The organism is Roseburia sp. 1XD42-69, assembly GCF_003612565.1.
In the GTDB taxonomy this organism is placed as follows: domain Bacteria; phylum Bacillota; class Clostridia; order Lachnospirales; family Lachnospiraceae; genus Roseburia_B.
This window is the reverse complement of record NZ_RAZG01000024.1, coordinates 1-52,372: the sequence shown is the minus strand read 5'-3', so window position 1 is coordinate 52,372 and position 52,372 is coordinate 1. Positions and strand designations below refer to the sequence as shown.

The 52,372-nt window shown below is 46.0% G+C and carries 45 protein-coding genes and 3 tRNA genes; 43 read left to right on the top strand and 5 right to left on the bottom strand.

Annotated features, from left to right (window positions below; translation table 11 throughout):
* Positions 1 to 106 precede the first annotated feature (106 nt).
* The 13 genes from ftsH (at position 107) to D7Y06_RS12915 (ending at position 17,615) form a co-directional block, all read left to right on the top strand.
* Entirely contained in the window at positions 107 to 2,029 is a 1,923-nt protein-coding gene (gene ftsH / locus D7Y06_RS12975) for an ATP-dependent zinc metalloprotease FtsH (protein ID WP_120408214.1), read from the top strand.
* Positions 2,020 to 3,891 carry an excinuclease ABC subunit UvrC gene (gene uvrC, locus D7Y06_RS12970; RefSeq protein WP_120408213.1) on the top strand — a complete coding sequence of 624 codons (1,872 nt, stop codon included), beginning with the start codon at positions 2,020 to 2,022 and terminating at the stop codon, positions 3,889 to 3,891. The genes ftsH and uvrC overlap by 10 nt, the downstream gene beginning before the upstream one ends.
* A 73-nt stretch (positions 3,892 to 3,964) precedes the next feature.
* Entirely contained in the window at positions 3,965 to 4,900 is a 936-nt protein-coding gene (hprK, locus tag D7Y06_RS12965) for an HPr(Ser) kinase/phosphatase (RefSeq protein ID WP_120408212.1), read from the top strand.
* A 28-nt stretch (positions 4,901 to 4,928) separates the two neighbouring features.
* Positions 4,929 to 6,326 (top strand): aminopeptidase, encoded by a 1,398-nt coding sequence (locus tag D7Y06_RS12960; RefSeq protein WP_120408211.1) that lies wholly within the window; start codon positions 4,929 to 4,931, stop codon positions 6,324 to 6,326.
* Positions 6,326 to 7,237, top strand: coding sequence for a UDP-N-acetylmuramate dehydrogenase (gene murB / locus D7Y06_RS12955; RefSeq protein WP_120408210.1), 912 nt, complete (start codon positions 6,326 to 6,328; stop codon positions 7,235 to 7,237). The genes D7Y06_RS12960 and murB overlap by 1 nt, the downstream gene beginning before the upstream one ends.
* Positions 7,234 to 8,106, top strand: a complete 873-nt coding sequence (gene rapZ, locus D7Y06_RS12950; RefSeq protein WP_120408209.1) for an RNase adapter RapZ — start codon at positions 7,234 to 7,236, stop codon at positions 8,104 to 8,106. The genes murB and rapZ overlap by 4 nt, the downstream gene beginning before the upstream one ends.
* A gap of 1 nt (position 8,107) precedes the next feature.
* Positions 8,108 to 8,998 (top strand): DNA-binding protein WhiA, encoded by an 891-nt coding sequence (gene whiA / locus D7Y06_RS12945; RefSeq protein ID WP_120408208.1) that lies wholly within the window; start codon positions 8,108 to 8,110, stop codon positions 8,996 to 8,998.
* Positions 8,999 to 9,022: 24 nt separating this feature from the next.
* A complete protein-coding gene (locus D7Y06_RS12940; RefSeq protein WP_120408207.1) occupies positions 9,023 to 9,910 on the top strand; it encodes a diacylglycerol/lipid kinase family protein in 888 nt (295 codons plus the stop codon).
* A gap of 48 nt (positions 9,911 to 9,958) precedes the next feature.
* Positions 9,959 to 10,822: a class II fructose-1,6-bisphosphate aldolase gene (gene fba, locus D7Y06_RS12935; RefSeq protein ID WP_120408206.1), complete on the top strand. Its 864-nt coding sequence runs from the start codon at positions 9,959 to 9,961 to the stop codon at positions 10,820 to 10,822.
* Positions 10,823 to 11,145: 323 nt separating this feature from the next.
* Positions 11,146 to 13,281 (top strand): glutamine synthetase III family protein, encoded by a 2,136-nt coding sequence (locus tag D7Y06_RS12930; protein ID WP_120408217.1) that lies wholly within the window; start codon positions 11,146 to 11,148, stop codon positions 13,279 to 13,281.
* A 199-nt stretch (positions 13,282 to 13,480) separates the two neighbouring features.
* Positions 13,481 to 15,268, top strand: coding sequence for an ammonium transporter (locus D7Y06_RS12925; RefSeq protein ID WP_120408205.1), 1,788 nt, complete (start codon positions 13,481 to 13,483; stop codon positions 15,266 to 15,268).
* A 225-nt stretch (positions 15,269 to 15,493) separates the two neighbouring features.
* Positions 15,494 to 16,141, top strand: a complete 648-nt coding sequence (locus tag D7Y06_RS12920) for a hypothetical protein (RefSeq protein WP_120408204.1) — start codon at positions 15,494 to 15,496, stop codon at positions 16,139 to 16,141.
* 61 nt (positions 16,142 to 16,202) lie between these two features.
* A complete protein-coding gene (locus D7Y06_RS12915; protein ID WP_158591366.1) occupies positions 16,203 to 17,615 on the top strand; it encodes an Ig-like domain-containing protein in 1,413 nt (470 codons plus the stop codon).
* 21 nt (positions 17,616 to 17,636) lie between these two features.
* On the opposite strand, the gene D7Y06_RS12910 is transcribed toward D7Y06_RS12915, so the two are convergent.
* On the bottom strand, positions 17,637 to 18,275 hold the full coding sequence (locus D7Y06_RS12910) for a YigZ family protein (RefSeq protein ID WP_120408202.1): 639 nt from the start codon (positions 18,273 to 18,275) through the stop codon (positions 17,637 to 17,639).
* A gap of 201 nt (positions 18,276 to 18,476) precedes the next feature.
* Here D7Y06_RS12910 and D7Y06_RS12905 point away from each other — a divergent pair, with 201 nt between their 5' ends.
* From D7Y06_RS12905 to D7Y06_RS12820, 18 genes are all read left to right on the top strand, one after another.
* Positions 18,477 to 21,164, top strand: coding sequence for a transglycosylase domain-containing protein (locus tag D7Y06_RS12905; RefSeq protein ID WP_120408201.1), 2,688 nt, complete (start codon positions 18,477 to 18,479; stop codon positions 21,162 to 21,164).
* 18 nt (positions 21,165 to 21,182) lie between these two features.
* A complete protein-coding gene (gene gnpA, locus D7Y06_RS12900) occupies positions 21,183 to 23,327 on the top strand; it encodes a 1,3-beta-galactosyl-N-acetylhexosamine phosphorylase (RefSeq protein ID WP_120408200.1) in 2,145 nt (714 codons plus the stop codon).
* Positions 23,328 to 23,415: 88 nt separating this feature from the next.
* Positions 23,416 to 23,487: transfer RNA gene (locus tag D7Y06_RS12895), tRNA-Gln, on the top strand.
* 119 nt (positions 23,488 to 23,606) lie between these two features.
* Complete coding sequence (locus D7Y06_RS12890; RefSeq protein WP_120408199.1) at positions 23,607 to 24,317, top strand: acyl-[acyl-carrier-protein] thioesterase; 711 nt, start codon at positions 23,607 to 23,609, stop codon at positions 24,315 to 24,317.
* Between the two features lies 1 nt (position 24,318).
* The gene (locus D7Y06_RS12885) at positions 24,319 to 25,152 is read left to right on the top strand and encodes a CvfB family protein (protein WP_120408198.1); all 834 of its coding nucleotides are present in this window, start codon (positions 24,319 to 24,321) and stop codon (positions 25,150 to 25,152) included.
* Positions 25,153 to 25,303: 151 nt separating this feature from the next.
* Positions 25,304 to 26,689, top strand: coding sequence for an SH3 domain-containing protein (locus D7Y06_RS12880; RefSeq protein WP_243119314.1), 1,386 nt, complete (start codon positions 25,304 to 25,306; stop codon positions 26,687 to 26,689).
* 570 nt (positions 26,690 to 27,259) lie between these two features.
* Entirely contained in the window at positions 27,260 to 27,949 is a 690-nt protein-coding gene (locus D7Y06_RS12875; protein WP_120408197.1) for a WecB/TagA/CpsF family glycosyltransferase, read from the top strand.
* Entirely contained in the window at positions 27,946 to 28,809 is an 864-nt protein-coding gene (locus D7Y06_RS12870) for a YitT family protein (protein WP_120408196.1), read from the top strand. The genes D7Y06_RS12875 and D7Y06_RS12870 overlap by 4 nt, the downstream gene beginning before the upstream one ends.
* A 307-nt stretch (positions 28,810 to 29,116) precedes the next feature.
* Positions 29,117 to 30,205 (top strand): PucR family transcriptional regulator, encoded by a 1,089-nt coding sequence (locus D7Y06_RS12865; RefSeq protein WP_120408195.1) that lies wholly within the window; start codon positions 29,117 to 29,119, stop codon positions 30,203 to 30,205.
* Between the two features lie 49 nt (positions 30,206 to 30,254).
* Positions 30,255 to 30,935: a cell division ATP-binding protein FtsE gene (ftsE, locus tag D7Y06_RS12860; protein ID WP_120408194.1), complete on the top strand. Its 681-nt coding sequence runs from the start codon at positions 30,255 to 30,257 to the stop codon at positions 30,933 to 30,935.
* The gene (ftsX, locus tag D7Y06_RS12855; protein WP_120408193.1) at positions 30,925 to 31,833 is read left to right on the top strand and encodes a permease-like cell division protein FtsX; all 909 of its coding nucleotides are present in this window, start codon (positions 30,925 to 30,927) and stop codon (positions 31,831 to 31,833) included. The genes ftsE and ftsX overlap by 11 nt, the downstream gene beginning before the upstream one ends.
* A 13-nt stretch (positions 31,834 to 31,846) precedes the next feature.
* Positions 31,847 to 33,199, top strand: a complete 1,353-nt coding sequence (locus tag D7Y06_RS12850) for a murein hydrolase activator EnvC family protein (RefSeq protein WP_120408192.1) — start codon at positions 31,847 to 31,849, stop codon at positions 33,197 to 33,199.
* Between the two features lie 126 nt (positions 33,200 to 33,325).
* Positions 33,326 to 34,627, top strand: coding sequence for a S41 family peptidase (locus tag D7Y06_RS12845; RefSeq protein ID WP_120408191.1), 1,302 nt, complete (start codon positions 33,326 to 33,328; stop codon positions 34,625 to 34,627).
* Complete coding sequence (locus tag D7Y06_RS12840; RefSeq protein ID WP_120408190.1) at positions 34,593 to 35,093, top strand: VanZ family protein; 501 nt, start codon at positions 34,593 to 34,595, stop codon at positions 35,091 to 35,093. The genes D7Y06_RS12845 and D7Y06_RS12840 overlap by 35 nt, the downstream gene beginning before the upstream one ends.
* A 39-nt stretch (positions 35,094 to 35,132) precedes the next feature.
* Positions 35,133 to 36,267, top strand: a protein-coding gene (gene prfB / locus D7Y06_RS12835) for a peptide chain release factor 2 (protein ID WP_120408189.1) whose coding sequence is annotated in 2 segments (ribosomal slippage) — positions 35,133 to 35,207 and positions 35,209 to 36,267 — 1,134 coding nt in all. Because the reading frame shifts where the segments join, the coding sequence is not laid out codon by codon here.
* A 13-nt stretch (positions 36,268 to 36,280) separates the two neighbouring features.
* Positions 36,281 to 37,480 (top strand): homoserine dehydrogenase, encoded by a 1,200-nt coding sequence (locus D7Y06_RS12830; RefSeq protein WP_120408188.1) that lies wholly within the window; start codon positions 36,281 to 36,283, stop codon positions 37,478 to 37,480.
* Between the two features lie 26 nt (positions 37,481 to 37,506).
* Positions 37,507 to 38,712 (top strand): cofactor-independent phosphoglycerate mutase, encoded by a 1,206-nt coding sequence (locus tag D7Y06_RS12825; RefSeq protein ID WP_120408187.1) that lies wholly within the window; start codon positions 37,507 to 37,509, stop codon positions 38,710 to 38,712.
* A 21-nt stretch (positions 38,713 to 38,733) separates the two neighbouring features.
* Positions 38,734 to 40,053 (top strand): aspartate kinase, encoded by a 1,320-nt coding sequence (locus tag D7Y06_RS12820; RefSeq protein WP_120408186.1) that lies wholly within the window; start codon positions 38,734 to 38,736, stop codon positions 40,051 to 40,053.
* A gap of 69 nt (positions 40,054 to 40,122) precedes the next feature.
* Here D7Y06_RS12820 and D7Y06_RS12815 read toward each other — a convergent pair whose 3' ends face one another.
* Genes D7Y06_RS12815 through D7Y06_RS12805 form a run of 3 tightly spaced genes read right to left on the bottom strand, consistent with a single transcriptional unit; the run spans position 40,123 to position 43,062 of the window.
* The gene (locus tag D7Y06_RS12815; protein ID WP_120408185.1) at positions 40,123 to 41,829 is read right to left on the bottom strand and encodes an alpha-glucosidase; all 1,707 of its coding nucleotides are present in this window, start codon (positions 41,827 to 41,829) and stop codon (positions 40,123 to 40,125) included.
* A 1-nt stretch (position 41,830) separates the two neighbouring features.
* Entirely contained in the window at positions 41,831 to 42,544 is a 714-nt protein-coding gene (locus D7Y06_RS12810) for a DUF975 family protein (RefSeq protein WP_120408184.1), read from the bottom strand.
* 23 nt (positions 42,545 to 42,567) lie between these two features.
* Positions 42,568 to 43,062: a hypothetical protein gene (locus tag D7Y06_RS12805; RefSeq protein WP_120408183.1), complete on the bottom strand. Its 495-nt coding sequence runs from the start codon at positions 43,060 to 43,062 to the stop codon at positions 42,568 to 42,570.
* 120 nt (positions 43,063 to 43,182) lie between these two features.
* Between D7Y06_RS12805 and D7Y06_RS12800 the strand changes: the two genes are divergently transcribed.
* Positions 43,183 to 43,644, top strand: coding sequence for a DUF2752 domain-containing protein (locus tag D7Y06_RS12800; protein ID WP_120408182.1), 462 nt, complete (start codon positions 43,183 to 43,185; stop codon positions 43,642 to 43,644).
* Here the strand turns inward: D7Y06_RS12800 and D7Y06_RS12795 are convergent.
* Entirely contained in the window at positions 43,635 to 44,012 is a 378-nt protein-coding gene (locus tag D7Y06_RS12795; RefSeq protein ID WP_120408181.1) for a DUF4190 domain-containing protein, read from the bottom strand. The two genes, D7Y06_RS12800 and D7Y06_RS12795, sit on opposite strands and share 10 nt — an antisense overlap.
* Positions 44,013 to 44,151: 139 nt before the next feature.
* Between D7Y06_RS12795 and D7Y06_RS12790 the strand changes: the two genes are divergently transcribed.
* The 11 genes from D7Y06_RS12790 (at position 44,152) to D7Y06_RS12740 (ending at position 52,015) form a co-directional block, all read left to right on the top strand.
* A complete protein-coding gene (locus D7Y06_RS12790; protein ID WP_120408180.1) occupies positions 44,152 to 46,293 on the top strand; it encodes a Tex family protein in 2,142 nt (713 codons plus the stop codon).
* A gap of 29 nt (positions 46,294 to 46,322) precedes the next feature.
* Positions 46,323 to 46,823, top strand: a complete 501-nt coding sequence (locus D7Y06_RS12785; RefSeq protein ID WP_120408179.1) for a YcxB family protein — start codon at positions 46,323 to 46,325, stop codon at positions 46,821 to 46,823.
* A gap of 14 nt (positions 46,824 to 46,837) precedes the next feature.
* The gene (gene tsaE, locus D7Y06_RS12780; RefSeq protein WP_330566445.1) at positions 46,838 to 47,275 is read left to right on the top strand and encodes a tRNA (adenosine(37)-N6)-threonylcarbamoyltransferase complex ATPase subunit type 1 TsaE; all 438 of its coding nucleotides are present in this window, start codon (positions 46,838 to 46,840) and stop codon (positions 47,273 to 47,275) included.
* A complete protein-coding gene (gene tsaB, locus D7Y06_RS12775) occupies positions 47,272 to 47,982 on the top strand; it encodes a tRNA (adenosine(37)-N6)-threonylcarbamoyltransferase complex dimerization subunit type 1 TsaB (protein ID WP_120408177.1) in 711 nt (236 codons plus the stop codon). The genes tsaE and tsaB overlap by 4 nt, the downstream gene beginning before the upstream one ends.
* On the top strand, positions 47,969 to 48,430 hold the full coding sequence (gene rimI, locus D7Y06_RS12770; RefSeq protein ID WP_120408176.1) for a ribosomal protein S18-alanine N-acetyltransferase: 462 nt from the start codon (positions 47,969 to 47,971) through the stop codon (positions 48,428 to 48,430). Before tsaB ends, rimI begins: the two co-directional genes overlap by 14 nt.
* 39 nt (positions 48,431 to 48,469) lie before the next feature.
* Entirely contained in the window at positions 48,470 to 49,387 is a 918-nt protein-coding gene (locus D7Y06_RS12765) for a ribonuclease Z (RefSeq protein WP_120408175.1), read from the top strand.
* Entirely contained in the window at positions 49,384 to 49,944 is a 561-nt protein-coding gene (locus tag D7Y06_RS12760) for a DUF6715 family protein (protein WP_120408174.1), read from the top strand. The genes D7Y06_RS12765 and D7Y06_RS12760 overlap by 4 nt, the downstream gene beginning before the upstream one ends.
* Positions 49,945 to 49,950: 6 nt before the next feature.
* Complete coding sequence (gene tsaD / locus D7Y06_RS12755; protein WP_120408173.1) at positions 49,951 to 50,973, top strand: tRNA (adenosine(37)-N6)-threonylcarbamoyltransferase complex transferase subunit TsaD; 1,023 nt, start codon at positions 49,951 to 49,953, stop codon at positions 50,971 to 50,973.
* The gene (gene ispD / locus D7Y06_RS12750) at positions 50,973 to 51,668 is read left to right on the top strand and encodes a 2-C-methyl-D-erythritol 4-phosphate cytidylyltransferase (RefSeq protein WP_199714703.1); all 696 of its coding nucleotides are present in this window, start codon (positions 50,973 to 50,975) and stop codon (positions 51,666 to 51,668) included. The genes tsaD and ispD overlap by 1 nt, the downstream gene beginning before the upstream one ends.
* A 96-nt stretch (positions 51,669 to 51,764) precedes the next feature.
* Positions 51,765 to 51,850, top strand: a tRNA-Ser gene (locus D7Y06_RS12745).
* A 75-nt stretch (positions 51,851 to 51,925) separates the two neighbouring features.
* Positions 51,926 to 52,015 (top strand) — tRNA-Ser (locus D7Y06_RS12740).
* Positions 52,016 to 52,372 lie beyond the last annotated feature (357 nt).

Here is a 52,372-nt window from a genome sequence, read left to right as displayed (position 1 = left end):
TAAAATCTTAAGAAAAAACAAGAAAAGTTCACCAACATCTTATTGCTTTTAACGCCTTTAACACATATAATAAAACTGTTTAGAATTTTATTACACGGAGGAAACTATGGATAATCAGGAACAGAATAATCAGAACAACAGGAACAATAAAAACGGTCAGATGATTATGACCTTTATTATAGTGTCGCTGTTTGCCCTGTTTATTATGACGCTTGTTTCCAATCGCATCAGCCAGCAGTTTAACCAGGAGATTTCTTACACGGAGTTTCTGGAAAAAGTTGAGGCAGGGGAAGTGGAAAGCATCAAATATACAGGTACTCAGATTAATATTACCCAGAAAAAGGACAAGGAGAATGCAAGGCTTCCCCAGTACCAAATCACCTATTACACAGGTATGGTGGATGATCCGGAGCTTATGCCCCTTTTAAAAAAGCACAATGTGGAGATATTCGGCTACATACCGGATAACACGTCCACCTGGATTTACAATATATTAAGTTTTGTGATTCCTTTAGCCCTGGTTTGGATTCTCATGGCATTTTTAATGCGGCGCATGGGAGGGGGCGGAATGATGGGAGTGGGGAAAACCACTGCCAAAGTCTATGTGGAAAAGAGTACGGGGGTTACCTTTAAGGACGTGGCGGGACAGGACGAGGCAAAAGAGTCCCTCCAGGAAGTGGTGGATTTTCTTCACAATCCCCAGAAATACCGGGAAATCGGCGCTAAACTTCCCAAAGGCGCCCTTCTTGTGGGACCTCCGGGAACAGGTAAAACCCTTCTTGCAAAAGCCGTGGCAGGGGAGGCGAAAGTTCCCTTTTTCTCCCTGGCAGGCTCTGATTTTGTGGAAATGTTTGTGGGCGTGGGAGCTTCTCGTGTCCGGGATTTGTTTAAAGAGGCCCAGAAACAGGCCCCCTGTATTATCTTTATAGACGAGATTGACGCTATCGGAAAGAGCAGAGACTCCCGTTACGGAGGGGGAAACGACGAGAGGGAGCAGACCTTAAACCAGCTTTTGGCGGAGATGGACGGTTTTGACACCTCCAAGGGGCTTTTGATATTAGCGGCTACCAACCGCCCGGAAGTTTTGGACAAAGCCCTGCTTCGTCCGGGGCGTTTTGACAGGCGTATTATCGTGGACAGGCCGGATCAGAAAGGCCGACTGGAAACCCTCCGGGTACATGCCAAGGACGTGCGCATGGACGAATCCGTGGATTTAAATGCCCTGGCCCTTGCCACTGCCGGCCTGGTGGGGTCAGACCTTGCCAATATGATAAACGAGGCGGCTATCAATGCGGTAAAAAAAGGCAGGAAATTTGTAAACCAGCCAGACTTGTTTGAGGCCTTTGAGCTTGTGGCCGTGGGAGGCAAAGAGAAGAAAAACCGGGTGATGAGCGAGAAAGAGCGGAGAATGGTTGCTTACCACGAGGTGGGCCACGCCATGGTTGCCGCTCTGCAGAAGAACACGGAGCCGGTGCAGAAGATTACCATTGTCCCAAGGACCATGGGAGCTTTGGGATATACCTTACAGACCCCGGAGGAAGAAAAGTATTTAGAGACGAAGGAAGAGCTTTTGGCAAAAATCGTTACCTTTATGGGGGGCCGTGCTGCGGAGGAGATTGTGTTTAAAACAGTTACCAGCGGAGCCGCCAATGACATTGAGCAGGCCACTAATGTGGCGAAATCCATGATTACCCGGTTTGGTATGTCGGATAAATTCGGAATGATGAACCTGGTGACCGTAGAGAGCCAGTACTTAGACGGCAGGGCTGCCATGAACTGCGCAGAAAAGACGGCTGCCCAGGTGGATAAAGAAGTTTTAAAACTTATAAGCGACAGTTATTCCGCAGCGGTTAAAATGCTAAAGGAGAACCGGGAAGTATTAGACAAGATTTCTGATTATCTCTATGAGCACGAGACGATTACAGGCAAAGAGTTTATGAAGATATTCCGGGAATTAAAAGGGCTTCCTGATCCTGAAGATGAGCAGGAAGAGCAGAAAAAACAGGAAAAGAGTGCTATATGTTTGTAATTGAAGATGAGTTAAAAAAACTCCCGGATCAGCCGGGAGTTTATATTATGCATGACAAAAATGACACCATAATTTATATCGGAAAGGCGGTTTCCCTGACAAAAAGGGTGCATCAGTATTTTCAGGCCAGCCACAATGAGGGAATCAAAAAAAACCAGATGGTGAAGCAGATTGTCCGTTTTGAGTATATTGTCACGGATTCCGAGCTGGAAGCCCTGGTGCTTGAGTGCAACCTGATTAAAGAGCACCGTCCCAAATACAACACCATGCTCCGGGACGACAAGACCTATCCGTATATAAAAGTGACTCTGGGGGAAGACTTTCCAAGAGTCCTTTTTTCCCGTTTGATGAAAAAGGACAAATCCAGGTATTTCGGGCCCTACACCAGCGCCGGGGCGGTGAAAGATTCTATTGATTTGTTAAATAAGTTATATGGACTTAGGACATGCAGCAGAGTGCTGCCCAAAGACATTGGAAAGCAGCGCCCCTGTCTTAATTACCATATTAAACAGTGCAGCGCCCCCTGCCAGGGATATATTTCAAAGGAAGAGTACAGAGAGAGGGTGGAGCAGGCGGTGAAGTTTTTAAACGGGGAATACCAGCCGGTGATGAAAGAGCTTGAGGAAAAAATGAACGCCGCTTCCCAGGAGATGGAATATGAGAAGGCAATGGAATACCGTGACCTTTTAAACAGTGTGAAACAGATTGCCCAGAAGCAGAAAATTACCCATTCTGACGGGGAGGACAAGGATGTCATCGGGGTTTCCAAAGACGGGGAAGACGCAGTGGTGCAGGTATTTTTTATCCGGGATGGAAAACTTATCGGCAGGGAGCACTTTTATGTGAAGGTGGCGGGGGAAGATAAGAGAAGCCAGATACTTTCTGTCTTTATCAAACAGTATTACGGCGGCACCCCTGTGATTCCCAAAACCATTATGCTGCCTCTGCCCGTAGAGGAAAAAGAGGTTTTGGAGGAGTGGCTTTCTAAAAAACGGGGGCAGAGAGTCCACATAAAGATTCCCCAGAGAGGACAGAAAGAAAAGCTAGTGGAGCTGGCGGTGAAAAACGCCCATCTTGTGCTAAGCCAGGACAAGGAGAAAATTAAGAGGGAGGAAGGCAGAACCATAGGGGCTATGAAAGAGATTGCAGGATTATTAAATCTTCCTTCTATTTTAAGGGTAGAAGCCTATGATATCTCAAATATCAGCGGCTTCCAGTCTGTGGGATCCATGGTTGTCTACGAGAAGGGAAAACCCTGCCGCAGCGACTACCGGAAATTCCGCCTGCGCACCGTAAAGGGGCCGGACGACTATGCCTCCATGCATGAAGTGCTTACCAGGCGTTTTGAACACGGTATGAAAGAAAGGGAAACATTAAAAGAAAAAGAGTTGGAGGAGAAATACGGAAGTTTCACCAAATTTCCCGACTTGATTATGATGGACGGGGGAAGGGGACAGGTAAATATTGCCCTGCAGGTGCTAGACGAGCTGCATCTTAGCATTCCGGTGTGCGGCATGGTAAAAGACGACAACCACCGCACCAGGGGGCTGTATTTTAATAATGTGGAAATTCCTATAGACAGGGGAAGCGAAGGGTTTAAGCTGATTACAAGAATTCAGGACGAAGCCCACCGCTTTGCCATTGAGTACCACCGTTCCCTAAGGAGCAAGGGCCAGGTTCATTCTGTTTTAGATGACATCCCAGGTATCGGGGCATCCAGAAGGAAAGCCCTTATGATGCGATATTCTTCTCTGGACGCCATACGGAATGCGGGGATAGAGGAGCTTGCCGCCACGCCTTCCATGAACATGCAGGCGGCGGAGGCTGTCTATCAGTACTTTCATACAGTTGATGGCGAATGAAAAATATGGTATACTCTAAAGCGTATCAGAAACAGGAAAAAGTTGAAAAAAGAAGAAAAAGGAGAGCAGCCGTATGGAGGGAGTAAGCGTAGCAAAGATAGCAAAAAAAATGGATTTGATGAATTATACCCCGGACATAGATTTGAAGGAGCACCGAATTTTACTTGCGGATGTAAACCGTCCTGCACTTCAGTTAAGTGGATATTTCGAACATTTTGAACAATCCAGGGTGCAGCTTATCGGGATGGTGGAATACGCCTATCTCCGGAAACAGTCAGAGGCGCAGCGGAAGGATTTGTACGAGAAGTTTTTATCTTTTGATATTCCCTGCGTGATTTTCTGCCGGGGATTTGAGCCGGATGATTCTTTTATGCAGGCAGCATTGAAGAATAACGTGCCTATATTCGGGACATCCAGAGGAACTTCCGAATTTATGGCAGAGCTCATCTATACATTGAAGGAGGCCCTGGCGCCCTGTATTACTATTCACGGTGTGCTGGTGGACGTTTACGGCGAGGGGCTTATGATAATGGGGGAGAGCGGAATCGGGAAAAGCGAGGCTGCCTTAGAGCTTGTGAAAAGAGGACACCGCCTTGTGACAGACGATGTGGTGGAAATCCGAAAGATAAATGACAACACCCTGATTGGAACTTCACCGGATGTGACCAGGTACTTTATCGAATTAAGGGGGATTGGAATTTTGGATGTCAAGACCTTATTCGGTGTGGAGTGTGTTAAGGAAAAACAGAGCATTGACTTGGTTATCAAGATGGAGGACTGGAAAAAAGAAAACGATTATGACAGGCTGGGCTTAGAGGAGGAATATATCGAATTTCTGGGAAATAAGGTGGTCTGCCACTCTCTTCCCATCCGGCCGGGGCGTAACCTGGCGGTTATCTGCGAGGCGGCTGCCGTAAACCACCGTCAGAAAAAGATGGGTTACAATGCGGCCCAGGAGCTGTACCGCAGGGTTCAGGCCAACCTTGCAAAACCGGAGGACGAAGAGTAAAAAATAAATATAGAAAGAAGAGAATAAAATGGAAAACAAAAATGCATGGGAAAAATATCCCGAAGGAAACAGAGAAAAAGTGTTGGATTTTGCAGAAGAGTACCGCAAATTTATTTCATCCTGCAAGACAGAGCGGGAATGTGTTACAGAGTTTGTGGAGCGGGCAAGGGCTGCGGGATTTAAAGATTTAAAGGAATTAATTGAAAATAAAACGGTTTTAAAGAGCGGCGACAAAGTGTATTATAACCAGATGGGGAAATCCATCGCTTTGTTTGTTATGGGAAAACAGCCCTTAGAGCAGGGGATGAATATTTTGGGAGCCCATGTGGATTCCCCCAGAATTGATATCAAACAGGTGCCCTTGTACGAGGACACCCAGATGGCCCTTTTAGACACCCATTATTACGGCGGGGTGAAAAAATACCAGTGGGTGACCCTTCCCTTAGCCCTCCACGGCGTCTTTGCAAAAAAAGACGGAAGCGTGGTTCCTTTTTCCATTGGGGAAAAAACGGAAGACCCGGTATTTGGCATCAGTGACCTTCTGGTGCATCTCTCCGGGGATCAGATGGAGAAAAAGGCGTCTAAAGTGATTGAAGGGGAAAAAATGGATATCCTTATCGGCAGTATCCCGGCAGAACTTGCCGGGGAGGACAAGGAGAAGACAAAAGATCTGGTAAAAGCAAATATGCTTGCCATTCTGGAAAAAATGTACGGCATAAAAGAGGAGGATTTCCTCTCAGCGGAGATTGAGGCTGTTCCTGCCGGGGCGGCAAGGGATTACGGATTTGACCGCAGTATGATTATGGGATACGGCCATGACGACAGGGTTTGTGCTTACCCCTCTTTCCAGGCTATTTTAAATACCAAAGACCCGGAGAAGACATGTGTGTGCCTTTTGGTAGATAAGGAAGAAATCGGAAGCGTAGGGGCAACCGGTATGCACTCCAGATTTTTTGAGGATGCAGTGGCTGAGATTTTAGAGCTTAGCGGGGAGTATTCCGGCATTAAAGTGCGCCGGGCTATGCGGAATTCCAAAATGCTCTCATCTGATGTAAGCGCAGCCTTTGACTCCAATTATCCGGAGACTATGGAGAAAAAGAATGCGGCATATTTCGGTATGGGCCTGGTATTTAACAAATATACCGGTTCCAGGGGAAAAAGCGGCTCCAACGATGCAAATGCAGAATATATGGCTGAACTTCGTCATATTTTAGATAAAAATAATGTGACGTTCCAGACATCAGAACTGGGGAAAGTGGACCAGGGCGGCGGCGGAACCATCGCTTATATTCTTGCAAACTACGGAATGCAGGTAATTGACTGCGGCGTGGCAGTGTTAAGCATGCATGCACCTTGGGAGATTATCAGCAAAGTAGATTTGTACGAGGCGCTTTTGGGATATGAAGCATTTTTCAGAGAGGCATAATGCAGGTGGAAAAGTTGTGGGATAAGTTAAGAAAAATATTGGATGAAAATCAGATTTTGAGAAATGAGCCCATGAAAAGGCATACCACCTTTCAGACGGGAGGGCCGGCGGACTGGTATCTCCTGCCAAGGTACGAGCAGCTTGCCCCTCTCATTGCCCTGTTAAGGGAACGGGACACAGAGATTACCATTATCGGCAACGGCAGTAATCTTTTAGTGGGGGACGGGGGAATCCGGGGAGCGGTGGTTGAAATCGGAAAGGCCATGCAAGAGATTACCGTTTCCGGGAAAACCATAAAGGCCCAGGCAGGGGCAATCCTTGGCAGCGTGGTATCAAAGGCCGGCCAAAACGGCCTTACCGGGATGGAGTTTGCAGCGGGAATCCCAGGCTCTGTGGGGGGGGCCATGGTGATGAATGCCGGGGCTTACGGCGGCGAGATGAAGGATGTTGCTGCCAAAGTGAAAGTCCTCACCCCCCAGGGAGAGATGATAGAGCTTGGGGCGGATGAAATGGAATTTGGCTACCGAAAAAGCGTGGTGTCGGAAAAAGGATACGTGGTTTTGGAGGCAGAGTTTGTCCTTGTTCCCGGGGAGAAAGAGGAAATCAAAAGAAAAATGGAAGAACTGAAGCGGCAGCGAATCAGCAAGCAGCCGTTAGAGTATCCCAGCGCCGGGAGCACCTTTAAGCGCCCGGAGGGGTATTTTGCAGGAAAACTTATTATGGACTGCGGCCTTTCCGGTTTCTCCGTGGGGGGAGCCCAGGTATCGGAAAAGCATTGTGGATTTGTAATTAACCGAGGAGGAAGTGCGGCGGATGTGCTGGCTGTGATTTCCCATGTGCAAAAGAAGGTAAAAGAGCGCTTTGGCGTGGAGTTGGAGACAGAAGTGAAACTGGTGGGAGAGTTTTTATGAAAGTGGTAATCTTAACCGGAATGTCCGGGGCGGGAAAAAGTACGGCGTTAAAGATGATGGAGGATATCGGGTTTTACTGTGTGGATAATCTGCCCATACCCCTTATTGAGAAATTTGTGGAACTTTCAGAGACAAGTACGGACGAGATTCAAAAGTTTGCCATTGGGGTAGATATCCGCAGCGGCAATTCCTTTGCGGAGTTAAGGGGGGTTTTGGATAAGCTTTATAAAAAAGGGGATTCCCCGGAGATTTTGTATCTGGATGCGGAGGATGCGGTCCTGGTAAAGCGCTACAAAGAGACAAGAAGAAACCATCCCCTTGCAGGGGGAGCCAGGGTGGAAGCAGGCATCGCTTTAGAGCGGGAAAAACTTGGATTTTTAAGAAAACGGGCAGATTATATCATTGACACCAGCCAGCTTTTAACCAGGGAACTTCGGGGGGAGCTGGAAAAGATTTTTGTGAAAAACCAGGACTATAAAAGCCTTTTTATTACCATTTTGTCTTTTGGTTTCAAATACGGAATACCTGCGGATTCCGATTTGGTCTTTGACGTGCGTTTTCTCCCCAATCCCTACTATGTGGAAGGGCTTCGGGCGAAAAGCGGCAATGACAAAGAAATACAGGACTATGTGCTGCAGTTTAATGAAGCCCATGAATTTTTGGAAAAACTCACGGAAATGGTGAAGTTTCTAATTCCAAATTACATAATAGAGGGGAAAAACCAGCTTGTGATAAGTATCGGCTGTACCGGGGGGAAACACCGCTCCGTAACCCTGGCAAATGAGCTGTACCATCATCTCTGTGACAGCAGGGAGTACGGAATCAAAATTGAGCACAGAGATATTGAAAAGGATGCATTGAGGAAGTAACATGTCATTTTCAAGTGAGGTTAAACAGGAACTGGCGGTGTCTTTTGCCAAAAGCAGGCACTGTATGCTGGCGGAACTTTCAGCAATCATAAATTATACAGGGAAAGTCAGTATCTTAAAAGGGGAAGTCTCCCTTTTGCTTCAGACGGATAACCAATTGGTAAGGGAAAAGTATGGGGTATTGCTGGAACGCCTGTTTCACATAGAGCCCCGGGAAAGAAAAATGTCCCAGGAGGAAACCTTAAAGGTCCTTGAGGGAGTAAAATTGTGGGATAAAGCAAATCATTGCTTTAAGAACACTTCCGTTGTGGACGGGATTTTAATTCAGCAGAACTGCTGTAAGCGGGCCTTTATCCGGGGGGCTTTTTTATCAGCCGGCTCTATCAGCAACCCCAATAAGGGATATCACTTTGAGATTGTCTGCACCTCCCTGCCCCAGGCAAAGCAGATACAGTCCGCTATGAACAGTTTTGAAGCGGATGCAAAAATCGTTACCCGGAAAAAAAACCAGGTGGTGTATGTAAAAGAGGGGACGCACATTGTGGATCTTTTAAATGTCATGGGGGCCCATGAGGCGTTGATGAATCTGGAAAATGTGCGCATTGTAAAGGAGATGCGCAATTCCGTAAACCGCCAGGTAAACTGTGAGACGGCAAATATCAGCAAGACGGTGAATGCGGCGGTGAGGCAGATTGAGGATATTGTGTACATCAGGGACCATATGGGGCTTGAGAGCCTGCCGGATCATTTAAGGGAGATGGCGCTTTTGCGCCTTAAGTACCCGGATGTCCCCTTAAAAGAGCTGGGATCTTATTTAAATCCCCCTGTGGGGAAATCCGGCGTGAACCACAGGCTGAGAAAGTTATCAAAAATAGCGGAAGAAATGCGCTGAAAATTCCAGAAAGGGTAATCATCTATGAAAAAGCTTTTATTTATATTTAACCCCCATTCCGGCAAAGCACAGATAAAGAGCAAACTTTTGCAGATTGTTGACATTATGGTGAAGGCGGGATACGAAGTCACTGTGTATCCTACCCAGGAGAGAAGCGACGCCAGCAGGGTGGCCTTTGAGCAGGCTGGAAATTACGACCTGGTGGTGTGCAGCGGCGGCGACGGCACTTTAGATGAAGTGGTAAGCGGCATGATGAAGTGTCCCAAAAGGATTCCTTTAGGCTATATCCCTGCAGGGAGCACCAATGATTTTGCAAGCTCTTTAAAAATTCCGAAAGATATGGCAAAGGCGGCAAAGATTGCCGTAACCGGCAGAAAATTTTCCTGCGACGTGGGGAAATTTAATGAGAAGCCTTTTATCTATGTGGCTGCATTCGGGATTTTTACGGAGGTTTCCTACAGTACCAAACAGGAATGGAAAAATATTTTAGGCCATGCGGCATATCTCTTGGAGGGGGCAAAAAGCCTTCACAGTTTTGCATCCTATCATATGCGGGTGGAACACGACGGGGAAGTTCTTGAGGGAGAGTTTATTTTCGGCATGATAACCAACTCCATCTCTGTGGGGGGATTTAAAAATATGACGGGAAAAAATGTGGAGCTGGACGACGGGGTGTTTGAAGTAACCCTTATCCATATGCCAAAAAATCCCGTGGAGCTTAATGCAATTTTGGCATCCCTCACAAACCTCATTGACGATACGGATTTAATCCATTCTTTTAAGAGCAGCCAGGTGTCCTTTTTGTCGGAGGAGGAAGTCCCCTGGACCTTAGACGGGGAATTTGGAGGGGCACCCAGAGAAGTTACTGTGAGAAATGAACAGAGGGCACTAGACATTATGGTTAAGAATTGATATAATGTAACGTAGGAGTTAAATTTAGGATATAAAGGAGAGATAATTATGTTAGTTTCTGCAAAAGAAATGCTTGACAAAGCAAAAGCCGGCCACTATGCAGTGGGACAGTTCAACATTAACAACTTAGAGTGGACAAAATCCATTTTAGCTACCGCTCAGGAGTTAAATTCACCGGTAATCCTTGGGGTTTCCGAGGGAGCCGGAAAGTACATGACAGGTTATAAGACCGTTGTGGGCATGGTTAAGGGAATGATGGAAGAGATGAACATCACAGTTCCTGTTGCCCTTCACTTAGACCACGGCTCTTATGAAGGATGCTTAAAATGCGTGGAAGCAGGATTTTCTTCTATTATGTTTGACGGTTCCCACTATCCTATCGATGAGAACGTTGCAAAAACAACGGAGTTAGTGAAACTGGCACATGACAACAACATGTCCATTGAGGCTGAAGTTGGTTCCATCGGCGGTGAAGAGGACGGAGTTGTGGGTATGGGAGAGTGTGCAGATCCCCAGGAATGCAAAGCTATCGCTGATTTAGGGGTAGACATGCTGGCAGCAGGAATCGGAAATATCCACGGCAAATACCCGGAGAACTGGGCAGGACTTAGCTTTGAGACACTGGATGCCGTTCAGCAGCTTACAGGAGCTATGCCTTTGGTTCTTCACGGCGGTACAGGAATTCCTGAGGATATGATTAAGAAAGCGATTTCCCTTGGTGTTGCCAAGATTAATGTAAATACAGAGTGTCAGTTATCTTTTGCAGATGCTACACGTAAATATATTGAGGCTGGCAAAGACTTGGAGGGCAAGGGATTTGACCCAAGAAAGCTTTTGGCGCCGGGAGCAGAGGCAATTAAGGCTACGGTAAAAGAGAAAATGGAATTGTTCGGCTCTGTAGGAAAAGCTTAAGGAAGAGTCAATTTTCACAAATAGTGAGAAGCATTCACTTAAAAGTTGTGCATTTTTTCTCTTGCATTTTGAATTTGATTGTTGTATCCTATTACCAGCAAATGAAATATGCTAATTGATGAAAAGAACAAGGGTGTTCCAAGTGTATTTGGAATACCCTTTTTTGTGCAGGGGCGCACATGGAAATCAGCCGTTACACGGCGGGCAGGGGAAGAAAATCTTCCCTGCCCGATTATGTAGGCCTACATAAGGACATAAAGAAATTTGCTGCTTGTGCAGGGGCATATACATTTGACGATAAAAATGGAAAGGAAGGATTTGATATGGAAAGAGCCGGGGAATATTACAGTGTATCTGAAATTTTTGGAGAAAATGTATTTAATGATGCAGTGATGCAGGAACGCCTGCCGAAAAAAGTGTATCAGAAAATGAAACAGACCATCAGTGAGGGCAGGGAGCTTGATTTGGCTACGGCAGATGTGGTGGCCCATGAGATGAAAGAGTGGGCTATTGAAAAGGGAGCAACCCATTATACCCACTGGTTTCAGCCCATGACAGGGGTAACGGCGGAAAAGCATGATTCCTTTATCACCGCACCTATGGAAAACGGAAAAGTCCTTATGAGTTTTTCCGGGAAAGAGCTGATTAAAGGGGAGCCGGACGCCTCTTCCTTCCCCTCCGGGGGACTTCGGGCTACTTTTGAGGCCAGAGGATATACCGCATGGGACTGTACCTCACCTGCCTTTGTGAGACAGGATGCTGCCGGGGCAACTCTTTGCATCCCAACTGCCTTTTGTTCCTATACCGGGGAGGCATTGGACCAGAAAACACCGCTGCTGCGTTCCATGGAAGCGGTAAACAAACAGGCAATCCGCCTTCTGCGGTTATTTGACAACCAGACCTCCAAAAAGGTAACTGCCTCCGTAGGTCCGGAGCAGGAATACTTTATTGTGGACAGGGAGAAATATTTAAAGAGAAAAGATTTGATTTTCACCGGGCGTACTTTATTCGGGGCAATGCCTCCTAAGGGCCAGGAGATGGATGACCATTACTTTGGGGCTATCCGGGAGAGGATTGCGGCATATATGCGGGATGTAAACAAGGAGCTGTGGAAACTGGGGGTTTCCGCAAAGACCCAGCACAATGAGGTGGCTCCGGCACAGCATGAACTGGCTCCTATTTATGCAACCGCCAATGTGGCTGTTGACCACAACCAGCTTGTTATGGAGACATTAAAGAAGATTGCAGGGCGTCACGGCTTACAGTGCCTTCTCCATGAGAAACCTTTTGCCGGGGTGAACGGTTCCGGAAAACACAATAACTGGTCTATTACCACAGACGACGGAATCAACCTGTTAGATCCGGGGGTAACGCCCCACCAGAATGTACAGTTCCTTTTGGTTCTGACTTGTATTTTAAAAGCGGTAGATATCCACGCCGATTTGTTAAGGGAATCTGCAGCGGATGTGGGAAATGACCACAGGCTTGGGGCAAACGAAGCGCCCCCCGCTATTATTTCCGTTTATCTGGGAGAGCAGCTTCAGGATGTGCTTACCCAGTTAATCAGTACCGGTTCTGCAACCCACAGTTTAAAAGGGAGCAAGTTAGAGACAGGGGTTACCACACTGCCTGACTTTATGAAAGATGCCACGGACAGAAACAGGACTTCACCTTTTGCATTTACAGGAAACAAATTTGAGTTCCGTATGGTGGGTTCCCAGGATTCTATTGCACAGCCAAATGTGGTGTTAAACACTATCGTTGCAGAGGCATTTTCCGAGGCCTGCGATGTTCTGGAAAAGGCTAAGGAGGAAGATAATTTTGAGATGGCAGTCCACAACCTGATTAAAGAGTATGCCACAGAGCACCAGAGGGTGGTATTTAACGGCAACGGATACTCCGACGAGTGGGTGGAGGAAGCAGAAAAGCGTGGTCTTCCCAACATTAAGTCCATGGTAGATGCCATCCCGGCTTTAAATACGGAAAAATCCGTGAAACTTTTTGAAAAATTCGGCGTGTTTACCAAGGCAGAGCTGGATTCCCGTGTGGAGATTGAGTACGAGACCTATGCAAAAGAGATTAACATAGAAGCCAGGGCTATGATTGACATTGCCGGAAAGCAGATTATCCCGGCTGTCATCAAGTATACCACGGCCCTTGCCACATCTCTTTCTGCTGTGGCTGCAGCCTGCGGGGACGCAGATATCAGCGTGCAGAAAGAACTTTTGGTGGAGGTGTCCGATTTGCTCTCCGATACCAAAAAAGCCCTTGCAGCCCTGCAGGATGTGACAGAGCAGGGAGCGTCTATGGAAGAGGGAAGAGCACAGGCTGTGTTCTACAGGGATACGGTGAAATCTGCTATGGATGCCTTAAGGGCTCCTGTGGATAAACTGGAAATGCTTGTAGATAAGGATATGTGGCCAATGCCTTCCTACGGTGATTTGATTTTTGAAGTTTAGGATATCGGATTGCATGAAGAGCTTTATTTATAAGCTATAAAAAAGAAGATGCGTTTTCTTGGAACCACAAAGCTGTGGAGAAGGGGGGACGTGTCTTTTTTTATTTACAGGGGGCACAGAAGGAAAATAGCAGCAAATCTGCATGTGCTTTAGCTGTCCATATATCACAGAAAATGTGTGAAAATGAGGAGGAAATATTATGACAAATGAGATTATGGAAGTCGTAGAGAGCAACATTTTCGGCGTATGGTTTTTAATTGGAACGGCGCTGGTATTCTGGATGCAGGCAGGTTTTGCCATGGTGGAGGCAGGTTTTACCAGGGCAAAAAACTCCGGTAACATTATTATGAAAAACCTGATGGATTTCTGTATCGGCACTGTGATGTTTATTCTTATTGGATTTTCCCTTTTGCTGGGGGAAGATTTTATGGGATTTATCGGAAAGCCGGGATTTGACATTTTTACCAGCTATGCTGACTTTGATTTTTCCAATTTTGTTTTTAACCTGGTATTCTGTGCCACAACGGCAACCATTGTGTCGGGAGCCATGGCGGAGCGGACAAAATTTTTATCCTACTGTATTTATTCCGGCGTGATTTCCGCACTGATTTATCCCATTGAGGCCCATTGGGTCTGGGGCGGCGGCTGGCTTTCCCAGATTGGGTTCCACGATTTTGCAGGATCTGCCTGTATCCATATGGTAGGCGGTGTCTGCGCCCTGATAGGGGCAAAAATCTTAGGTCCCCGTATCGGCAAGTTTTCTAAAGACAAACAGGGAAATATTACAAAAGTAAACGCATTTCCGGGACATAACATCCCCATCGGCGCCCTTGGGGTATTTATCCTCTGGCTGGGCTGGTATGGATTTAACGGCGCAGCGGCAACGACTGTGGAAGAGCTTGGCTCTATCTTTGTGACTACAACCATTGCCCCGGCTATTGCAACGGTAGTCTGTATGGTATTTACCTGGGTGAAATTTGGGAAACCGGACGTTTCCATGTGCTTAAACGCATCCCTGGCAGGGCTTGTGGCGATTACGGCTTCCTGTGATGTGACAGATGGATTTGGGGCGATTGTAATCGGATTTGTGGCAGGGCTTCTGGTGGTTTTCGGCGTGTGGCTTTTAGATGAAAAACTCCGCATTGACGACCCGGTGGGAGCTGTTGCGGTACATATGATGAACGGCATCTGGGGAACCATTGCAGTGGGTCTTTTTGCAACGGACACCGCTCCGGCATTTGCCAGAGGTTATGGAGACGGAGTAAACTTTGGGGCAAACCAGATTGTGGGAAAAGGTTTATTTTATGGAGGTGGATTTAAGCTTTTGGGAATCCAGCTCTTTGGAACGGCAAGCATTATTGCCTTTACGGCAGTGGCCATCACCATTACTTTTTTGGCAATCCGGGCAGCCATTGGTCTTCGGGCTTCTGAGGAGGAGGAAATTTTGGGCCTGGATATCACAGAACACGGCCTGCCCTCCGCTTATTCCGGATTTTCCCTGATGGATGTGTCCAACACCATGACTATGGATATCAATGAGAACACAGACCTTGGGGCGCCGGATTACGAGACAGCCTCCCAGGTAAAGAGGGACGCGGCAGTGAAAGTGGTATCTATGCCTGTCCAGACTACAGGTATCTACAAAGTTGTAATTATTGCAAAACTGTCGCGGTATGACAAGCTGAGACGGGCCATGAATGATTTGGGCGTGACAGGAATGACGGTAACCCAGGTGATGGGCTGCGGTATCCAGAAAGGGGCCGGAGAGAGATACCGTGGTGCGGAACTGGATGCAACTTTGCTGCCGAAGGTAAAGGTGGAAGTGGTTGTGAGCAAGATTCCTGTGGAAAATGTTGTGGAGGCTGCAAAGAAAGTGCTCTATACCGGGCATATCGGGGACGGAAAGATTTTCGTTTACGATGTGGCGAAGGTGGTTAAGATCCGTACCGGGGAAGAGGACAGAGAGGCCTTGCAGGATGTGGAGTAAAATCCACAAAAAATCCCCCCTTGGCAAATGCCAGGGGGATTTTTTTGCTTGTTGCAGCAAATCACAACAATGCAGGAACCTAATTTTGGAAAATGTCCTTATTGCTTTTTTGAGAGGTATTTAGTATAATAGAAAAAATTGTGGTGAGAACAGAAACGTAACTTCTTATGACGGGAAGAATCAGAGAGGGATACGGAACAAGGCAAGAACGTTAGGAGAAAAAGTATGAAAACCAAAAGTAAAATGTTATTTCTTGGGATGATGGCGGCTCTGATTTTTATGGTATGCCCTTTATTTCCTTGGATGCAGACAGAAGTATTTGCGGCGGGGGCTTCCGGAACCACTCTTACGGTAAAAAATAAGGAGTTGTATGATGCTCTTTTGTACCACTTTAATAAGAGTTCTTGGTCTAATGCAGGTGCATTGGCTGGTGAAGATGAGGGGAAGCAGGAAATTACCCTGAATATGGAGAAAGTGAAATCTATTGAAATAAAACGGGTGGACATGACGAAGGACAATTCCCTGGAGGTTTTAAAAACGCTGATTAACGGCTGCGACAATTTAGAAGAGTTGTATTTGGAAACCTGTAATCTTACCGGGTTTGATTATAATTTACTGAACCAGAGGCAAAAACTGTCCCAATTATATTTGGTTGATACGAAAATGACTGCGGTTCCGAATTTAAAATTAGAAAAATTAAGTATTTTGTGCCTGTCAGAAAATAACCTGTCTGCCAACGGCGCTTGTGATGCGATTACCAGGGCTAACTTTCCAAACTTGCAAACGTTGTGGCTGGATGATTGCGGGCTGACGAATATTGATTTTATAAAAAATACGGGGGGGGGGGTTAATAAGTCTGTCACTGGGGGATAACAGACTTACAGATGCTTCCCTGTCATCGTTGCTTGATATGAGCCAGGGGACATTGGCTGGTTTGGAGGATCTTAATCTGGGGATTAAAGTTCATGATGTGGCTGGAATTTCCTATAATATATACAGTAACAGCAAAAACAATTTTACTGATATGGAAAAGCTGGCGCTGCTCCCGGAGAGATTTCCACTGGTGAAGAAAATGGATTTATCAGCTCTTAAAATTACTTCGCTCCAGGCTTTTCGCGGTTTAAGGGACAACATATCCATTGATTTTTCCCAGAATAGGATCAGTGACTTTGCAGGCCTGGAGAGTAAAAACATTACTTTAGAACGGCAGAAAATGTATATTTCAGGCAATTTTGCACCGGATTTGGAATGTGAGATGCCGGAAATTCTAAAGAATATTATGGATGGGAACCATAGGCTGTATGGTACTCTGGAAAAATTTAATAACTGCCGTTTATCCGGCGATGGAACAAAACTTATTTTTGAGCCAAAGCAGACAAGGGCGTCTGTTTCGGTAAAGGGGGGAAGACTTTCGAATTCCACCATTTATTTTGAACCTATCAGGCTGGTTCCTGCTTATACCATTCCCCAGGGCTTAACCGCCACGGAAGGGGATACCCTGGCAAAGGTTATCCTGCCGGAGGGATTTGCGTGGAAAGATTCTGCACTTTTTGTGGGAGAAGTGGGAACCCGTTCATTTAAAGGCATCTACACGCCAAAAGATACAGGAAAATATATATCCCTTGAGGTGGATATTCCGGTGACGGTAAAAAAAGCAGAGACAAATTCCACGGAGGTTACACCGGGGCCGAAACCCATACCAGACCCAAGTCCTGAGCCGGATGAACCCGATAAGCCCGACGAGTCTAACCTGACGGGAAACCAGATTGAGGCCAGGAAAGATTTATCCCTTCTCCTTGCCACCGGAAAGCAGAAAGGGAAGAACGGCATAGAGCTGACCTGGAAGAAAAAGAACGGAAGTTCCGGTTATGAAGTATACTGGTCTTATTGTGACGGAAAGAGAAATTATCAAAAAGCAAAGACGGTAAAGAGTACCGGACGGCGGAGTTATATTCACAAGAATTTGAAAAAGAGCCGGGCGTATAAGTATTATATTGTCTCCTATAAGATAAAAGGAGGGAAAAAGTTTTACCAGTCAAAATCTCCCGTCATCCATGTGGCTATGTCGCAGGAAAAGAGTACCAATGTGAAAAGCATTACGGTGAATAAGACAAAGGTATCTTTAAAGGCAAAAAAGACCTTTCAGATTAAAGCCAGTGCCAAGGCGGAAAATAAGAAAAAGAAACTCTTAGCCCATACGGATAAGTTTCGCTACTATACCAATGACAAGAAAGTGGCAGAAGTTACCAGGAAGGGCAAAATCCGGGCAAAGAAAAAAGGTTCCTGCAGTATTTTTGTCATTGCCAATAACGGAGTGTCAAAGGAGATAAAGGTGACAGTAAAATAGTGTGAGGCTTATGATTTCCTGTTAAAGTGTGATAACCTCCCCCTCCAACACAGCAAAATTCACACTTTCCTGCCACTCAAACATTGCAGTCCCATTTGTCCCCTCGGTGATTTTTTTCCGTATTTGTTCTTTTAATTCCAGTGGAATCATGGCATGTATAATTACCTGGTCTGTATATTCCACTTCTATAATTGAAATTTTAGCTTTGCCCAAAAGGTACTGGATTTTTCCCAGTCCGTTGTAATCTGTGTGGACGGCCAGTTTCTGGCCAGGCTGTATGTCTAAAATTACAGAGCCGTTAAGGCCTGCCTGGACAGCTTTCTGGTAAGCCCGCACCAATCCTCCCGTTCCTAAGAGAACGCCCCCAAAATACCGGGTCACCACCACGGCGGCATTGTGGATTTCTTCTTTTAAAAGAACGTCAAGCATAGGCCGCCCTGCTGTCTGGCTGGGTTCCCCGTCGTCGGAACACCGGGAAATTTCCTGGTTTTTTCCTATGACAAAGGCGGAGCAGTTATGTCTGGCGTCCCAGTATTTCTTTTTCATCTCCCCAATAAATGCGATGGCTTCCGCTTCTGTCTGTACCGGGCGGAGCGTCGCGATGAAACGGGATTTCTTTTCTACAATTTCTCCTTCTCCACCTGTGTAAATTATTTTCATAGAATGAAAACTCCTTTTGTCTGATAATATGTAATAGGAACTGTTACGATTATATCATTCCCTTATGTTTGAATCAACGGAAAAAAGGAAAACCTATCAGAGTATAGAGTATGTTCGTTACAAATTAATTCACATTATTTTCTTTAATTATAGGAAACTTTTTGTTATAATAGATGCGTTATATGAAAAAGGAGGCTTATTATGAACTATGGAAAAAATAGTACAAAGAAGCGTGAAAAAGAACTGACTTCCAAAGGTACTATGATTCGGAAAAAATTCAGCATAATATTTTTAAAGACTTTGCTGTTTTGCCTCTTTGCATTCATTATCGTAGGTGGATGTGCAGGTTTCGGGCTCATGAAAGGCGTAATTGACGCCGCTCCGGAGATTAATTTGGCTGATGCGACTCCGACAGGCTTTTTGTCCACTGTTTTGGATAAGGAAGGCAAACAGACAGCTACTTTAGTGGCCACAGGATCCAACCGTGTGTATGCGACTATAGATGAGATACCCATAGAAATGCAGCATGCCATTGTGGCTATTGAGGATGAACGTTTTTATGAACACAACGGAATTGATTTAAAGGGTATCCTTCGTGCCGGGGTAAAAGGAATTACCAGCGGAAAATTTTCCGAGGGAGCCAGCACCATCACCCAGCAGCTTTTGAAAAACAATGTGTTTACCAGCTGGACCAGTGAATCCTCTTTTGCTGACAAGCTTCAGAGAAAAATTCAGGAGCAGTATCTGGCAATTCAGCTGGAGAAAAAAGTGTCCAAGGACTGGATTTTGGAAAATTATCTGAACACAATCAACCTGGGGCAGAATACTCTGGGGGTACAGGCTGCTTCCAGGCGTTATTTTGGAAAAGATGTCTCGGAGCTGAACCTGTCGGAAAGTGCGGTAATTGCCAGCATTACCCAGAATCCCTCCAGGCTGAATCCCATCAGCAACCCGGATAAAAACGCTGAGCGCCGGGAAAAAGTCCTAAACAATATGTTAAAGCTGGGTTACATTTCCGAGGGGGAATATAACAGCGCCATGAAAGACGACGTGTATGACAGAATCCAGGTGGTAAATACCCAGACAGAGGAGGAGGACGTGACATCTTATTTTGTGGATGCCCTTACCGACCAGGTAATTCAGGATTTTATCGACCAGTTGGGATACACAGAAACTCAGGCGTACAAGGCGCTGTACAACGGCGGTCTCACGATTGAATCCACCCAGGATCCGGCCATTCAGGCGATCTGTGACGAAGAGGTAAACAATCTGGAAAATTACCCCACAGCGCCGAAGTATTCTTTCTCTTACCGTCTGACAGTGGAAAAAGCCGACGGAAGCTACAAAAATTACAGCGAACAGACGATGTTGTACTATTATCAGGCACACAATGCAGACTACAGCGTAAATTTTGCATCCCAGGAGGAGGCAAGTGCTGCCATAGAAGCCTACAAAGCGGAAATTATGGAGCCGGGAGATAAGATTGTGGAAAACGGGGAAAGTATCACGTATACCCTGCAGCCCCAGACCGCCCTGACTGTGATTAACCAGTCCACAGGTGAAGTTGTGGCACTGGTAGGGGGAAGAGGGGATAAAACAGCCAGCAAGACATTAAACCGTGCCGCAAGCACCACCAGGCAGCCCGGCTCTACCTATAAGGTACTGGCGGCTTATGCCCCGGCATTGGACAGCGGAGGGCTGACATTGGCTTCTGTCCAGGACGATGCCCCCTACTCCTATGAAAACGGCACTTCCCTTCGGAATTACGACAATTCCTTCCGAGGATTTACGCCTTTAAGGGAGGCCATAACCCATTCCATAAATATTGTGACAGTTAAGACCTTAACAGAAATCGGTACAAATCTAGGGTTTAGTTATCTCCAGGATTTTGGATTTACCACATTGGTAGATGATGACAATAACCAGGCTCTTGCCCTGGGAGGTATTACAAACGGTGTGACAAATCTGGAACTTACAGCGGCCTATGCTTCGGTAGCAAATGAGGGAACTTATATTCGCCCCAGATTTTACACCAGGATTTTGGACCATGACGGAAATGTGCTGATTGACAATACGCCCCAGACCCATGGGGTATTAAAGTCCTCCACCGCATGGCTTTTGACAGACGCTATGAAAGATGTGGTAACTTCCGGTACAGGAACCGCCGTTAATTTTCCCAATATGGAAATCGCCGGTAAAACGGGAACTACCACAAAGAACAGAGACGCTCTTTTTGCAGGATTTACGCCTTATTATACCTGTGTGGTGTGGGGGGGATATGATGACAACACGCCCCAGGCGGGGGGGACGACTTCCTACCCAAAGAAAATCTGGCGTGCTGTAATGAGCCGGATTCATGAAAATCTGGAGTATAAAGATTTTGTTATGCCATCGGACATTACCACGGCAACTGTGTGCAAAAAGTCCGGGAAACTGGCAGTTGCGGGACTTTGTGACTGTGATCCCAGGGGAAGTATGATTCAGACCGAGTATTTTGCAGAGGGAACAGTCCCCACAGAACACTGCGACCACCATGTAAATGTTACCGTGTGTGCGGAATCCGGCATGCTGGCAACAGATTTTTGTCCAAACCGTGTCAGCGGCGTATATATTATAGGGGGTACGCCTGGCTCCGCAGATGAGCCTTACCTGTTAAGCGAGGGCTCTACAACAAACACTTGTCCCCTGCACACAACACCTCAGCAGGAGCCGGTGAATCTGCCGGATATAGATTTTGAGGATGGGGAAGTGCGGAAGGACAAAGAAGATAAGAATGACGACAAAAAAGAAGATATAAATGATGACAAGAAACAAGATGATGATAAAAAGGAGGACCAGAAAGAAGATCAGAAGGAAGATCAGAAAAATGACAATGATTCTGATGATTAAATAGGAGGAGGTATTTTTATGAGAGGACAAGTGACCATTCCAACGGATATCAATGTAGTGGAGGAGACATTGGATTTAATGGAAAAATGGGGCGCAGATGCCATCCGGGACTGTGACGGCACGGAATTTCCCCAAAAGCTAAAGGAGGTGGATGCGAAAATATATGCCACCTATTATACCACCCGGAAAGACAATGGGTGGGCCAATGCCCATCCCCAGGAGATTCAGCAGTGTTATATTATGACGCCTCAGTACACAGCTATGGACAGCCATTTGGAGATTCCCATTATGAAGGGGATTTATCCGGATATGTTAAAGCCAAACGTCAGGGATGACATTAAGCGGTGGTGGGAGGTGATTGACCGCACCACAGGGGAAGTAGTGCCTGTATCGGACTGGAATTATAAGGAAGGGGTAGTAACAGTATATGGAAAGGCATATCACGCCTACACTGTAAGTTTTCTCGCCTATATTATGTGGGACCCGGTGCACATGTATAATGCGGTGGTAAACAGCTGGGACAATGTGGAAAAGCAGATGACCTTTGATGTGCGCCAGCCCCTGACCCATGAGTTTACCCTGAAACGTCTCAGAAAATTTATAGAGGAGCACCCTTATGTAAATGTGATTCGCTTTACCACCTTTTTCCATCAGTTTACCTTGGTCTGTGACGAGGAGGCAAGGGAAAAATATGTGGATTGGTTTGGGTATTCCGCTTCTGTAAGCCCTTATATTTTAGAACAGTTCGAAAAGGAAGCGGGATATCCCTTCCGGCCGGAGTATATTATCGACCAGGGATACTACAACAACCAGTACAGGATTCCCACAAAAGAGTACAAGGATTTTCAAAAATTCCAAGTGAGGGAAGTTGCAAAAATTGTGAGGGAACTTGTGGATATCTGCCACGAGTACGGAAAAGAAGCCATGATGTTTTTGGGGGATCACTGGATTGGCACAGAACCTTACCTGGAGGAATTTCAGACCCTTGGCATCGATGCGGTGGTAGGCTCTGTGGGAAATGGATCTACCCTGCGGTTAATCAGCGATATCAAAGGAGTAAAGTACACAGAGGGAAGGCTGCTGCCCTATCTCTTCCCAGATACCTTCTATGAGGGGGGGAAACCTTTAGAGGAGGCCAAGAAAAACTGGGTCACTGCCCGCCGGGCCATACTGCGAAGCCCGATAGACCGGATTGGATACGGGGGATATTTAAAACTGGCTCTTGATTTTCCTGATTTTATACAGTATGTGGAATCCGTGTGTGAGGAATTTCGGCTTCTTTACCAGAATGCAAAGGGAACCACGCCCTATTGCGTAAAGAAAGTGGCAGTTTTAAACTGTTTTGGAAAAATGCGTTCCTGGGGATGCCATATGCAGCACCATGCCATTTACCACAAACAGAACTATTCTTATGCAGGGGTTCTTGAAGCGCTCTCCGGTGCTCCCTTAGATGTGTGTTTTATCAGCTTTGAGGACATTTTAAAGGATTCCCATATTCTTGACGGTGTGGACGTGATTATCAACGTTGGAGATATGGATACAGCCCAAAGCGGCGGCAGCTACTGGACAAATGAGACAATCCTAACCCTTATCCGAAGATTTGTGGCAGAGGGGGGCGGTTTTATCGGAGTGGGGGAGCCTTCTGCCACCATGCACCAGGGCAGGCTGATTCAGCTTGGGGATATCCTTGGTGTGGAGATAGAAAACGGTTTTACCCTGGGCTATGACAAATACAACTGGCAGGAAAAAGAGCATTTTATTCTGGAAGATGCGGAAACATCACAGCTGGACTTTGGGGAGGGGAAAAGGAATATTTATGCCCTTGAGGGAACGGAAGTTCTGGCAGTGGCAGACGGCAGTGTCCAGATGGCGGCAAGAGATTTTGGAAAAGGCCGGGGCGTATATATTTCCGGGCTTCCCTACAACTTTTTAAACAGCCGCATCCTCTACCGGGCTGTACTTTACAGCTGCCATGGGGAGGAGGAAGTAAAACGCTGGTACAGTACAAACTATAATGTGGATGTACATGCCTATGTGGTCAACCACAAATACTGTGTAGTGAACAATACTTACGAGCCGCAGACAAGCACGGTCTATATCGGGGACGGGACCAGTTTTCAGGTATCTTTGGCGCCAAATGAAATCAGATGGATGAATTTGTAAAAAAAATTATAAAAAATACTTGACTATTGTTTTCGGTTGCTATATAATATCTATTGTTGACGGCGGAAAGCTTGTCAGCAATAGATGAAGGGCTATCGCCAAACGGTAAGGCAACGGACTCTGACTCCGTCATTTCAAGGTTCGAATCCTTGTAGCCCTGTTTTCCGAAACTCAGTAGATATGTCTACTGAGTTTTTTTCTTTCCAGCCCTCAAGGGCAGGGGATGGCAGGATTGGAGATTCCGGGAATGGAATTTTGTGATAGGGAGAGGAGACAGATATGTATGGTTTTGAAAGTGTGGTAAGATACAGCGAAGTGGACGTTCACAGGCATATGACATTGACGGCGCTGTTAGAGCTTTTGCAGGACTGCTGTATTTTCCAATCAGAGCATCTGGGGATTGGCATGGATTACCTAAAGGAGAGAAAACGGGCATGGGTGCTGTCCTCCTGGCAGGTTATCGTAAAGCGCTATCCTCTTTTGGGGGAAAAGGTGACTGCCTTCACCTGGGCATATGAGTGCAAGGGATTTTACGGTTATCGGAACTTTAAAGTTGTGGACGAACAGGGCGGAGTCGTCGCATATGCAAATTCCATATGGATTTACATGGATACAGAAAAAATGCGCCCTGCAAGGATTCCCCAGGAGCTTGCCGCAGTGTATTCCATGGACGAACCTTTGGAGATGGAGAAGGCAGGACGGAAATTAGACCTGGAAGGTGAGTGGGAAAAAGCAGCTCCGGTTCCAGTTCAAAAATTTCATATAGATACAAATCAGCATGTGAATAACAGTAAATACGTTATGATAGGCCAGGAGTATCTCCCGGAAGGTTTTAAAATAGGAGAACTGAGGGCAGAATATAGGAAAGCGGCTGTGTTGGCGGATACCTTTTATCCCCGCATCGGCGTAAAAGAAAACCAGGTGACGGTATCTTTGGAGAATGAGGAGGGCAAACCCTATGCAGTCCTGGAATTTATAGAGGAGAATTAGAATGAAGTTAGGTGAAAAACAAAAGCTGACCGTAGTAAAAATTGTTGAATTTGGGATTTATCTTGCAGAACACCAGGGGGATGAAACGAGAGTCCTGCTTCCGGGGAAACAGGTTCCGCCAGGAATCGGGCCGGGGGATGAACTGGAAGTTTTCTTATACAAAGACTCCAAGGACAGGCTGATTGCCACCACCAAGGAACCACGTCTGGTGCTGGGAGGATTTGCGGCACTGTCTGTAAAGGAAGTGGGAAAAATTGGGGCATTTATGGATTGGGGACTGGAAAAAGACCTGTTTCTTCCATATAAAGAAATGATGGGGAAAGTAAAGCAGGGGGATGAAATTTTAGTCACCCTGTATATTGATAAGAGCAGAAGGCTTTGTGCAAGCATGAAAGGCATATATGACCTTTTAGACAAAGACGCCCCTTATAAAAAAGAGGATACAGTCACAGGCAGGGTGTATGAGACAGGGGGGAATTTTGGAACCTTTGTTGCAGTGGATGACAGATATTCTGCCATGATACCCAAATTTGAGGATTGCAGCCATCTGCGCATCGGAGATGTGATAGAGGCTAAAGTTTCCAATGTGAAACCGGACGGGAAACTGGATCTTACCCTGCGGGAAAAAGCGTATATTCAAATGGACGCAGATGCGGAGAAAGTGCTTGAGGTAATACAGGAATACGCAGGTGTGCTTCCTTTTAACGATAAGGTATCCCCGGAGATTATCAAACGGGAGTTTCGCATGAGCAAAGCCGCATTTAAACGGGCGGTGGGGCGTCTGTACCGGGAACATAAAATTGAAATAACGGAAAATAGTATCCGAATATTGTAAAAAAATGTCATAGAATGTGGTTGACGGAGTAAATACGATTTGATATAATAGCCACGGTGAGTATGTAACAATTTTGTAACAGATATGAGAAAAATGGACAAACTAATCTCAAATGTACAAGAGGTACATCAGTATTGGAGGAAAGATTATCATGAATATGAATCGTAAAACGCTTAAGATGGCAGCATGTTGTATGGCGGCTACTGTAGTTTTGACAGCATCGCCCAGTGCCGTTTTTGCCACAGAGGCACCTGTGGCAGGAATGACAAATATTACGGCGTCAGCGTTACAGGATACAGAGGCATCGGAAAATACAGAGAGGGATTCCGAAAAAAAGGATTCCCAGAAAAGTTCCGGGGCCGGGATTACCCAGCAGATTGCGGAAAGCATGAACACGGAAGAGGGAGCGGCATCCGAGTCTTCAGAGGAAGAACAGCCCGCAGAACCTTCCCAAAATGAGCAGGAAAGCGAATCCCCACAGGAGGAGCCGGGAGAGGAAGCGCCACAGGAAGAACAGCCCGATGCGTCCTCAGGGGAACCCCAGCCGGTGGATATTGTGGGAGCCGGGATTACTCAGCTTATCGCAGACAGCATTTTAGATGCAGAGGAAGAAGCGGAAGAGGAGCAGAGAAAAGAGACAGAAAGAAAGTCTGTTTATGATAATATAGCCATTGCCCAGGTGGATAATTTTGTCAATGTAAGGGATGCCGCTACTGAGGAAGGCGAGGTTGTGGGAAAATTGTACAATAATTCGGCAGCCACTGTTGAGGCGGAAGAAAACGGCTGGTATAAAATCACTTCCGGGAATGTAACAGGTTATGTAAAAAGTGATTTTGTAGTCTGTGGAGATGAAAATCTGGCAAAACAGGTGAGCAGACGTGTGGCGACCGTAGATACAGAGACATTATTTGTGAGGACTGAGCCAACCACTGAGTCTGATGTGCTGGAGATGGTTCCCGATCAGGAACAGCTTACAGTGACAGACGAGAGCGTGGACGGATGGACAAAGGTATCCGTTGAAAAGGGAGACGGCTATGTTTCCAATGACTACGTGAAAATGTCTACAGAGTTTGTTACGGCAGAGTCCAAAGCAGAGGAGGAGGCAAGGCTTGCCAAGGAAGAGGCAGAGAGAAAAGCGGCTGAAAAGGCAGCGAAAAAATCCTCCGCAGGATCCGGTGCAAAAGCCAGTGCAGGAAGCTCTACGGGAAGCGCAGTTGCCAACTATGCATGTCAGTTTGTGGGCAATCCCTATGTGTACGGCGGTACCAGTTTGACCAATGGAGCAGATTGTTCCGGATTTGTAATGTCTGTCTATGCGGCATTCGGCGTGGGTCTTCCCCATTCTTCCTCCGCTCTCCAGGGCGTGGGATACGGGGTAAGCGATATGCAGCCCGGTGATATTATTTGTTACAGCGGCCATGTGGGAATTTACATCGGCAATAATACCATCGTGCATGCCAGCACACCGGAAGGCGGCATTAAATATACTTCACCAGTAAACTACAGGCCCATCGTGGCAATTAGAAGGATATTCTAACAGAATTCTAATAAAAAGAGAGTATGCAGGACATGCTCTCTTTTTTTGCGGAAAAATAGAATTTTGCAGCCAAAGTTTCATTTTGGAAAACCGGTGAAGCCTGGGAAAAAGATATGGTTATACATAATGCACAAAATCAGAATGGTGTCGAAAAAGGTCGAGGATAACCGGTGGATAAAAACCCAAAGTTATCCACATAGAAAATATTGAGATTATCGAAAAAAAGCAGTTATACACGAAGTTATCCACTTTATCCACAAAAAAGTACATAAATAATAGGGTATAAGTGGGGTAAAATAAGAACGGGCGTTTTGTCAGTTTACAATAAACTTGACGGGTCTTGAAAAAAAAGCGGAAAATATGTTGACATTTCAAATGTGAAAATATAAAGGAAATTGTGCGAAAATAAGGAAATTTTGTAGAAAATAGTAAGAATTGTAGAAATTTGTCATTTCTCTGGGGGAAAAACATTTGTAAAACCTTTGTGTTGAAAAACCCCAGGCTTTTTGATATACTACTGCATGTATCTGGAAATATATAGAGTGGAAAAACTGATGGATAAGGGAATATATGGTTAAGAAAATAGAAGTATTGGGAATAAGTATTGACAATTATACAGTGAGGGAGGCCCTGCTGCAGTTAGATACTTTTTTGAGCAGTTCGGCGTTAAATATTATAGAGACAGTTACGGTGGAAAAGATTTTGCTGTCAGAGACAAATCCAAGCATCAGGGACTGCCTCAGGCAGGCGGATTTAACTCTGATTGGAGATAAAGAGCTGCTGGGAGGAAAAGAGCAGGCATCTGTGCAGCGGATTCGGGAAATCAGGAACAATGAATTTTTATATGAAATGATCCGTCGGGTGGTGAGAAATCAAAAACGTGTATTTCTTCTGGCCATGACCAGGGCGGAAGTGGATAAAATGCAGGATTTCTTTCAGGGTGAGAGTGAAAGGTTTAAAATAGAGGGCAGCTATGCCCTTGAGGAGTGCGGCGGGGATTTGGACGCCATTGTAAATGAGATTAACAGCACCACGCCGGATATGGTGATTTCTGCAATGACTTCCCCTTATGAAGAAGAATTTATTTTAGAACATAAGGACAAACTAAGTTTAAGCATATGGCTTGGCCTCTGTCCGGGGTACAATCGGAAACCAGAGGGAATCGCCATTGGAAGCCATGTGAAAAGTCTGGCCCTGCGTGGGAAACTTTACCATGCAGTGCAGAAATATGAAAAAGAAAGTCAGGAAAAGAAAAAATGAAACTCTATAGTAACCGTCCTTACTATGTGGATTACTTATTGCTGCTTTTGGGAACAGCAATGGTTGCCATGGGAATTCAGTGGCTCTATGACCCGGTGGGGCTGGTCACAGGCGGATTTACCGGCATCGCCATTATCGTAAAGAGCCTTTCAGGGGGCAGGATTCCCCTGTGGTTAACAAATATTGTTTTGAATGTGCCGGTGTTTCTCATTGCGTACCGTGTAAAAGGGAAACGTTTTATCGGAAAGACCCTCTTTGGCACGCTTATGCTTTCCGCATGGCTGTATATTATTCCCCTTGGGGATTTGGCAAAGGGGGATTATATCCTGGCTGCGATTTTTGGAGGGGTGATTTCAGGTATAGGCATGGGACTTGTGCTTTTGGCAAAGGCAACCACAGGGGGCACGGATATGGTAGCTGTGCTGGTGCAAAAAAAGATGCGGCACTATTCCGTTGTGCAGATTATGCAGGTGATTGACGGCCTTGTGGTTTTTGCGGGGCTTTATGTCTTTGGGATTCAGGCGGCGCTCTATGCAATTGTGGCCATTTTTGTCACTTCAAAAATGTCGGATGCCCTGATGGAGGGAATGAAGTACACAAAGACGGCTTTTATTATTACTGCCCGGGCGGAGGATGTGGCGAAAACCATAATGGAGCGTCTTGACCGGGGGGTGACAGGGCTTTTTGCAAAGGGAATGTACTCCGGACAGGAAAAATGTGTGCTTTACTGTGTGGTGGAGCGGAAACAGATTGTGGAATTGAAAGATATTGTGGCGGAATTTGACCCGGATGCCTTTGTGATTGTGTCAGATGCCAGGGAAGTGTTCGGCGAGGGGTTTATAGAGACGAATTTGCGTTAAAGCCTATCTGGTATGGTGATTTTTTATAAACCACATGATGTGGTATATAGATTCACAAAAAAACTACTAGGAAAAATAGACAAAAGAATTGAACAGAAAAAGATGAAAAAAATTGAGGAAGTGCATAAAAAAATATGTATTTCCTCTTTATTTTTTGGTGATTTTAGTTTAAAATAGCAGATAGGTGTATCTACAATAGAAGATTTACGGGGGCTTCATTGTGAAAGTTGTATATCCGTGTAGAGCGGTCTGCGGACTGCATACCAAATTTCGGGGTCCGTATGGGGGGCAAAAAGGAGAATAAGCTATGATATCAAATCAAATACTGCAGAGCACGATTGATGGTCTGAAGGGAATTACCAGAATTGACTTATGTATTATCGATACAGAGGGGAAAGTGCTTGCAGCCACATTTCCCGACGCAGAACGTTTTGTGGAGCCGGCAGAGACATTTGCTGCATCGCCGGCAGATTCCCAGGTGATTTCCGGCTGTCAGTTTTTTAAAGTGTTTGATGAGCATCAGCTGGAATATGTGCTTTTAGCCGTGGGAGACAGTGAAGATGTGTATATGGTTGGGCAGATTGCCAGTTTTCAGATACAAAATCTTCTGGTAGCCTACAAAGAAAGGTTTGACAAGGACAACTTTATTAAGAATCTTCTTTTGGATAACCTGCTTTTGGTGGATATTTACAACCGGGCCAAAAAACTTCATATTGACACGGAAGTGCGCAGGGTGGTATATATTATTGAGTTGAACCGTGACAAAGAGGGAAATGAACTGGAAAAAATACGGGGCATTTACGGGGGCAAGTCAAAGGATTTTGTCACAGCGGTGGATGAGAAGAGTATTATTGTGGTAAAGGAACTCTCTGAGAATGAAAACTACGAGGATTTAAATAAGACGGCGGAAGTGATTTTAAATCTCTTCCGGGGAGATGCGGAGCGCGACATCCATATCGCTTACGGGACCATTGTAGGGGAAATCAAAGACGTGTCCCGCTCTTATAAGGAGGCCAGGATGGCCCTTGACGTGGGTAAAATTTTCTTTGAGGAGAAAAATATCATCGCTTACTCCACCCTGGGAATCGGGCGCCTGATTTACCAGCTCCCCATACCCTTGTGTAAAATGTTTATCAAAGAAATTTTCGATTCCAAGTCACCGGACGATTTTGATGAGGAGACCCTTGTCACCATAAATAAGTTTTTTGAGAACAATTTAAATGTGTCCGAGACGTCCAGGCAGTTGTACATTCACAGAAATACATTGGTATATCGATTGGACAAACTGCAAAAAAGTACGGATTTGGACCTTCGTGTCTTTGAGGATGCCATCACCTTTAAGATTGCCCTGATGGTAGTAAAGTACATGAAGTATATGGAGTCCTTGGATTATTAAGGAATTGCCCGGAAATATTCCGGCGGTTAGTAAGGATTAGGAGGCATACATGATAAAGCTGGAAAATGTGAGCAAAGCATACAGTGCCGGGGTGCCGGCGTTAAATGATGTAAATCTTGAAATTGCAGACGGAGAGTTTGTCTTTATTGTGGGGGACAGCGGCTCTGGAAAGTCCACGCTGATTAAACTTTTGTTAAAGGAATTAGAGCCCACAGAGGGAACGATTATTGTGGACGGAAGGCGGTTAGGCGCCATCCGCCACAAACAGATTCCAAAATTCCGCAGGAATTTAGGGGTGGTTTTCCAGGATTTCAGGCTGTTAAAGGACAGGAATGTCTATGATAACGTGGCCTTTGCCCAGAGGGTTATCGGGGCATCCGTGAGAGAATCAAAGCGAAAAGTGCCTGTGATGCTGTCCATGGTGGGACTAGCTGCAAAGTATAAGTCCTATCCCAGACAGCTCTCCGGCGGGGAGCAGCAGAGGGTGGCCATAGCCAGGGCCCTTGTGAACCAGCCAAAGATTCTATTGGCAGATGAGCCTACGGGAAATTTAGATGCCAACAATGCCTGGGAAATTATGAAGCTTTTGGAGGAGATAAACGAGCGGGGGACAACGGTGGTGGTGGTTACCCACAATATGGATATTGTTAAAATCATGAATAAGCGGGTGATTACCATGAAGAAAGGCGTCGTTATATCCGACGTAGACGGTGATTTCAATGAGGATTAGTTCAATAGGATATACGATTAAACAGGGTTTTTCCAATATTTGGAGAAACAAAATGTTTTCCCTGGCGTCCATGGCTACCATGTCGGCCTGTATTTTTCTTTTCGGCCTTTTTTTTGCCATTGTAACAAACTTTGAGGCTATGGTGAAAGAGGCGGAGTCCGGGATGGCGGTGACGGTTTTGTTTGACGAGGGAATTACCCAGGAACAGATTGATGCGATAGGGCAGGAGATAAAAAAGCGTGTGGAGGTCTCCGAATATGAATTTATATCCCCGGAGCAGGCCTGGGAAGAATTTAAAGGAGATTATTTCGGAGATAATGCGGAGGCAGCGGCAGGCTTTGCAGACGATAATCCCCTGGCAAATTCTGCAAGTTACGCCATTTATATGAACGATATATCTATGCAGCCTGTGCTGGTGGATTTTTTGGAAGGGTTAGACGGGGTCAGGGAAGTGCGCCATTCGGAAGTGGCAGGCCGCACACTGACAGATTTTAACAGTCTGATTGGCTATATTTCTGTGGGTATTATCCTCATACTGCTTTTGGTGGCGGTCTTTTTGATTAGCAATACGGTGACCACAGGTATTGCCGTGCGCAAGGATGAGATTGGGATAATGAAGTTAATCGGAGCCACGGATTATTTTGTCCGGGCGCCTTTCGTGGTGGAAGGGGTTTTGATTGGGCTAATTGGCTCTGTCGTGCCTTTGGCGCTCCTTTATTTTCTCTACCGGAAGGTTGTGTTTTACATATCGGACAAGTTTAGTTTTTTAAGTTCTCTCTTGAACTTCCTTCCTGCCCAGAAAGTATTCCACACCTTAGTCCCTGTGGGATTGGTATTGGGAGTGGGCATCGGATTTTTAGGCAGTTGGATTACCATTCGGAAACATTTAAAAGTTTAACAGGAGAAATCGTATGCACAGCGGTAGATTGAAAAAAATAACAGGAATCGCCTTGGCGCTGATACTGGCATGTACCCCCCTGCCCCTTGTACAGGGAGCTTCCCTGAAAGAGGCCCAGGAGGAAAAGGAAAAGTTAGAGGATGCCCTGAATGAGGCTCAGGCTCTTATTGAGGATTTAAAGGGCTCTAAGAGCAACATCCAGGATAAAGTAAAAATGTTGGACGCCCAGCTTACAAAGATATCAACGGATATCACCAACCTTGAGAGCAAGTTAAAGGATAAGAATCTTGAGATTTCAGATACCTCCAAAGTGCTTGAGGAGGCAAAAGAAGATGCGGCAGCCCAGTACGAGATGATGAAAATCAGAATCCGTTATATGTATGAGAACAGGGACAGGTCTTATGTGCAGCAGATTTTGTCTGCCCGGAGCATTTCCGAGGCTTTAAATGCAGTGGAGTATATCAGCCAGATTGCCAGATATGACAGGGAGATGCTGGAGAAATACCAAAAAACCCAGGTGACGGTAAAAGATGCAAAGACAGCCTTAGAGCAGGAAAAAGCGGAATTAGAGCAGATGCAGGCAAAGGTGGAGGAGAACAAACAGGCAGTATCTGTGCTTTTAATGGCAAAAGAGTCGGAGCTTTCCGCTGTGAACCAGGATATCAAGGATGCCAGCAGCCAGGCAGAAGTTTTTGAGGCAGAGCTTATTGCCCAGGAGGAAGTGATTGCCCAGATCCGGGCAGCGGAGGAGGCCAAAAAGGCTGCCAGGGCAAAGGCGGAAGCGGAAGCAAAGGCCAGGGCAGAGGCGGAGGCTGCTGCAGCGGCTGCTGCAGCCCAGGAAGAAGAGGAGAGGGGTACAGAGGAAATGGCAGAGCCCCAGGAGGGAGATACACAGGCTCCAGAGGCACAGCCAGAGCCGGTGCCGGAACCGGTGCCGGAACCAGAGCCGATACCTGAGGATACCTATAACGGGGGAGCGTTTCTCTGGCCATGCCCCGCAAGTACAAGGATTACCAGTGATTACGGAAACAGGCAGTCACCTACGGCGGGGGCATCCTCCAATCACAAGGGAATTGATATCGGCGCCCCCTACGGCTCAGACATTGTGGCAGCGGCAGACGGGGAAGTGATTTTTTCTGGTTACAGCAATGGCGGCGGTAATTACATTATGATAGACCACGGGGGAAGTTTATATACGGTTTACATGCACGCATCTTCCCTGTGTGTTTCCAAGGGTGAAAAGGTTACAAGAGGGCAGACGGTGGCAAAAGTGGGAAGTACAGGAATTTCTACTGGAAATCATTTGCATTTTGGGGTATCCTTAAATGGTGCATATGTGAGTCCCTGGAATTATCTGAGCAGATAAAGCGTAAAATAGTGATAAACCAACATTTTATCCCTGCCAGAATACGGCAGGGATTCTCTTGCCATAAGAATTTCAGGATTTTCAGTTTTTCCAGGCGCTTGAGAAGAAAGAATGAGGACAATTTAAATGGATCAGGAACAAATGGAATGGGAAAACGGGCAGACAGGCGGAAAAAAGGTTTCCAGCGGATTTTCAAAAGGCGTGGCAGCAGGGGTGCTGGGAACAGTTTCTTTTTTCTGTCTTTTGAGCCTGGTGCTGGTGTTTGTCTTTGGAAAAAACATTCACATCACAACGCCTTCCAAAGAGGAGGAGGCCGGAGTCGGAGTTTTATCCAAGGAAGTCCAGGCCAAAATTAATGAGCTGGCGGGGTATATCCATCTCTATTTTTACGAGGATGTGGACAACGAAACACTGGCAGAGGGGTTGTATTCCGGTTTGCTGGAGGGCATGGACGACAAGTATACAGACTATTATAATAAGCAGGAATACCAGGATTTACAAATCACTGCCACCCAGAATTATTATGGAATCGGCGCTGGGCTTACCCAGGAGAGGGATACCATGCAGGTGAGCATTAACCATGTGTATCAGGGATCTCCCGCAGAGTCCGCAGGGCTTTTGGAGGGGGACATTATTGTGATGGTGGAAGATATTGAGGCTGTGAGCATGGAACTCTCCGAGCTTGTGACCTATATCCGGGGGGAAGAGGGAACCAGTGTGCACCTGCAGATATACCGGGAAGGGGAGAGTGATTATCTGGAGTTTGAAGTGACCCGGGCCAATATTGACCTTCCCACAGTGGAGTATAAAATGCTGGAGGGAAACAAAGGCTATATCCATATCATGGAATTTGGGGCTCCCACAGCGGAACAGTTTGAACAGGCGGTGGAGGACTTAAAAGGACAGGGAATGGAGGCTGTCATTTTAGATGTCAGGGATAATCCAGGGGGAATGGTGACTTCCGTGACAAAAATTTTAGACGACATTCTCCCGGAGGGGACTGTGGTTTACACCCAGGATAAATACGGCAGCAAGCAGGAGTTTACCTCCGAGGGAGATACTTATATGGATTACCCTCTGGCAGTACTGATGAACGGGAACAGCGCTTCCGCTTCAGAGATCTTAGCAGGGGCAATCCGTGATTTTGAGTATGGAACCCTAATCGGCACTACCACCTATGGAAAAGGCGTTGTGCAGACCATATATCCCTTAAGCGACGGTGATGCCATAAAATTAACCACGGCAAAGTATTTTACCCCCAAGGGAGAAAATATTCATGGAACAGGGATAGAGCCTGATGTTGAACTGGAATTTGATTACCAGGGAGACAGGACAAAAGGTTATGATGAAATGCAGGATAATCAGGTATTAAAAGCACTGGAAGTATTGGACAATGAAATTAAAAACGGGAAAAGCAAGGGCAATTAAAATCTTATGGCTTATACTGGCAGTTCTCTGGATGGGGCTTATTTTCCGGTTTTCCGGCCAGAGAGCCCAGGTTTCTAGTGAACTCAGCGGATCCATCTCCTACCGCATGGCAGTGCGGGCGGAGGAATGGTTTTCCTTTGGCTGGGAGGAGGATGCACTTTTGCAATATGCAAAAGCGTGGGAGCGCCCTTTAAGGAAAATTGCCCACATGACGGAATATGCCATACTGGCTGTATTGTTTCTGGGAAATTTTTTCCAGTATCCTTCCACATACAAAAGAAAATATCTTCTGGCATGGATTTGTGCAGCAGGTTATGCCGCCACAGACGAGTTTCACCAGCTTTTTGTGGAAGGGCGGTCAGGGCAGGTAAGTGACGTGTGTATTGACAGTGCAGGGGCGTTTTTTGGCCTTTGTGCAGTTTGTGTTTTGTTAAAATTGTTTTCAGGACTGTCAAATGACAGATGAAAGAATAAATTAATATCTTAGAGAAAGAGGTGACTGATAATGGTAGAGCTTGACCAGTTCAAAACAACTTTGAACACTTATAAGAAACCACTGTTGGAAGTGAGGGATTCACTTTGACTTAGCCGGGAAAAAGCAAAAGATACAGGAATTGGAGCGGGAAATGGAGGCTCCTGATTTCTGGGATAATGTAGAGACTTCCCAGGCAAAAATGAAAGAATTAAAAAGCCTTAAGGATGATGTGGAGACCCTGGCAAAACTCACCGGGCAGTTTGAGGATATTGAGACGCTGATTGAGATGGCTGACGAGGAGAACGATGCGTCTTTAATCCCAGAGGTGGAGAGCGAGCTGAAGGGGTTTATAGAGACTTTTGAATCCATCCGTATGAAAACACTGCTCTCTGGGGAGTATGACAGGGACAACGCCATCGTGTCCCTTCACGCCGGGGCGGGGGGCACGGAATCCTGCGACTGGGCGGCTATGCTTTACCGCATGTTTACCCGCTTTGCAGGGGACAAAGGCTTTTCCGTGGAAGTCCTTGACTCCTTAGACGGGGAGGAAGCCGGAATAAAATCCATTACTTTTCAGGTAAACGGGGAAAATGCCTACGGATATCTGAAATCGGAAAAAGGGGTGCACCGCCTGGTGCGGATTTCACCTTTTAATGCGGCGGGAAAGCGCCAGACTTCCTTTGTGTCCTGCGATGTGATGCCGGATATTGAGGAGGACCTTGATGTGGAGATAAATGAGGAGGATATCCGGATTGATACCTACCGTTCCAGCGGCGCAGGAGGACAGCATATCAATAAGACATCCTCCGCCATCCGTATCACCCATTTTCCCACAGGGATTGTGGTGCAGTGTCAAAATGAGCGTTCCCAGCACATGAACAAAGATAAGGCCATGCAGATGTTAAAGGCAAAGCTTTTTCTTTTAAAGCAGCAGGAGAATGCCCAGAAAGCCGCATGCATCCGGGGGGAAGTGACGGATATTGGATGGGGAAACCAAATCCGTTCCTATGTCATGCAGCCCTATACCATGGTAAAAGACCACAGGACCGGGGCGGAAACCGGAAATGTGGGAAGCGTTTTGGACGGGAATCTTGATATATTTATTAACGGCTATTTAAAATGGCTCTCCCTGGGCTGTCCCAAGAGGGCAGACAGTGAGGAATAGAAGGAGAAAAGAGATGAAAGCAGCAGTTATGGGATATGGAACCATCGGTTCCGGCGTGGTTGAGATATTAGAAAAAAATAAAGACAGCATAAAAAATAAAGCGGGAGAGCCCATTGAGGTAAAATATGTCCTGGATATCCGGGATTTTTCGGGAGACCCTATTGCAGATAAGATTGTAAAAGATTACAGCATTATTGCACAGGATCCTGAGATTTCCATAGTGGTGGAGACGATGGGAGGGGTGGAACCTGCCTATACCTTTGTGAAGGCAATGCTTGAGGCGGGAAAGCACGTAGCTACCTCCAATAAAGCCTTAGTGGCAGATAAAGGAGCGGAGCTTATCGCCCTGGCCAGGGAGAAACAGGTAAACTTTTTATTCGAGGCCAGCGTGGGAGGGGGAATTCCCATTATAAGGCCTATAAACTCCTGTCTTACAGGAGATGTAATTGAGGAAATTACAGGAATTTTAAACGGAACCACCAATTATATGATGACACAAATGGCGGAGGAAGGCTTGGAATTTGATGATGTGTTAAAAGATGCCCAGGCGAAGGGATATGCGGAGAAAGATCCCACAGCGGATATTGAGGGCCATGACGCCTGCCGGAAAATTGCCATTTTAACTTCCCTGGTATGCGGACAGCAGGTGGATTTTTCCGATATCCACACAGAGGGGATTACAAAAATTTCCGCAACGGATATCAAATATGCCAAGGCCATGGGATATGCCATTAAGCTTTTGGCCACCAGTAAAAAAGTGGGAGATACTTATATGGCTATGGTTGCGCCCCACCTTCTCCCTGTAAGCCATCCTCTGTACACGGTAAATGATGTGTTTAACGCTATCTATGTACGGGGAAATATGTTAGGGCCCGCCATGTTTTATGGAAGCGGGGCAGGGAAGCTTCCCACGGCTTCTGCGGTGGTAGCTGATATGGTGGATATGGCAAAGCATGTGGATAAGAATATTTTATTACAGTGGAGGCCGGAGAAATTAGAGTTAAGAGATGCAGGCCAGGGGGAGAGCATATTTTTTGTCAGGACAAATGACGCAAAAGAGAAAGTGCAGGAAATTTTCGGGGATGTGAAATTTGTGGAGATTCCTGAGATAGGGGGAGAGTTTGGGTTTATCACCCCTGTTATAAAAGAGGAAGAGTTTTACAAAAAAATTGAAAATGTTACAACTTTATCCATTATCCGGGTTGCTGAATAGGATAAGGAAGCAGAGAGGAACATATTATGAAATATTTAGTGATATTAGGGGATGGGATGGCAGACCGCCCCATTGAATCCCTGGGAGGAAAGACTCCTCTTGCCTATGGGGATACTCCCATGATGGACGAGCTTGCGGCAAAGGGGGAAATCGGCATGGTACATACGGTGCCAGATGGAATGAAGCCGGGCAGCGACACGGCAAACTTATCTGTTTTGGGGTATAATCCCAGGAAGTATTATTCCGGCCGTTCTCCCTTAGAGGCTTTGAGCATTGGGGTTCCCATGAAAGATACGGATATTGCCTTAAGGTGCAATATTGTTACCCTCTCCGAAGAGGAAGATACCTATGAGGAGCGCAGGATTATAGACCACAGCTCCGACGAGATTTCCACAGAGGATGCGGCTGTTTTACTGGATGCGGTGAGAAAGGAACTGGAGACAGATACCTTCCGGTTTTATGTGGGAACAAGCTACCGCCATCTCTTAATCTGGGACAAAGGCCAGGTGGTGGAGCTGGTGCAGCCCCACGACGTGCTGGGACAGAAAATCGGGGACAAGCTTCCGGAAAATAGAGAGTTAAGAGAGATGATGAAAAAGAGTTACGATATTCTTGTAAATCATCCCATAAATGCAGAGAGGAGAAAAAAAGGCTTAAAGCCTGCTAATTCCTGTTGGTTTTGGGGAGCAGGGACAAAACCTGCCCTAAGCGGATTTGAAGAAAAAACAAAGAAAAAAGGCGCTATGATTTCCGCAGTGGATTTACTAAAGGGAATTGCCGTGGGTTCCTCCATGAAAGTGGTGACAGTGGAGGGGGCAAACGGAGGGCTTCATACAAATTATGAGGGAAAAGCCAAAGCAGCAGTTGACGTTTTGACAAAAGAAGGGTATGATTTTGTCTATGTACATTTAGAAGCACCGGATGAGATGGGTCATCAGGGAAGTGTGGAGCGGAAAGTGGCAGCCATTGAAAACCTGGATAAGCGGCTGATTCGTCCCATTGTGGAAGGGCTTCGGGAAGCGGGGGAAGATTTTCGTATGGTGATTTTACCGGACCACCCCACCCCTATCTGTATCCGCACCCACACCGGGGACAGCGTTCCCTATCTTTTGTACGACAGTACAAAGGAACAGAGCCATTCCTGGGCATACAATGAGGAGGAAGCCGGAAAGACGGAGAATTTTGTGGCGGAGGGCCACACATTAATTGATTACCTGTTTTCCGGGAAGTGAAAAGCTAAGAGGAGTAAAGTCATGATTAAAGTAGTAAAATTCGGCGGCAGTTCACTGGCAAGCGCAGGCCAGTTTTCTAAAGTAGGGGATATTATCCACAGCGATAAGCACCGCAGGTATGTGGTGCCAAGCGCCCCTGGAAAGCGCAATGACAAGGACACCAAAGTGACGGATATGCTCTATGACTGCTATGAGACAGCGGAAGAAGAGGGCGATTTTAAAATTAAGTTAAAGAAAATCAGGGATCGTTATAATGCTATTATCAACGGCCTGCATTTAAAGCTCTCTTTAGAGGAAGAGTTTAATATTATTGCGGCTAATTTTGCGGCAAAGGCAGGGAAAGATTATGCTGCCTCCAGAGGAGAATATTTAAACGGGATTATTATGGCAAACTACCTGGGGTTTGATTTTATTGACGCGGCCCAGGTGATCCGCTTTGACGAGCAGGGAGAGTTTGATGCGGATACCACCAATGAGATTTTAAAGGAGCGCTTAAAACAAAGTGAGTATGCAGTAATCCCTGGATTTTACGGGGCAAAAGAGGACGGTACGGTAGTTACATTCTCCCGTGGCGGCTCTGATATCACAGGCTCTATTGTGGCAAAAGCCTGCCGGGCGGATATGTATGAAAACTGGACGGATGTCTCCGGATTTCTGGTGGCGGATCCAAGGATTATTAAAAACCCCAAGGCCATTAAAGTCATCACTTACCGGGAGTTAAGGGAGTTATCTTATATGGGGGCGACTGTTCTCCATGAAGATGCGGTTTTCCCCGTGCGCAAAGCCGGTATTCCCATTAATATCCGAAATACAAATGTCCCGGAAGACGAGGGGACTTTAATTGTGGAAAATACCTGCCAGCCATCCCTTTATACCATTACGGGAGTTGCGGGAAAAAAAGGTTTTGTGGCGGTTAATGTGGAAAAAGATATGATGAATACGGAAATCGGATTCGGCAGAAAGGTTTTGGAAGCCTTTGAGATGCATGGTATTTCCTTCGAGCATATGCCCTCCGGGATTGACACTATGACTGTATTTGTGCACCAGGAGGAATTTGCGGGAAAAGAACAGCAGGTGCTCTCCTCTATCCATCGCCTGGCAGAGCCGGATGTCATTGACTTAGACGGAGATTTGGCCCTGATTGCCGTGGTGGGAAGGGGAATGAAATCTACCCGGGGGACGGCGGGACGGATTTTCTCTGCGTTGTCTCATGCAAATGTAAATGTAAAAATGATTGACCAGGGCTCCAGCGAGTTGAATATTATCATCGGTGTGGCAAACAGTGATTTTGACAATGCCATAAAAGCAATCTATGATATATTTGTGGAGACTCAGTTGTAAATGAAAAAGAAGCCCATGAAAGGCTTCTTTTTTTATCCATGTCTCCAGGGAGATATTTTCTGTTTGTATTTAAATTTCCGATACCAGCAAAACCACTGCCTCGCAGGACTGCAGGGTAACGCAGCATTTGCCCCGGGCTTCCCTTCGCAGGTCGTCTTTGAAATCCGTGTTCATTAGAAGAACCTTTTCGACCAGCATATTTCCCAAGGGAAGTGTCTGGATTTCCCGGCCGTAATTGGCAATGACCAGTATCTGTACGGAAGTATCCGCCAGTGAACGATAGTAGGCAAAAATATTGTCATACTCCAAAAAGGCGGGAACAAAGTCCCCATAGACAAAAATTTCACTGTAAGCCGGAAATTTCCGCAGGGCAATAAGTTCTTTATAATAATTGAGCAGAGATTCCGGTTTTCTTGCCTGGGTTTCCACATTTACAGAAAAATAATTCAGGTTTACAGGCAGCCATGGGGTTCCTGCGGTAAAGCCAGCATGTTTTGTGGCTTTCCACTGCATGGGGGTTCTGGCATTGTCCCTGCTGTGGTCGTGGCAGACCTTTAATGCCTCCTCCTTTGTCAGGCCTGCATCTAAGGCAACCTGATATTGGTCGTGGGTGTTAATATCGTCATATTCGCTGATATCATTCCGGCGGCAGTTTGTCATGCCGATCTCCTGCCCCTGATAGATAAAGGGAATCCCCCGAAGGGTGAGGAAGGTGGTGGCCAGCATTTTTTTTCCCTGTTCGTTTCTAGCGTAATCCGGCAGGAACGTACAGACGCCTCTGGGCTCGTCATGATTTTCAATAATATTTGATTTAAACCCAATGCCCTCCGCTTCCAGCTGGGAGGAGATAAGGGTTTGTCTCCACGCTTTAAATTCTACAGGTTTGGCGTCATACCAGCCGTGTTCCCCCAGAGTAAGGAGATGGGCGGAAAAGTCAAACATACTGGAAAAATACCCTTCCTCCCCGATAAAAGCTTCCATTTCCTCCTTCTTCATGTTGAAAACTTCCCCTACGGTAAAGGCATCCTTAGGTTCAAAAGTTACGGCGCTCATTTCTTTTAAGAAATCCCCCACTCCGGTAACTTCATCCACCATTTTGGTGCAGGAGACAAGACCGTCCTCACCGTCCGCTTCAAAGGAGGGAAATTCCAAGTCTTTTTTGATATTAATAATGGCGTCAATACGGAATCCTGCAAGGCCCTTGTTCAGCCACCAGTTTATCATGCGGTAAATCTGCTCCCGGACTTTCGGATTTTCCCAGTTTAAGTCCGGCTGTTCTTTGGCAAACATGTGCAGATAGTACATATCCTTTTCGCCTTTTACAGGTTCCCAGGTACTTCCTCCAAAATAGGAGCGGTAATTGCTAGGGGGCTGTCCGTTTTTCCCCTTTACAAAATAGAAATAGTCCCGGTATTCGCTTTTGGGATTCGCCAGAGCCTCTTGAAACCATTTGTGCTGGCTGGAACAGTGGTTTACCACCAAATCCATAATTACATACATATTCCGGCTTTTAGCTTCCGCCAAAAGAGTGTCAAATTCCTCCATGGTGCCGAAACACTGGGCGATTTTGTAATAATCTGATATGTCGTATCCCTGATCCACAAATGGGGATTCATAAATTGGGGAGAGCCAGATAATATCAACGCCAAGGTCTTTTAAGTAGTCTAACTTAGAGATAATACCGCCTAAGTCCCCGATTCCGTCTCCATTGCTGTCGCAGAAACTCTTGGGATAAATTTGATATGCAACTTTATCATGCCACCATCTTTTTGTCATTTTAGGAAACCTCCCCTATGATATTACGGTAAAATACGGCAATGGTCTGGCTGATATACGGGTATATCCAGAGAAAACCAATGCCGAAAGATAAAAGGCCCAGCAAAGCCATGCCTATAAAACTGAAAGCAATATATAACAATCTGCCTCTGTTCCCTTTCATGTGTTCCCGGCTTAAGCAGAATGCATCGGAAACCCCCAAGGAGTCATTATCCACTAAAAAATAGTAAATAAGGCTGTATGTGAGGGAGAGGTAACAGATGAAAAAAGCGGATACAAGGAAAGCAATTATCATCAGTGCCATCCATGTCAGGGATGGGAACCTGAAATAATACATGGCACAGATTATCGCTGGAATTGCTGCCGCAAATATCTTCAGCATCAGGGATAACTGTGCCAGAATCAGCCTGTCCGGTTTTCTGCTAAAGTAGTAAAACAAGTCGGCAAATGTCCTTTCTTTTCCCCGGGACATATCCAGATGGATGCGGATAATTCCGCAGGTTAGTACAATGGATAACAGGGAAATAATGAAAGCGGCAAAGTAATATGTTACCAACTGCAGGGTGCCGGGATTTTTCTGAAACGAATAATTAAAAGGGAAAGAAGCGGCAAAGACCATAAGCCCTGTCATCACATTTACGTTCATGGGAAGCCCGTAGCGCCCGTTTAGTGTCTCTCTTGCCTGCCGCTTTAACTCTTTACAAGATAAATTCATAAAATCAAGTACTCCTTCGGTGTTTATGCGGCGTAATCAACATTGGCGCCCACATATTTGACTGCATCCAGTGATTTTTGGTTTTGCTGGTAGGGATTGGACTCGTCAGAATATTTTACCACGGTTCTCGTTTCCCCGCCTGCCGTATAGACGCTGCCGCATTCCGGGCAGACTGCCGTCTGGATAGAAACTCCCGCAGAAATCACCTGTCCGTTTTCTTTCGCCGCCTTGGAATAGGCGTTTTTCACATGTTCTGCTTCGTGTGAACGCACTGCTGCACCAGATGCGGAAGGGGATACATGCTGTGCCGTTTTAAAAGATACATTTTCATCGGATCCGTCCTGATACTTGCGGTTTTTACAGGTCTCACATTCCGCCGGTGAGGAGCGCCTTCCGGTTTTTTTCACCTGGTCGGAAACCGCTTGGTTTGACTTTTCACTGGTAATGCTATGATTCCCTGAATTTGTATTTCCATAATATGAGTAGCCCAAATAGGCGGAAACGCCACTGATTGCCATAACAGTGCCCTCCTTTTTTAAATATTTTACATAATTTTATTATAGCAAAACTGGAAAAAAACTCAACAGAATTTTGTGAAAATCTGTTATAATGTAGTTTGAGAAAAAACGGAGGTATCCATGTCAAAGATAAACCGAAGCCAACAAGAAAAAACAGAACAGGCATTTTACGCCGTTGGGGCGTCATTTTTAGGGGTTGTCCTGATGTTATATCTTCTGTACAAAATGTTCCCCATTTCTCTGGGGAGATTTTTAATGCCCTGCATGTTTTTGAAACTTACCGGGCTTTACTGTCCAGGATGCGGTGGAACCAGGGCGGTGGCAGCGCTTTTGAAGGGGAAATGGCTGCTGTCTTTTTTCTATCACCCCATTGTACCGTATGCTGCCGCAATCTATCTGTGGTATATGGCAACCCATTCCATCCAGCGTATCAGCCGCGGAAAAATACGGGCAGGCATGCGTTACCGGGACGCTTATCTCTGGATTGCCCTTGGGCTTGTGGCGGTTAATTTTTTTATAAAAAACGGGATTTTGCTGGTATTCCATCAGGATATTTTGAAGCTGCTGGGACATTACTGGTAAAAAAGCTGATTTAATTCTTCCATAGATTCCACCCCATAGATATTCATGAATTCCCTTAAAATCCCGTCCCATCCGCCGTATACCTGGAATGTGAACAACAGGGCAAATCCCCATAGGCAAATGGTAAAAAATAGTCCGCAGGCACTTAAGATTAAGCCCACAGTTGCCTGGTTGTCCATAGAGCGGGTTCCGCCCCGGGATAACAGTGCCAGGATAATTCCCAGTGCGCCGCAGGGCAGGGCAAAATACAAACAAAAAGATGTGGCGAGGGAGAGTATGCCCAGCACTAGGGATGCGGTGGCCATTCCCGGAGAGCGTCTGTTTTCATAGGGGGGAGTGGCTGGGTAAGATATTTTTTTATCGTCCATAAAAACCTCCTGAATTTGCAAGTTCTTTATATTTTAACACCCCAGCCGGGGAAACTCAAGCAGAAAGCATCTTGAACCCAAAGACAAAATTAGATATAATAGATTAAATTTGTAATGATAGCAGGGAAGGAAATAGAAGATGGAAATAACGGAAATACTTGCAGAAGAACTGGGAATTAAAAAGCATCAGGCGGAAGCCGCCGTAAAATTAATTGACGAGGGAAACACCATCCCATTTATTGCCAGGTACAGAAAAGAAGCTACAGGGGCCTTAAACGACGAAGTGTTAAGGAGCCTTTATGACAGATTAAATTATCTGAGAAATTTGGAGGAGAAAAAGCAGCAGGTTCTTGCCAGCATTGAGGAGCAGGGAAAACTCACAGAAGAATTAAAAAGCCAGATTTTGGCGGCGGAAACCATGGTGGTGGTAGATGATTTATACCGCCCTTACCGCCCCAAGCGGAGGACAAGGGCAACCATTGCCAAAGAAAAGGGATTGGAGCCCTTTGCAAACATGATTTCCCTGCAGATGGTGGAACATGAGATTTTAGAGGAAGCGGAAAAATTTGTAGATGGGGAAAAGGGAGTAAATACCCCCCAGGAAGCCTTAGAGGGAGCCGGGGATATTATTGCGGAATTTATTTCCGACGAGGCGGATTACCGGATTCATATCCGGGAGCTTACCATGAAAAAGGGGCGAATCGTATCCGCAGCCAAGGATAAAGAGGCGGAATCCGTCTATGAAATGTATTATGAATTTGACGAGGCGTTAAACAGGCTGGCGGGCCACAGAATCCTTGCACTAAACCGGGGGGAAGGGGAAAAAATCCTTACGGTGAAAGTGGAGGCGCCGGAGGAGGATGTGCTCCGCTATCTGGAGAAAAAAATAATTACAAGGGACAACCAATATACCACCCCTGTGTTAAAAGAGGTAATTGCCGACAGCTACAAACGGCTCATTGCCCCTGCAATCGAGCGGGAAATACGAAACGAGCTCACAGAAAAGGCCGAGGACGGGGCCATTAAAGTATTTGGGAAAAACTTAGAGCAGCTTTTAATGCAGCCCCCCATTACCAACCAGACTGTGCTGGGGTGGGACCCTGCCTTCCGCACGGGATGCAAGCTGGCGGTGGTGGACTCCACAGGAAAAGTCTTGGACACCGTTGTAATTTTTCCCACAGCTCCCCAGAATAAGGTGGAGGAGGCAAAAAAGGTTTTAAAGGATCTGATTGCAAAATATCATATCACTCTGATTTCCGTGGGAAACGGAACGGCCTCCAGGGAATCCGAGATGGTGATTGTGGATTTGTTAAAAGAGATAAAAGACCCGGTACAGTATGTGATTGTAAATGAAGCCGGGGCCTCCGTGTACTCCGCAAGTAAGCTTGCCACAGAGGAATTTCCCAATTTTGACGTGGGACAGAGAAGCGCGGCGTCCATTGCCAGACGTCTCCAGGACCCTTTGGCGGAGCTGGTAAAAATAGACCCAAAATCCATTGGGGTGGGGCAGTATCAGCACGATATGAACCAGAAAAAACTGGGGGAAGCCTTAGGGGGCGTAGTGGAGGACTGTGTAAATAAAGTGGGGGTGGATTTAAACACTGCATCCGCCTCCCTTCTGGAATATATTTCCGGCATCAGCAAAGCCATTGCCAAAAACATTGTGCTGTACCGGGAGGAAAACGGCAGGTTTACATCCAGGAACCAGCTCTTAAAAGTGGCAAAATTAGGGCCGAAGGCCTATGAGCAGTGCGCCGGATTTCTGCGGATTCAAGATGGGAAAAATCCGTTGGATGCCACCAGCGTGCACCCGGAAAGTTATGAAGCCACAGAAAAACTTATGGATAAATTGGGCTATGCCCCAAATGATATCCGGGAAGGAAATTTAAAGGGAATATCCAAAAAAATAGCAGATTATAAGAAACTGGCGGAAGAGCTGGGAATCGGGGCCCTGACCTTAGAGGATATTGTAAAGGAATTGGAAAAGCCTGCAAGGGATCCAAGGGAAGATATGCCCAAACCTATTTTGCGAAGCGATGTCATGGAGATGAAAGATTTAACCCCCGGCATGGTGTTAAAGGGCACTGTGCGCAATGTCATTGATTTTGGGGCATTTGTGGATATCGGCGTACACCAGGACGGCCTGGTGCATATCTCCCAGATGTGCGACAAATTTATTAAACATCCCTTAGAGGTAGTCAGTGTGGGGGATATTGTGGAAGTAAAGGTTATAAGCGTCGACCTAAAAAAACAGAGGATTCAGCTTACAATGAAATTGTAGCGGGAATCGCTTTACGGAAGGAGGATGAAATGAAAAGTGAATTTGACATCAAACTGACGGTGCGAGATATGTACCGTTTCAGTATGTACCACACCTATTCCGGGATACATGGGGGCGCCTCTGTTGTCATAGCTGTCCTTGTATTCTTTGTGGCGGCTAAGACTTACGGCGGCGTGGAGACAATGTATACCCTTTTGTATATTCTTTTTGGAATCCTGTTTCTTTTGTATATGCCCGTTTCCCTGTATCTTCGGGCAAAGCGCCAAATACTGTCCTCGGAAGTTTTTAAAGAGGCCCTGCATTTTACCGTGACAGAGGAAAAAATTACTTCCTCGCAAAAGGGGGAGAAGGCAGATTTACCCTGGGAGCAAATTTACAAAGTGGTGGAGACCAAGAGCAATATTTTGGTTTACAGCAGCAGAATCAATGCCTTTGTCCTTCCCAAAGACCAGATTGGGGGGGAGTATGATAATTTCCGGGGAATATTGAAGGAAAAGCTGCCAAGTTACCGCCTGAAATTAAAAAAATGAAAGAGGGAAAAAGATTGCAGACCATATACGAAACATTTTCCAGGGAGGAAACGGCGGAATTGGGAAAGAGAATTGGAAGAGCAGCCCAAGCCGGGGATGTGTATACCTTAACTGGGGAGCTGGGAGTGGGAAAAACTGTATTTACCCAGGGGGTGGCAGCGGGACTTTCCATAGAAGAGCCTGTAAGCAGCCCTACATTTACCATTGTACAAATCTATGAAAGCGGCCGGCTTCCCTTTTACCACTTTGACGTCTACCGCATTGCAGATGTGGAGGAAATGGAAGAAATAGGATATGAGGACTGTTTTTACGGAGAAGGGGTGACTATCATAGAGTGGGCCGGCCTTATTGAGGAAATTCTTCCCCCAAACAGGAAAGAAATACGCATCGAAAAAGATTTGGAAAAAGGATTTGATTATCGTAGGATAACCATTACAGAGGTGGAGCCATGAAAATTTTAGGAGTTGACAGTTCCGGCCTGGTGGCAAGTGTGGCAGTTGTGCAGGATAATATCATGCTGGGAGAATATACCGTAAACTATAAAAAGACTCATTCCCAGACACTGCTTCCCATGCTAAAGGATTTGGCGGATATGATTGAGCTTGATTTAAATACTTTGGACGCCATTGCAACGGCGGGGGGACCCGGCTCTTTTACAGGGCTTAGAATTGGTTGCGCCACAGTAAAAGGCCTTGCCCTGGCACTGCATCTTCCTGTTGTATCCGTGCCCACGGTGGACGCTTTGGCCTATAACTTATGGGGGCATAAAGATGTGGTCTGCCCGCTTATGGATGCCAGAAGAAGTCAGACATACACGGGGCTTTACAGGTTTGCAGATGGAAAAATGCATATTATAAAACCACAGTGTGCGGTTGATATTGAGACCATACTGTCCGAAATAAATGGTATAGGTGAGCCGGCAGTCTTTTTGGGAGACGGGGTTCCTGTCTTCCTAAGTGCCATTGAGGAGCACGTAAAAGTGCCTTACAGTTTTGCACCGGCCCATGCAAACAGACAGCGGGCGGGAGCGGTGGCAGCACTTGGTGCTCTCCTCTATGGAGAGGGGAAAATCCAGCAGTCATTTGACCACAGTCCGGAATATTTAAGGCTTTCCCAGGCAGAGCGGGAGAGGATGGAGAAGATGCATGGAGGAGATTAGGATCCTTGAAATGACAGAGGAACATGTTCCACAGGTGGCGGCCATCGAAGCAGAAGTTTTTACCTGCCCCTGGTCCCCAAAAGGATTTTTGGATACACTTTACCAGGATAATGTCAGATTTTTTGTGGCTGTAAAAGAAATTTCCGGAGAAACTCTTGTAGCGGGATACTGCGGTATCTATATGGCGGCGGACGAGGGGGAGATTACAAATGTGGCGGTAAAGCCTGGATTTCGCAGGGGACATATGGGGGATGCCTTGTTGGAGACGGTGATATCTCACTGTGAGTGTAATGGCATCTCCCAAATTTTCCTGGAGGTAAGGGTCTCCAATGAAGCGGCTATCCGCCTTTACAAAAAGCATGGGTTTGCCACGGTGGGAATCCGGAAAAATTTTTATGAAAAGCCGGCGGAAGATGCCTATATTATGTGCAGAAAAAATTGTCCGTAGAGACCGGCATGGAATAATATTATAAGTTAGGAGAAATACATGTTAGATGTGTGTTTGCTTGGAACAGGAGGCATGATGCCTCTGCCATACCGTTGGCTTACATCCATGCTGCTTCGGTATAACGGAAGCAGCCTTTTGGTTGACTGCGGTGAGGGGACTCAAATTGCAGTAAAGGAGAAAGGGTGGAGTTTTAAGCCGATAGATGTAATATGTTTTACCCACTATCATGCAGACCATATCAGCGGCCTGCCGGGACTTCTTCTCACCATGGGAAATGCTGAGAGAAGCGAGCCCCTCACTATGGTAGGGCCCAAAGGGCTGGAAAAAGTGGTGGGAGCCCTTCGCATGATTGCCCCGGAACTTCCCTTTGAAATTAAATATATGGAATTAAAAAATCCCCAGGAGGACTTTGAAATTAACGGGTATCACATACACGCTTTCCGGGTCAATCATAATATTACCTGCTATGGGTACAGTATTGAGATAAAGCGTGCAGGGAGGTTTCATGTGGAGTGGGCAAAAGAGAAGGATATTCCCCAAAAATTTTGGAGCCTTTTGCAGCATGGACAGGTAATTGAGTATGAGGGGAACTATTATACCCCGGACATGGTGCTGGGGAAGCCCAGAAAAGGAATAAAAGTAACTTATTGTACGGACACCAGACCTACGGAAAATTTAAAAAATGCAGCAAAAAATTCAGACCTTTTAATTTGTGAAGGAATGTATGCAGAACCGGAGAAGCTGGCGAAAGCAAAACAGTATAAGCATATGACTTTTTACGAGGCGGCAGAAACAGCCAGGGATGCAAAGGTTGGGGAACTTTGGCTCACCCATTTCAGCCCGTCCCTTGTCCATGGGGAAAGCTATATGCCAAAAGTGCAAAAAATCTTTGCCAGGGCAAGTCTGGGATTTGACGGAAGAAGTGTGGAGCTTGATTTTGAGGAGGAAAAGCCATGAAAAAAATGAAATATGTGATAATTGGAGTGCTTATTGTAGGTCTTGTGGTAGGGTATTATGCTTACTATACCCATGAGAAATCAAAGAAAGAGGAAGTGGAACTCTCAGAGGTACAGAAAATCATTTTAAAAGATTTATCAGGAAAATCTTATCCTGCCACCCCAAGGGAAGTGGTGAAATTCTATAACCGGATTATTGCCTGCTATTATAATGAAGAATTTACGGAGGAGGAACTTCACCAGCTCACAGACCAGGCGAGAGCTTTGATGGACAAAGAACTGGCGGATAATAACCCTTCTGAGCAGTACTATCAGAGGGTCGCCGGGGAAGTCCAGTCATACAGGGATGATAAACTGACCATAACAAATGTAAACATAAGCGACAGCAACGATATTCAGACAATAGAGCTTGACGGAAAGGATTGTGCATATGTAAACGCATCCTACCTGGTGCGCAAGGGAAGCGAGTTGGTAAAAACAAACCAGTCCTATATTCTCAGGAAAGATGATGAGGGCAAATGGCGGATTTTGGCATTTGAACTGGTAGAAGGAGAATAGCAGAAGATGAGTATGGATGTAAAAATTCTGGCTATTGAAAGTTCCTGTGACGAGACGGCGGCCGCCGTGGTGGTAAACGGCAGGGACGTAAAATCCAACATTATATCTTCTCAGATAAGCCTGCACACCCTTTACGGGGGAGTTGTGCCGGAAATTGCTTCAAGAAAGCATATTGAGAAAATAGATCAAGTGATAGCTGAGGCACTTGAGAGTGCGTCTATGACCTTAGATGACATAGATGCCATAGGGGTAACCATTGGCCCGGGTTTGGTGGGGGCGCTTCTGGTGGGGGTTGCAGAGGCAAAAGCCATCAGTTTTGCAAAGAATATACCCTTGGTGGGAGTACATCATATTGAAGGGCATATCAGCGCAAATTATATTGAGAACCCTGAACTTAAACCGCCGTTTTTATGTCTTGTAGTGTCCGGCGGGCATACCCACCTGGTAAAAGTAAAAGATTACGGAGTGTATGAAATCCTGGGGAGAACCATGGATGATGCAGCGGGGGAAGCTTTTGATAAAGTGGCCAGGGCAATTGATCTTGGATACCCCGGAGGGCCAAAAATCGAGAAAGTTTCCCATGAGGGAAATCCCGGTGCAATTTCCTTTCCCAGGGCCCATGTCTCAAAAGGAGCCTATAACTTTAGCTTCAGCGGGATGAAGTCTGCGGTGTTAAATTACTTGAACGGATGCCGCATGAAGGGCATAGAGATTGTTCAGGCGGATGTGGCAGCTTCCTTTCAGCAGGCAGTGATAGACGTGCTCACAGGCAATGCCGTAAAGGCATTGGAAGAGACAGGTATGAAAAAATTCGCCTTGGCAGGGGGAGTGGCATCCAACCGCACGCTGCGGAATGCAATGAAAAGCCAGTGCGAGGCTTTAGGAGCAGAGTTTTTCTGCCCTTCCCCCCTTTTATGTACGGACAATGCCGCTATGATTGGAGCGGCTGCTTATTATGATTATCTGGCAGGAAAGCGGGACGGGCTGGATTTAAATGCCGTTCCCAACCTTAAATTAGGAGAAGGATGATGGGAATAGATAAAGTGACGGCAATTGTCTTAGCCGGGGGAAGCGGAAAACGTATGGGAGGAGACTGTAAAAAGCAGTACATGCTTCTTAAGGGGCACCCGCTTTTGTATTATTCCCTGAAAGCTTTTCAGGACAGTCCTGTGGATGAAATCATTTTGGTTACAAATGAGGCATCCCTTTGCCGGAATGAAATTGTAGAGAAATATCATATGGATAAAGTGACAAAAATTGTTCCCGGGGGAGAGGAGCGGTATGAGTCTGTATATAATGGCCTTTTGGAAGCAAAGGACAGCGATTTTGTGTTGATTCATGACGGGGCAAGGCCTTTTGTCACAGAAGAAATTATTTTGCGCTGTATAGGGGAAGTGAAAATCCATGAGGCATGTGTGGTGGGAATGCCTGTAAAAGATACGGTTAAAATCGTGGATGAAAATGGTTTTGCAAGCTATACTCCTGAGAGGAAGTATGTGTATCTCGTGCAGACCCCCCAGGCTTTTTCCTATCCCTTAATCTTAAAGGCGTACCAAAAAGTCATGAAGGAACAGCCGCCTGGAATTACAGATGACGGGATGGTAGTGGAATATTTGCAGGAAAAAAAGGTAAAACTCATAGAAGGAAGCTATCAAAACATTAAAATTACTACACCGGAGGACTATTTTACCGCCTTAGCTTTCCTGGAAAATAAAAAAGAATAGAAAAATGTAAAAAAAGTGTTGACAAGATATGGTATATGGTGCTAAAATCTATTTTGCGCTGATTTGTGAAACATAATCACAGGCAGTGAAATATATGGAGAAGTATCGAAGTGGTCATAACGAGGCGGTCTTGAAAACCGTTTGTCCGAAAGGGCGCATGGGTTCGAATCCCATCTTCTCCGTTCGACCATATTCCTCTTATTTGAGATGAAAATATTTCTGTATATATGGTCAAAATTTAACAGTCGTTTTTATTCGGAGAAGTACCCAAGCTGGCCGAAGGGACACCCCTGGAAAGGGTGCAGGTCGTTAATAGCGGCGCGAGGGTTCAAATCCCTCCTTCTCCGCTGCATTGCAAAAAATGATGTCGAAAAAAAGTGAAAAAAGTTCTTGACAAAGGACGAAGAGAGTGATATCATTATGAAGCTACTTTCGTGAAGGACAAGCAGCAATGAGCAATGTAAAAAAGAAATAAAAAAAGTTGTTGACAGACGGCGAAAGATGTGATAATCTATTAAAGCTGTCGCAGAAAACAACAGCAGAGAACCTTGATAACTGAACAGTGAAATAACCTTGAAAGATTTTGAGAATCAATGAGAAAAACCAAAGCGGATTTGAGCTGGTTTTTCGGAGAACAAAACGAACAAGGCAAGAGATGCAACCTAAAACAGTAAACACTATGAAAATAGTGAGGACAAGGAAAA

Coding starts and splice junctions, on each gene's coding strand:
- tsaD (WP_120408173.1), top strand. CDS start 49,951: ATGAGTATGGATGTAAAAATTCTGGCTATTGAAAGTTCCTGTGACGAG.
- D7Y06_RS12905 (WP_120408201.1), top strand. CDS start 18,477: ATGAACTATGGAAAAAATAGTACAAAGAAGCGTGAAAAAGAACTGACT.
- D7Y06_RS12820 (WP_120408186.1), top strand. CDS start 38,734: ATGATTAAAGTAGTAAAATTCGGCGGCAGTTCACTGGCAAGCGCAGGC.
- D7Y06_RS12930 (WP_120408217.1), top strand. CDS start 11,146: ATGGAAAGAGCCGGGGAATATTACAGTGTATCTGAAATTTTTGGAGAA.
- D7Y06_RS12925 (WP_120408205.1), top strand. CDS start 13,481: ATGACAAATGAGATTATGGAAGTCGTAGAGAGCAACATTTTCGGCGTA.
- D7Y06_RS12875 (WP_120408197.1), top strand. CDS start 27,260: ATGGTTAAGAAAATAGAAGTATTGGGAATAAGTATTGACAATTATACA.
- D7Y06_RS12870 (WP_120408196.1), top strand. CDS start 27,946: ATGAAACTCTATAGTAACCGTCCTTACTATGTGGATTACTTATTGCTG.
- D7Y06_RS12765 (WP_120408175.1), top strand. CDS start 48,470: ATGTTAGATGTGTGTTTGCTTGGAACAGGAGGCATGATGCCTCTGCCA.
- uvrC (WP_120408213.1), top strand. CDS start 2,020: ATGTTTGTAATTGAAGATGAGTTAAAAAAACTCCCGGATCAGCCGGGA.
- D7Y06_RS12805 (WP_120408183.1), bottom strand. CDS start 43,062: ATGGCAATCAGTGGCGTTTCCGCCTATTTGGGCTACTCATATTATGGA.
- D7Y06_RS12845 (WP_120408191.1), top strand. CDS start 33,326: ATGGATCAGGAACAAATGGAATGGGAAAACGGGCAGACAGGCGGAAAA.
- hprK (WP_120408212.1), top strand. CDS start 3,965: ATGGAGGGAGTAAGCGTAGCAAAGATAGCAAAAAAAATGGATTTGATG.
- D7Y06_RS12940 (WP_120408207.1), top strand. CDS start 9,023: ATGAAAAAGCTTTTATTTATATTTAACCCCCATTCCGGCAAAGCACAG.
- tsaB (WP_120408177.1), top strand. CDS start 47,272: ATGAAAATTTTAGGAGTTGACAGTTCCGGCCTGGTGGCAAGTGTGGCA.
- murB (WP_120408210.1), top strand. CDS start 6,326: ATGCAGGTGGAAAAGTTGTGGGATAAGTTAAGAAAAATATTGGATGAA.
- D7Y06_RS12890 (WP_120408199.1), top strand. CDS start 23,607: ATGTATGGTTTTGAAAGTGTGGTAAGATACAGCGAAGTGGACGTTCAC.
- rimI (WP_120408176.1), top strand. CDS start 47,969: ATGGAGGAGATTAGGATCCTTGAAATGACAGAGGAACATGTTCCACAG.
- ftsE (WP_120408194.1), top strand. CDS start 30,255: ATGATAAAGCTGGAAAATGTGAGCAAAGCATACAGTGCCGGGGTGCCG.
- gnpA (WP_120408200.1), top strand. CDS start 21,183: ATGAGAGGACAAGTGACCATTCCAACGGATATCAATGTAGTGGAGGAG.
- ftsH (WP_120408214.1), top strand. CDS start 107: ATGGATAATCAGGAACAGAATAATCAGAACAACAGGAACAATAAAAAC.
- D7Y06_RS12880 (WP_243119314.1), top strand. CDS start 25,304: ATGAATATGAATCGTAAAACGCTTAAGATGGCAGCATGTTGTATGGCG.
- D7Y06_RS12885 (WP_120408198.1), top strand. CDS start 24,319: ATGAAGTTAGGTGAAAAACAAAAGCTGACCGTAGTAAAAATTGTTGAA.
- D7Y06_RS12910 (WP_120408202.1), bottom strand. CDS start 18,275: ATGAAAATAATTTACACAGGTGGAGAAGGAGAAATTGTAGAAAAGAAA.
- D7Y06_RS12960 (WP_120408211.1), top strand. CDS start 4,929: ATGGAAAACAAAAATGCATGGGAAAAATATCCCGAAGGAAACAGAGAA.
- fba (WP_120408206.1), top strand. CDS start 9,959: ATGTTAGTTTCTGCAAAAGAAATGCTTGACAAAGCAAAAGCCGGCCAC.
- D7Y06_RS12850 (WP_120408192.1), top strand. CDS start 31,847: ATGCACAGCGGTAGATTGAAAAAAATAACAGGAATCGCCTTGGCGCTG.
- D7Y06_RS12810 (WP_120408184.1), bottom strand. CDS start 42,544: ATGAATTTATCTTGTAAAGAGTTAAAGCGGCAGGCAAGAGAGACACTA.
- ftsX (WP_120408193.1), top strand. CDS start 30,925: ATGAGGATTAGTTCAATAGGATATACGATTAAACAGGGTTTTTCCAAT.
- ispD (WP_199714703.1), top strand. CDS start 50,973: ATGGGAATAGATAAAGTGACGGCAATTGTCTTAGCCGGGGGAAGCGGA.
- D7Y06_RS12830 (WP_120408188.1), top strand. CDS start 36,281: ATGAAAGCAGCAGTTATGGGATATGGAACCATCGGTTCCGGCGTGGTT.
- D7Y06_RS12785 (WP_120408179.1), top strand. CDS start 46,323: ATGAAAAGTGAATTTGACATCAAACTGACGGTGCGAGATATGTACCGT.
- D7Y06_RS12840 (WP_120408190.1), top strand. CDS start 34,593: ATGAAATTAAAAACGGGAAAAGCAAGGGCAATTAAAATCTTATGGCTT.
- D7Y06_RS12825 (WP_120408187.1), top strand. CDS start 37,507: ATGAAATATTTAGTGATATTAGGGGATGGGATGGCAGACCGCCCCATT.
- D7Y06_RS12865 (WP_120408195.1), top strand. CDS start 29,117: ATGATATCAAATCAAATACTGCAGAGCACGATTGATGGTCTGAAGGGA.
- D7Y06_RS12815 (WP_120408185.1), bottom strand. CDS start 41,829: ATGACAAAAAGATGGTGGCATGATAAAGTTGCATATCAAATTTATCCC.
- D7Y06_RS12795 (WP_120408181.1), bottom strand. CDS start 44,012: ATGGACGATAAAAAAATATCTTACCCAGCCACTCCCCCCTATGAAAAC.
- whiA (WP_120408208.1), top strand. CDS start 8,108: ATGTCATTTTCAAGTGAGGTTAAACAGGAACTGGCGGTGTCTTTTGCC.
- D7Y06_RS12760 (WP_120408174.1), top strand. CDS start 49,384: ATGAAAAAAATGAAATATGTGATAATTGGAGTGCTTATTGTAGGTCTT.
- rapZ (WP_120408209.1), top strand. CDS start 7,234: ATGAAAGTGGTAATCTTAACCGGAATGTCCGGGGCGGGAAAAAGTACG.
- D7Y06_RS12790 (WP_120408180.1), top strand. CDS start 44,152: ATGGAAATAACGGAAATACTTGCAGAAGAACTGGGAATTAAAAAGCAT.
- D7Y06_RS12800 (WP_120408182.1), top strand. CDS start 43,183: ATGTCAAAGATAAACCGAAGCCAACAAGAAAAAACAGAACAGGCATTT.
- D7Y06_RS12920 (WP_120408204.1), top strand. CDS start 15,494: ATGAAAACCAAAAGTAAAATGTTATTTCTTGGGATGATGGCGGCTCTG.